Source organism: Polynucleobacter sp. MG-28-Ekke-A2 (assembly GCF_035012985.1).
Classification (GTDB): Bacteria; Pseudomonadota; Gammaproteobacteria; order Burkholderiales; family Burkholderiaceae; genus Polynucleobacter.
In genome coordinates this window covers 112,701-170,371 of the sequence record NZ_JAYGQU010000001.1, presented here as the reverse complement: position 1 = coordinate 170,371, position 57,671 = coordinate 112,701, and the positions used below count along the sequence as shown (strand labels likewise).

The following is a 57,671-nucleotide window of genomic DNA, read 5'->3' as shown; positions in this document are numbered from 1 at the left end:
CTGTCATCAATGATTTTGGGTGTGAGTTGATTTCTCGAGGCGTACCTGTCACAGCCGATGAAATCGAAGCACTCATGAAGAATGCTTAAGACCGCCATAATAAAAATGAATTCATCTCATTGCGATATCTTGATTCAAGGCGGCGGGCCAGTTGGGCTTGCTTGTGCTGCCTGGACCCTGCAGAAATTCCCCGAAGCAAAGATTATTTTGCTTGATCGCAACCCCGTAAATGACAACGATCTTGCAAGTGCCGACAGCCGAGGCATTGCCCTATCGCACGGCAGCAAACTCTTGCTCGATACGATTAATGCATGGCCAAAAGAGTTTGCAGAAATTCATCGAGTGCATGTTTCGCAAGCGGGTCGCTTTGGCCGCGCGCTGATGACGCGTGAAGAGCTCAAGCAAGATGCGCTAGGGCACATTATTCGTTATCGCGACATTCATATGGCTCTGCGTCACTCCTTACGGGCTATTCAAGCAAAGAGCCCTAACTTCGTTTGGAAGCACATCAATCCGGATGTCGAGGAAAAAAGCATCTACGCTCAATGCATCGTGCATGCTGAGGGTGGTTTATTTAAGACGCAAGACTGGGTTGAATCTGGACGCGACTATGGGCAGTCAGCCCTCGTAGGTTTAGTTGAGGTTGAGAATGCGGAACCTCATCAAGCTTGGGAACGTTTTACTGCTGAAGGTCCGTTAGCCGTTTTACCAAGTCACTACGGACATCATATTTTGAATCTGGTTTGGTGCGGCTCGCCAGAATCGTCGCAGCATCGCTTGCAACTGAGTGACACAGATTTCTTAGTTGAACTACAAAAAGAATTTGGTTCACGGATTGGACGTTTTCTGAAAATTCAAGATCGTCGTTTATATGAACTTGGCTTGAACTATCGCAAAGCGATTACTCATGACAATGAGGTTTGGGTTGGCAATGCCGCTCAAACTTTGCACCCAGTAGCGGGTCAAGGCCTGAATTTAGGATTACGAGATGCCTTCTTACTGTCGGAGAAGTTAGTTGAGGTATTTTCTGGGGCTGCCGAGAATCAATCTCCAGCAGACATCCAAAATGCACTCCAGAGTTACGCTCAAAGTCGCAAAGCTGATAGAACAACAACCATCGGACTGACAGACTTTATGGCTAGAGTATTTACATCCAATTTAGCCCCAGTTGTTGTAGCCCGTGGATTGGCTTTAAGCGCCCTGCAGTGGCTTCCGCCGTTCAAGACAGCCTTAGCTCGCCAGATGATGTTTGGTAGGCGCTAAAGCCCTTAAATCACCCTCAAAATATAAGCATTCTCTGTTTGATCTGTAGCAAGCAATCTGCCTAAAAATTAGGCAGATTTGAGCCTGACTGTGCTAAAGTGTCATGCTTTCCGCCCAAGCCCTTTCAGATGAACATTGGTCCTCACCTCCTCGCAAATAGATTATTTGTAGCCCCTATGGCTGGGGTAACGGACCGCCCATTTAGGCAGCTTTGCAAGAAATTGGGCGCCGGATATGCCGTATCCGAAATGGTGGCCTCAAATGCCCTTCTTTGGAAGAGTGAAAAGACTCAACGCCGCGCCAACCATGTTGGTGAATTCAAGCCGATTGCCGTTCAAATTGCCGGGGCTGACCCCGCGATGATGGCGGCAGCTGCAAAAATAAACGTTGATCATGGCGCTCAGATTATTGACATCAACATGGGTTGCCCGGCCAAAAAAGTTTGCAATGTTGCAGCTGGTTCCGCCCTATTGCGAGATGAGCCTCTGGTGCAGCAAATTCTAGAAGCGGTTGTAAATGCCGTTGGTGTCGGTCCAGATGCGGTACCAGTTACTTTGAAAATTCGTACAGGCTGGGATCGTGAACATAAGAATGCCATTGAGATAGCGCGTCTCGCAGAAAAATCTGGCATCTCCATGCTGACGGTCCATGGCCGCACGAGAGCAGACCTGTATCACGGTGAAGCAGAGTATGAAACGATTACGGCAGTCAAAAATAGTGTGAAGATTCCGGTAGTGGCTAATGGTGATATCACCAGCCCAGAAAAGGCAGAGCAGGTTATAAAGCTCACTGGTGCTGATGCCATCATGATTGGTCGAGCTGCTCAAGGTCGCCCTTGGATCTTCCGTGAAATCAACCACTATCTTGAAACCGGTGGCAAGCTGCCAACCCCGGAGATCAATGAGATTCAGGGCATCATGAATGCCCACCTCTTAGACCACTATGAGTTTTATGGTGAGTATATTGGCCTGCGAACTGCACGTAAACATATTGGTTGGTACTGCAAAGGGCTGCGTGACTCCCACGCATTTCGCCAGCGCATGAATACTGCCGACGACTGTAAAACTCAACTGCAAATGGTCAATGATTATTTTGACGAAATGAAATCCCATTCTGACCGCTTGTTATTTTTGGAAGCGGCATAGTTTTAGCTTAAATTAATTTCTTTATTTTTTTGTTTTTGTATTGATAGATTGTTATGACCAATAAGCACCCAATTACCGAATGTATTGAAACCCAATTGCAGGGTTACCTGAATGACCTCAAAGGAACTGCACCAACTGATATCTATGACATGGTATTGGCCGTTGTTGAAAAACCGATGCTGGAATTAGTGATGCAACATGCCAAGCAGAATCAATCACTGGCAGCGCAATATCTAGGCATTAATCGCAACACCCTGCACAAGAAGTTGGTTGAACATCAACTTCTGAAGTAACCGCAAACTTTACTAATAACAAAGCCATTTTTTAAATTAAGCTCCGAAAACCATGATCCGTACAGCCCTACTCTCCGTCTCCGATAAAAATGGCATCGTGCCTTTTGCTAAAGCCCTCCACGAACAAGGCATTAAGCTCATTTCTACTGGCGGCACAGCAAAACTCTTGGCCGAAAACAATCTGCCTGTTGTCGAAGTTTCTTCTTTAACGAAATTTCCGGAGATGCTGGATGGTCGCGTAAAAACCCTTCACCCAATGGTCCATGGTGGCCTATTAGCTCGCAGAGATTTCCCGGAACATATGGCAGCCCTGAAAGAGCATGGCATCGACACCATTGATATGCTCGTCATCAATCTTTACCCCTTCAATGAGACTGTTGCTAAGGAAAGCTGCTCATTCGAAGATGCCGTTAAAAACATTGATATCGGCGGCCCAGCGATGTTACGTGCAGCAGCTAAAAATCACCAGGACGTTACGGTATTGATCTCACCAGAAGATTACGCTCCTGTCTTAGCAGAAATGAAGGCTAACAAGAATGTTGTTTCTTACAAAACCAATTTGGCTTTAGCGAAAAAAGTATTTGCCCATACCGCACAATACGATGGTGCGATTGCTAACTATCTCTCAGCATTAGGTGATGACTTAAATCACAAGGCCCGCTCTGCTTATCCCGAAACTTTGCACCTTGCCTTCGAAAAAGTCCAAGAGATGCGTTACGGCGAGAATCCACACCAATCTGCAGCATTCTATAAAGATATTTACCCCGTCGATGGCGCGCTAGCCAATTACAAGCAGTTGCAAGGGAAAGAACTCTCTTACAACAATATTGCTGATGCAGATTCTGCCTGGGAATGCGTCAAGAGCTTTACTGGCAACGCTGGTGGTGCAGCAGCTTGCGTCATCATCAAGCATGCTAACCCTTGTGGTGTAGCTGTTGGTGCTACCGCGCTTGAAGCCTACCAAAAAGCCTTCAAGACCGATCCTAGCTCCGCCTTTGGCGGCATCATTGCTTTTAACGTGCCCTGCGATGGCGCTGCAGCTGAAGCGATCTCTAAACAATTCGTGGAAGTATTGATTGCGCCTAGCTTTAGTGATGAAGCCAAAGCGATCTTTGCTGCGAAACAAAATGTACGCCTTCTAGAAATTCCATTGGGCACTGCATTTAATACCTTTGATTTCAAGCGCGTTGGTGGTGGTTTGCTTGTGCAGTCTCCTGATGCCAAGAATGTTCTTGAAAGTGAAATGCGCGTTGTCAGTAAGCGCCTGCCAACTCCAAGCGAAATGCACGACATGATGTTTGCATGGCGAGTTGCGAAGTTTGTGAAATCCAATGCCATTGTGTATTGCGCTAATGGGATGACTCTTGGTATCGGCGCCGGTCAAATGAGCCGCGTAGACTCTGCGCGCATGGCTAGCATCAAGGCTGAGAATGCTGGCTTAAGTCTTAAAGGTTCTGCAGTAGCAAGCGATGCCTTCTTCCCATTCCGTGACGGCTTAGATGTGGTTGTTAATGGTGGTGCCAGCTGCGCAATTCAGCCTGGTGGCAGCATGCGTGATGATGAAATCATTGCGGCAGCAAATGAGCATGGCATTGCCATGATCTTTACTGGCACCCGTCACTTCCGTCACTAAGAAAACAAGAAGTTATAAAAAACTCATGCGCTGGATTGGAATCGACCCAGGTTTGCGGACTACCGGCTTTGGAGTCATCGATGTCGATGGCCAAAAGCTGACTTACGTAGCCTCTGGGACGATTGAGAGTGGCGATCCAGCCAAAGGCCTGCCTGAACGCTTAGGCACCCTCTATGCCGGTGTTAAGGAAGTTCTAGAGACCTATAGGCCAGAGTCTGCTGCGATCGAAGAAGTCTTCTTAAACGTTAACCCTCGTTCCACACTCATGTTGGGTCAGGCACGCGGCGCTGTTATTGCCGCTCTCGTTTCAGAAAAACTCCCTGTAGCTGAGTACAGCGCCTTAAGAGTCAAGCAGTCCATTGTTGGCACTGGTAGAGCATCCAAGCCTCAGGTCCAAGAAATGGTGAAGCGCCTCCTGAAACTCAATCGCGCCCCAGGGACTGACGCCTCTGATGCGCTGGGTGTTGCCATCTGCGCCGCCCATCATGCGCAAATACCAAAAGCCATCACTGCAGCCACTGCTGCCTTAGCTCCCAAGAAACGTAGCAAGTAAAAATACACATCACAGGTTAAGATCTCTACATGATTGGTCGCATTCAAGGTACCCTCGTTTCAGTTCACCCTCCTCGTCTCTTGGTCGATTGCCAAGGGATTGGGTATGAGGTAGATGTACCCATGAGCACGTTGTATCAATTGCCTCAGGCTGGTCAAAAGATTACCCTATTGACACATTTTCAAGTTCGCGAAGATGCGCAGCAACTTTTTGGCTTTGCTACTGAAACTGAGCGTGAAGCATTTAGACAGCTGATCAAAATTAGTGGTGTTGGCTCCCGTACGGCACTAGCCGTTCTCTCAGGCATGAGTGTTAATGAACTGGCGCAAGCTATTGCGCTTCAGGAGGCTGGACGTCTCACACAAGTGCCTGGCATCGGCAAGAAAACTGCTGAACGTCTCTGCCTTGAGCTCAAAGGCAAGCTAGCTCCAGACTTAGGCATTACAGGTGACAAACCTCAGGCAATTGAGGCTAGCAGTGAAGTGTTACAAGCTCTCCTTGCTCTGGGTTATTCAGAAAAAGAGGCACTTTTGGCACTCAAGCAAATTCCACCCGATACCAGTATTTCTGATGGCATTCGAATGGGATTGAAGTATCTATCTAAAGCCTAATAGCTAAACAGCACTAAACTCTCAGCATGGCAATACATACAGACGACCTCAGCTCTATTCCTGAAGATTTACCAGAAGGTAATGCCCGCATTGTGAGCGGTGCAGCAGGCAATACTGAAGCCGTCTTTGAAAGAGCGCTGCGTCCCAAACAACTCGATGAGTATGTTGGCCAAACTAAGGCCAGAGCGCAATTAGAGATTTTTATCAGCGCTACGAGAGCGCGCCAAGAAGCTTTAGATCACGTTCTTTTATTTGGGCCTCCTGGACTTGGTAAAACCACTCTTGCTCATATCATTGCAAGAGAACTTGGCGTAAATCTTCGTCAAACTAGCGGCCCAGTGCTTGATAGGCCAGGCGATCTTGCAGCCTTACTCACCAACCTAGAAGAAAACGATGTTCTCTTCATTGATGAGATTCATCGCCTATCTCCAGTAGTAGAAGAAATTCTGTACCCTGCGCTTGAGGACTACAGCCTAGACATCATGATTGGCGAAGGTCCTGCAGCACGCAGCGTAAAGATTGATCTCAAACCATTTACTTTGATTGGCGCGACTACTCGTGCCGGCATGCTCACCAATCCATTGCGCGATCGCTTTGGTATTGTGGCCAGACTCGAGTTCTACACTACTGAAGAGCTCACCAAAATCATTAATCGCTCAGCCAGCTTACTTAAGGCTGATATTGATCCAGAAGGCTCAGTAGAAATCGCCAAACGTGCTCGTGGCACTCCGCGTATTGCTAATCGCCTCCTCAGAAGGGTGCGTGACTACGCAGAAGTCAAAGGCACTGGCACGATTACTAAAGCCATGGCTGATGCAGCACTGAAGATGCTGGACGTGGATCCAAGTGGCTTTGATGTGATGGACAGAAAACTGCTGGAAGCCATCCTGCACAAGTTTGATGGTGGCCCAGTAGGTATCGATAACTTAGCGGCAGCTATTGGCGAAGAGCGTGACACCATTGAAGATGTGCTGGAGCCCTACCTCATTCAGCAAGGCTACCTACAAAGAACTTCAAGAGGCAGGGTAGCAACCCGTCAAGCTTATGAGCACTTTGGCTTAACGCCTCCTAGCAACAACTTAGATATTTAAGCTAGCGTCACTTTCGCAAACTTACGCTTACCTACCTGCACCACATACGTTCCAGCTTCAACCTTTAATTGCTTATCAGCAACGGTTACACCATCAATCTTTACGCCGTTTTGCTCAATATTGCGATTCGCTTCTGATGTTGATGGAGCCAAGCCTGCAGCCTTCAAGAGACTAGCGATTTGCATTGGCGCCCCAGAGAGATTTACCTCTGGAATGTCGTCAGGCACGCCACCTTTAGCACGATGGTTAAAGTCCTCTAATGCTTTCTCTGCTGCAGCTTGTGAATGAAAGCGTGCCACGATTTCTTGTGCGAGAAGTACTTTGCAATCTTTTGGATTTCTGCCAGCAGCAACTTCTTGCTTCATGAGATCAATTTCAGCCATTGGTCGGAATGACAGCAACGTGAAGTAATCCCACATTAAATCATCCGAAATACTTAAGAGTTTGCCAAACATATCGCCAGCAGGCTCGCTGATACCAATGTAATTACCCTTGGACTTACTCATCTTCTCAACGCCGTCCAGACCAACTAGTAATGGCATCGTCAAAATACATTGAGGCTCTTGGCCATATTCACGCTGGAGTTCACGACCAACCAGAAGATTGAACTTCTGATCTGTACCACCCAACTCTAAATCACTCTTGAGCGCAACAGAGTCATAACCCTGCATCAGTGGATATAAGAACTCATGAATCGAAATGGGTATGCCATTGCGATAGCGCTTAGTAAAGTCATCACGCTCCAACATACGCGCAACAGTATGTTTAGCAGCCAACTGAATCATGCCGCGCGCACCCAAAGGGTCGCACCACTCACTGTTGTAACGCACTTCAGTCTTTGAGGGATCGAGCACCATACTCGCTTGACGATAGTAAGTCTCTGCATTGACGGCAATTTCTTCTGCGGTCAATGGAGGACGGGTAGCGTTACGGCCTGATGGATCACCAATCATGCTGGTGAAATCACCAATCAAGAAAATAACGGTATGACCTAAATCTTGTAACTGGCGCAACTTATTCAATACAACGGTATGGCCAAGATGAATATCTGGAGCTGTTGGATCTAAACCCAATTTAATCCGCAATGGCGTCTTGGTAGCTTGGCTACGAGCCAGTTTCTGAACCCAGTCTGCCTCAACCAATAGCTCATCACAGCCACGTTTGGTGACTTCGAGCGCCGCAAAGACTTCGGGGGTCAAAGGATATTTTTGTTCTGGTTTAGCCGTCATGCTGATTCGGATTGCTGATTCAGTTAAATTAGTAGTTAAATTGCTAAAGCATAATTGTCGCATTCCTGAGAGCCCCATGAACAAACCCCATTCCCTCTATATTGGCCTGATGTCCGGCACCAGCCTGGATGGGATAGATGCCGTTCTGGCCAAAATTGGCCCCAATGGGGAAGCTAGCGCTCTAGAGGCAATTAGCACCCCTTTCTCAGCGGAGCTCTGCAAGACCCTGTATGAGCTTCAAAGTCCTGGCCCAAATGAGCTCCATCGCGAAAAACAGGCAGGCAATGCCCTGGCCCTGGCCTATGCAGAAGCAGTTAGCCAGTTGCTCAAAAAAGCAAATCTACAGTCTTCTGATATCGCCGCCATCGGCGCACATGGACAAACAATTCGTCACCAACCTCATCTAGGTGATTGGGCATACACACATCAAACACTCAACCCAGCCCTCTTGGCAGAAAAAATGGGGATTGATGTGATTGCGGATTTTAGAAGTCGGGATTTGGCTGCGGGTGGGCATGGTGCGCCTTTAGTCCCCGCGTTTCATGCACAGCAATTTGTAGAAGATAAAAATTTAGCCATTCTCAATATTGGTGGCATTGCTAATCTCACACTGCTTCCAAAGAATGGTGAAGTCACCGGTTTTGATTGTGGTCCTGGAAATATGTTGATGGATGCTTGGATATACGAGCACCAAGGCAATACCTTTGATGAAAATGGTAATTGGGCATCGCAGGGTAAAGTCAATGAAGCATTACTTGAGAAAATGTTGTCTGATTCTTTCTTTGTAAAAGCTCCACCCAAGAGCACTGGTAGAGACGACTTTCATATTGCTTGGTTGCAAGAAAAAATAGGTGCTGATAATTATCTTTCCGAAGATGTGCAAGCTTCATTGCTGCACCTCACTGCCCACTCAGCCCTCGAAGCTTTAGCACGTCATGCCCCGCAAACCCAAAAGCTGATTATCTGTGGGGGCGGCGCCAGAAATAATGCCTTGATGAATTTATTCAAAGTGAAGTCGCAGCATTTCTTCAAAAAGCCATTAGAAATTACTACAAGTGAGTCGGCAGGAATTGATCCACAGCTAGTAGAGGGCCTTGCCTTTGCATGGCTTGCATGGGCCCACAAAGAAAAACGGCCAGCAAATTTGCCAGCCGTTACGGGAGCGAAGGGGCCTAGAATTCTAGGTGCTTGCTATCCCGCTTAAATCATTAAATTCTTTTATTTAAGCAGAGAAAGAAGATCCGCAACCACAAGTAGTTTGCGCATTTGGATTCTTAATCACAAACTGTGATCCGTTGATGTCTTCTTTGTAGTCAATCTCAGCGCCAACCAAATATTGGAAGCTCATTGAATCTACCAACAAGGTAACGCCATTCTTTTCAAAGAGAGTGTCATCTTCATTCACAGCGTCATCAAATGTGAAACCATACTGAAATCCTGAGCAACCACCGCCTTGTACGAATACGCGCAATTTCAACTCTGGATTGCCTTCTTCAGCAATCAAGTCCGCCACTTTCGCAGCAGCGCTATCCGTGAACACCAATGGGGTTGGCGGCTCGGCTAAATCTTGTGCAGGTTGTGTAGCTAATTCGGTCATGATTTACTCCCAATTCAAAAGGCAATGTCTTATTTTAGGCTTTTAATGCCCAGTTTGCTGAAGGGTCATTATGGGGAAACAGCGATCTGGGTAAGACCCATAGTCTCTGGCAACCCAAACATCAGGTTCATGCACTGAACGCCCTGGCCTGAAGCACCTTTCACCAAATTGTCCTCAACTACCAAAATAACTAAAGTGTCACCACCCCCTGGACGATGGATCGCAATCCGAATGCCATTGCTACCCCGTACAGAACGCGTCTCTGGATGACTGCCTGCCGGCATAACGTCGACAAATGGTTCATCCTTATAGAAGCTCTCATACAGCTTTTGGTAATCAACCTCTTTACCAGCCTCAGTCAAACGGACGTACAAGGTCGAATGAATGCCTCTAATCATCGGGGTTAAATGCGGCACAAAGGTCAAACCGATCTGATCATGGCCAGCAATGGCTTTTAAGCCCTGTTCGATTTCAGGGAGATGGCGATGGCCCTTGACGCTATAAGCCTTGAAGTTATCGCTAGCCTCAGACAATAGGGTGCCGATCTCTGCTTTTCGGCCAGCACCAGAAGTGCCTGACTTTGAGTCAGAAATAATATGCGTACCATCGATGAGGTTTTTACCACCGGTCGATTTTGGTGACAGCAAAGGCGCAAGACCTAGCTGTACAGAAGTTGGATAGCAACCCGCTAAACCAACTACGCGAGCCTTCTTAATGGCCTCACGATTAATTTCCGCCAAACCATAAACTGCTTCAGCCAAAATTTCTGGGCAGGTGTGCTCCATGCCGTACCACTTTGCAAATTCTTTAATATCCTTCAAACGAAAGTCTGCGGCAAGATCCAAAATCTTCACATTGTTAGCGAGCAATTCTTTTGCTTGTGCCATTGCAACGCCATGTGGAGTTGCGAAGAACACCACATCACATTCATTGAGCTTGGCTTCATCAGGCGTCGTAAATTTGAGAGCAACACGGCCACGCAAAGATGGAAACATATCAGCCACTGGCATGCCCGCTTCTGTGCGAGAAGTAATTGCAGTGAGCTCTACTTCGGGATGCTGCGCCAATAAACGCAATAACTCTACTCCGGTATATCCAGTGCCACCTACGATGCCAACTTTAATCATGCCATTCTCCAAAATACCGATCATGAGAAGTTTCTTTTAAAACTTCTGAATACCTCAATTGTAGAAACAAAAAGGGCCGCTTGCGCGACCCTTTCGATAAAACTTGAGCGACTGAAAGAATTAGCGCTTGCTGAACTGCTTACGACGACGCGCGCCGTGCAGACCAACTTTTTTACGCTCAACTTCACGAGCATCGCGAGTTACCAAACCTGCTTTAGACAGGGCTGGCTTCAAGGCGTTGTCGTAGTCGATCAATGCACGAGTAACGCCGTGACGAACTGCACCAGCTTGGCCAGTTTCACCGCCACCAGAAACGTTTACTTTGATATCAAAGGTCGTTAAGTGGGCTGTGAGAGCCAAAGGCTGACGAGCGATCATGCGCGATGTTTCACGAGCAAAATAGGCATCGATAGGCTTACCATTAACAATGATTTCGCCTTTGCCAGATTTAATGAATACACGCGCCACAGAACTCTTGCGACGACCAGTACCGTAATTCCAATTTCCGTAATTAATAGCCATTTGGTTTCCTTAAATCTCTAACGCTTTAGGCTGTTGAGCCGTGTGCGGATGATTAGCGTCGCCATAAACTTTCAATTTCTTGATCATGGCATAGCCTAGTGGGCCTTTTGGCAACATACCCTTCACAGCCTTCTCCAAAGCGCGACCTGGGAAACGGTCTTGCATCTTGTCGAAGTTGGTCGAGCTAATACCACCTGGGTATCCGCTGTGACGGTAATAAATTTTGTTCAAGCCTTTTGTGCCTGTGACACGGAGCTTAGATGAATTGATGACAACGATAAAGTCGCCAGTATCAACGTGTGGGGTGTATTCAGGCTTGTGCTTGCCGCGTAGACGGAGTGCCACTTCACTGGCGACACGACCGAGGACTTTGTCCGTAGCGTCAATCACGAACCATTCATGCACTACCTCATGGGATTTTGCAGAAAAAGTTTTCATGATTTCTCAAATTGTTATAGTCAAAAAAATTACCCCAACCAAATTACATCCACCTTGGCCCTGCTTATGTTTGCAAGCTCGCAGATTCTGCAATTTACTTGGTACAACAAATTACCGCTGACCGGCTCGGTAATTCAGTAAAGCCTTGAATTGTAACCTAAAAAAAACCCAGGAACGAGTCCTGGGTTGGAATCCACCTATGTTTGGGTGGAGGAGACACTGGGAGGTAAGTCGCAGTCTTATACAAGACTGACTACCAATATGGTTATTGTATCCATATGCATGGTGCGATGCAAGAATATTGACCAAAATCAATAATTTTATGTTGCTGTGCAGCAACTTGATTTCCCATAAAATAGGTAAACTATTGATAATATTGATTAATTTAGTAAGTTAGGAATCACTAATAATGGAATGTCGAGTAAGTTGGTTGGGTAATGGCGGCATGGCTTTTTCTGGGGAAACTGGCAGTGGCCACCTCGTAAACATGGATGGTGCCCCTGAAGCTGGTGGCAAAAACCTCGCTCCAAGGCCAATGGAGCTGCTTTTAGTGGGTGCAGGCGGATGCTCTGCATTTGATGTGGTTTTAATCCTACAAAGGGCCCGTCAGGCCATTAGTGGCTGTGAAGTAGTCCTCCAGGCTGAGCGAGCTACAGAAGACCCTAAAGTCTTCACTAAGATCAATTTGCACTTTACGGTCAAAGGAAAAGATTTGGATCAGGCAAAGGTAGATCGCGCAGTAAAGCTCTCACATGAAAAATATTGCTCAGCTACGACTATGTTGGCTAAAACTGCAGAACTGACTTACAGCGTCGAAATCATTGCGGAATAAGTGCAGAGTCAATCGATAAGCCGGATTCTGTCGCCTAGATTTGCATCTAGGGGCAATCATTCCTCTAGGCCGGCAGTTACCTGACGGCTCAAGCTCCCTACCCGCAGACTCAGCGGGACGCCTCATCGCCTGCTTACTTGGGATTGCTCCAGGTGGAGGTTACCGCGTTTCACCGTAACTAAATACGCTCGTCTCTGTGGCCCTATTCCTCACGTCGCCGTGGATGGCCGTTAGCCATCACCCTTCCCTATGGAGTCCGGACTTTCCTCCCCCTCAATAAAGAGGCGGCGATTGCCCAATTGACTCTGCGCCTGCAGTCTAACGCAGTCAGGCCAATTTGGCTAAGAAAGTAATGATTCGTGTTTTTTAAACGAGTGACCAGGCGATGGTTTCGCCAGCACGCAGCGGAACGATAGTGGTATCACCTAATGGCAATTCAGCAGGGATGCTTTGCGCTTGCTTTACCAGAGTAATTTTTTTGCTATTGCGTGGCAGAGAATAAAAATCCGGGCCAAAGAAACTAGCAAAGCCTTCTAACTTATCCAGTTTGCCAACACCCTCAAATGCTTCGGCATATAAACCTAAAGCATTAAAGGCGCTATAGCAACCCGCACAGCCACAAGCCGCCTCTTTGGCACCCTTAGCATGAGGCGCACTATCAGTGCCCAAGAAGAAACGAGCATTTCCACTAGTGGCTGCCTCTAATAGAGCAACGCGATGTTCTTCACGCTTAAGCACTGGCAAACAATAATTGTGCGGACGAATGCCACCAGCAAAGATGGCATTGCGATTCATGAGCAGATGCTGCGGAGTAATCGTGGCTGCAATCGTATTCTTTCCACCCGTCACTGCATCACGCACATAGTGAGCGGCCTGCTTGGTCGTGATGTGTTCAAAGACGATTTTGAGCTCAGGAAATTTTTTGCGTAGAGGCTCTAACACCGCATCAATAAAGACCGCCTCACGATCAAAGATGTCAATTTCAGAGCTGGTTACTTCACCATGCACTAAGAGCGGCATACCTACAGCCTGCATCGCTTCTAATGCCCCATGGCAATGTTTAAGATCACTGACACCAGCATCACTATTCGTCGTTGCACCTGCGGGGTATAGCTTAAATGCTGCGATGCCTGCAGTCTTAGCCTTACGAACTTCATCTGCAGAAGTATTGTCAGTGAGATATAAAGTCATTAAAGGCGTGAAGTCACTAACCCCCAGAGACTTTAAATTCGATTCAATGCGAGATTGATAGGCCTTAGCCAAATCCACAGTAGTTACTGGTGGCTTGAGATTGGGCATGATGATCGCACGCGCAAATTGACGTGCAGTATCTGCCAACACATCTTTCATCACTTCACCATCACGAATGTGCAAATGCCAATCATCCGGCTGAATCAGTTGAATTTGTGTAGGGCTATTAGACATAATATTTATCGAGCAAGATGATGCGGAAATCATTCACATTGGTAAGTGTAGGGCCAGTTTCCACTAAAGCGCCAAATTCTGCAAAGAAGCCATAGCAATCATGCGCTGATAAGAATTTCTCTGGAACCAGGCCTGCAGTCTGGCTAGCTTGGCGCACAGCACTATCAAACCAGGCTCCAGCATTCTTTTCGCTGCCATCAATTCCATCGGTATCAGCAGCCAAAGCAGCCATTCTTGGCAAATCAGAGCTAGCAGCCAAAAGTGAGAGCAGGTATTCACTGCAACGACCGCCACGGCCTTTTACATCCGCTGGAATGGTAACTGTACATTCACCACCTGAAATGAGGGCAAGCGGACTATCAATTCCCTTAGCCATATAGTCACGAGCTAACGCAGCCTGCTCCACACCAACTTCTTGCGCCTCACCAGTAATAGTGTCCCCCAAAACAATGGGCTCATAACCCTGCGTGCGGACATACTCAGCGGCAGCTTCTAAACTTTTATAGGCAGTTGCAATCACATGATTGGCCACTTGAGCGGAGATTAAATCAGAATCTTTCAGAGTCTCTGGCTTTTCACCAGCCAAACCTTGTTTGAGATGATTCAATACTGATGCGGGAATAACCGAATCATCCAAATCATATTTTTGCAAAATATTGAGCGCATCTAAATACGTTGAGTAGTCTGCGGCACATGGACCGCTAGCAATATCGGCTGGTGAGTCGCCTGTGACATCAGAAATTAATAAAGCCTCGACTCGTGCGCCACGGGCGATAGCTACTCTAGCTAAATTGCCACCCAAGATTGCAGATAAATGTTTACGCACCACATTCATCTCTTCGATAGGTGCGCCACTACGCAAAAGTGCTTCCGTGGTCTTACGCATGTCATCAATCGAGATACCCTCTTGCGGCAGGGTAAGAAGGCTTGATCCACCACCAGAGACTAAGGCGATCAATACGTCGTCTTTTTCCAACTGATTGGTTAAGGCAAAAACTTCTTTAGCTCCATCCATTCCAGCCTGATCTGGCACTGGATGGCCAGCTTCTACGATCTTGATGAAGGAAGTTGGTGAGTTGTGACCATAACGCGTCAGTACAACCCCCTCTAATTTCACTTGTGGCCAATGGGATTTTGCATAAGCTTCTAATGCACTAGCCATCGAAGCACTAGCTTTACCTGCGCCTACCACTAAACATCTACCTTTGGGTTCTTGTCCGACTGGAAATATCTTTGCTAAGTACTGGGGAACAATGACCTGTGGATCAGCCACTGCCACTGCAGCAGCAAATGCATTTTTAAGAATTGCTTCTTTACTTGCTGCCATAGAGGGAAAAGAACTGTTTTGAGTCATCCAGCTATTCTAATCAACAGTGGCACGCTCTTGCATCTGCCACATCTCCGCGTATCTTCCTTGAGCTGCAAGCAACGCTTCGTGAGTTCCTCGCTCCACAATCTGACCCCGGTCCATCACTAAAATTTGATCGGCATGAATAATGGTTGAAAGACGATGGGCAATAATGAGGGTCGTCCGGTTCTTGGCCAAACTGAGCAGCTCCTCCTGAAATGCGCGTTCTGTTTTGGAATCTAAAGCTGAAGTCGCTTCATCAAAAATCAACATGGCTGGTTTCTTGAGGAGCGTTCTCGCAATCGCCACGCGCTGTTTCTCACCTCCAGATAGCTTTAAGCCTCTCTCGCCGACCTGAGTGTCATAGCCGTCTGGCAAGCGCTTAATAAAGCCATCAATTTGAGCAGCCCTAGCCGCCTCTTGGACCTCTTCAATCGTCGCCGAAGGATCGCCATAGGCAATGTTGTAACCAATCGTGTCATTAAATAAAACGGTGTCTTGCGGAACGATGCCGATTGCTTTACGCAAGCTAGCCTGCGTCACATCTTGAATATTCTGTCCAGCGATCAGAATTTCTCCTGACTGCACATCATAAAAACGGAATAACAATCTGGCGAGAGTACTTTTACCTGCGCCACTTTGACCTACTACTGCAGTAATGGTTCCAGCAGGAATGTTGAAACTGACATCACGCAGAATTTCACGCTTCGCATCATAGTGAAACGAGACATGCTCAAATCTAACATCTGGGCCATGTCCCTGATCGTGAACTTGCAGTGGCCTTGCATCTGGAGAATCAGCAATCTCTTTATCGGTATTCAGCAAAGAAAACATCCGATCCATATCAGTCAATGACTGCTTAATTTCTCGATATATCACCCCCAAGAAATTGAGTGGGATATAGAGTTGAATCATCAAGGTATTTACCAGCACCAGATCACCCAAAGTCATCGTGCCATTGACAACACCGACAGTAGCACGCCACAGAATTAACATTAAGCCCGTGGCAATGATGATCTGCTGGCCAAGATTTAATACGGCCAAGGTCTTTTGTGACTTCACTGCTGCAGATTGATAGCGCAGCAAGTTTTCATCGTAACGCCTGGCCTCAAAGGCCTCGTTACCAAAATACTTCACTGTTTCAAAATTCAAGAGCGAATCAATGGCCTTTTGATTGGCTTTTGAATCCATATCATTCATGGTGCGGCGGTAATGGGTACGCCACTCAGTAACTACAACCGTAAAGACAATATAGAGAACTAAGGCTATGAATGTAATTGCGGCAAACCAAATATCGTATGAATAGGCAAGGTAGCCCAGCACCAAACAAAACTCAATTACTGTTGGCAGGATGCTGTAGAGCGAGTAAGAAATCAGTGACTGAATACCACGGGTACCACGCTCGATATCTCGACTCACACCACCCGTCTGACGAGCTAGATGAAAGCTCAGCGCTAGTGAGTGCAAATGCTCAAATACCTGAAGAGCCACTTTGCGGACGGCATTCTGGGTAACCTTGGCAAATAAAGCTTCACGCAACTCTGTAAACAAGGATGCGGAAATTCTTAATAAGCCATAAGCCAGAATAATTCCCAAGGGAACAGCCAAAAGGGCTTGGGGAGAGCTTGCTTTGATATCCAAAGAGTCAATTAACTCTTTCATCACAATCGGAATGCCCAGATTAACTACCTTAGCTGCAATCAGGCAGCTCAGGGCAATGATTACCCGAAAGCGGTACTCCAAAAGATAAGGAAGAAGATCACGAATGACGCGCCAATCACCGCGCCCTGGTGTTTTTGAATCTGCGCTACCGTGATGATGTCCTGATGAATGTCTCATCGCTCTATCTTATTCCTAATTCACTATTTGACTTGCCTTAGTTCGCAGCGAACAATTTCAGAATAGCCTCGCCATTGCTGCGAGAAAAACACTTCTTAGCAGCCTCTTCATAAGGTAGCCACTCATATGCAACATGCTCTCTAGGAGCCAGTGTAATTGGGGTGTTATCTGGAACTTCTAACGCAAACCAATGCTCGATATTTCGGGTAACCCCTGGGGCATAACGAAAGAGCCACTCAGGATAGATTTCATACTCGATTTGATGATGCATGTTTTGTAATGCGCCTTTGGGTAGGTAATCTACTGCAATCCCAGTCTCTTCAAAAACTTCTCGGGCGGCCGCAAAAGCCAGGTCTTCATCGAGAGCATCAAGACTACCGGTGACAGACTGCCAAAAGTCAGAGCGATCAGCGCGCTCTATTAATAAAACATCCCTATTCGATTTGTAGATAACGACTAAAACCGAAATAGGGATTTTCAAAGTGGGAACTAATTAAATTACTTTAAGCAGCAGGGGTCGCTTGACGCAAACGAATATGCAACTCACGCAGCTGACGCTCGTCTACTGGGCTTGGAGCTTGAGTTAACAAGCACTGCGCACGTTGTGTTTTAGGGAAAGCAATCACATCACGAATGGATTCTGCACCAGTCATCATGGTTACGATGCGATCCAGACCGAACGCGATACCGCCGTGAGGAGGGGCGCCATACTGAAGTGCATCTAACAAGAAACCAAACTTCGCTTGCGCTTCTTCTGCATCAATTTTCAATGCACGGAATACCTGGCTTTGAACTGCTTCTTGGTGAATACGGACTGAGCCGCCACCAATTTCACTACCGTTCAACACCATGTCATACGCTTTAGCTAAACACTTACCTGGATCAGACTCCAAATACTTCATGTGCTCATCTTTAGGGCTAGTAAACGGATGATGACAAGCAACCCAACGGGCTTCGCCTTCATCGTAGTCAAACATTGGGAAATCTACTACCCACAATGGCTTCCAACCCTCTGAAAAGAGGCCATGGGCTTTACCCCAAGCGGACTGGCCAATACGCAAACGTAAATTACCAATTGCATCGTTTACTACTTTTTCTTTATCGGCACCAAAGAAAATAATGTCGCCATCTTTTGCACCAGTGCGCTTCAAAATGCCTTCAATCGCTGCATCATGCAAATTCTTCACGATTGGTGACTGCAAGCCATTACGGCCCTCAGCAACAGAATTGACCTTGATCCAAGCCAAGCCTTTAGCGCCATAAATACTGACGAACTGAGTGTAGTCATCGATTTCGCTACGGCTAATTTCAGCGCCGCCAGGAACGCACAAGCCCACAACACGGCCACCAACCTGATTCGCTGCACCTGAGAACACCTTGAAATCAACATCTTTCATTAAATCGGTCAATTCGGTGAATTCGAAGTTCACACGCAAATCTGGCTTATCAGAGCCAAAACGCGCCATACCTTCAGAATAAGGCATGGTTGGGAATGGATTAGGAAGCTCCACATTCATGGTCTTCTTGAAAATATGACGAATCATGTTTTCAAACAAATCACGAATTTCCAACTCACTTAAAAAAGCAGTTTCACAGTCGATCTGAGTAAATTCAGGTTGACGATCTGCGCGCAAATCTTCGTCACGGAAACACTTGGTAATTTGATAGTAGCGATCAAAGCCAGCGACCATTAACAACTGCTTGAATAACTGTGGAGACTGTGGCAGCGCAAAGAACTGGCCATCATGCACACGGGAAGGCACCAAGTAATCACGCGCGCCTTCTGGGGTGCTCTTAGTCAACATCGGTGTTTCGATATCGATAAAGCCAGCATCATCTAAATAACGACGACACTCCATCGCCACGTTGTAACGCAAACGTAAATTCTTTTGCATTTGTGGGCGACGCAAATCTAATACGCGATGAGTCAATCGAGTAGTCTCTGACAAATTCTCATCATCAATTTGGAATGGAGGAGTTACAGAAGCATTCAGAATCACCAAGCTATGGCAGAGGATCTCTACTTTTCCGCTAACCAAATCCTTGTTCTCAGTGCCGGCAGGACGTGCACGTACAAGACCTTTAATCTGGATACAGAACTCGCTACGAACTTGCTCAGCAAGAGCAAACATTTCTGGGCGATCAGGATCGCAAACAACCTGTACAAAACCTTCGCGGTCACGTAAGTCAATAAAGATTACGCCTCCGTGGTCACGACGGCGATTAACCCATCCAGCAAGAGTAACTTCTTGACCAATCAGTGAATCGGTTACCTGGCCGCAGGTATGGCTTCGCATTGACATAACAATTTCCTATAAATCAAAAATGGTGTGGCAACTGGGATGCAGTTAAACCACTAGAACTATTGGGGGGAACAGAGCCCATTGAAACAATATGTTTCAGAGCCTCTTCAACACTCATCTCTAATTCAATAGTTTGTGCACGTGGCACGATCATGAAAAAACCAGAGGTTGGATTTGGGGTTGTAGGCAAAAATACGTTGACGTAGTCTTCACCTAATTTGGCAGTCACTTCTTTTGCTGGGATACCAGTTTGAAAAGCAATCACCCAAGAATCAGCATGGGGATAGCGAATCAGCAAGGCTTTGCTAAAGGCTTGTCCACTTCCAGAAAATAAAGTCGATGAGACTTGCTGAACGCTGGAATAAATGGAACGAACAATCGGTATGCGATTAACAAATTTATCCCAGACCTTTAACCACCACTGTCCTGCAAAATTAATCGCAGTCAATCCAGTGAGCAGGATGACCACAATCACAATCAATATGCCAACGCCTGGGAGATCGCGGAAATGCTGTAAATCTCTCGCAGCATCTTCAGGGAGAACCACAATAATGGCGTGCATTACAGAACCAAAAACACCGTCGAGCAGACCCAAGCCCCAAGCAATCACCCAAATGGTGATCGACAATGGTGCCCAAACGAGGATGCCAGCAATAAAGTATTTTTTCATGTGTTCTGCCTAACCCGATATTTTAGCGGGTTAGCAGCCAATCAGCGAGAGACTAATAAATGCCTAGGCTGATGATCAAAATTCCAGCCAAAAACCCACCGGCAAAGAGTAAAGCGCCCGCCAACAGGCGATGTGTACGTCTTTCTTGTAATAAAAGAGCCTTTAAGACCTCTAATTCCCCATTTTGGTCTTTGATGGGGGAACGGACCTGGGCTAGGCTATCGGCAATCAAACGGGGCAATGTCGGCAGAATTTTGGCCCAAGTAGGGGCCTCTTCCTTGATGCCATCAATAAGACCACGCCACCCTAACTGCTTGCTTACCCATTTTTCCAGAATCGGTTTGGCTGTTTTCCAAAGGTCCAGATCAGGATCCAATTGACGGGCCAGCCCCTCGACATTCAAGAGGGTTTTTTGTAGCAAAGTGAGTTGCGGCTGAATTTCCACCTTAAAGCGACGCGATGTTTGAAATAGGCGCATCAGCACGATGCCCAAGGAAATTTCTTTCAGAGGGCGATCGAAATACGGTTCGCAAACAGAACGTACAGCACCTTCCAATTCTTCAACACGGGTGTTGGCGGGGACCCAACCTGATTCAATATGTAACTCAGCAACACGACGGTAATCGCGATTAAAGAACGCCAGAAAATTCAAGGCTAAATAATTTTTATCGGATTCACTTAACGCGCCAACGATTCCAAAATCCAGAGAAATGAAACGGCCAAAAGTTTCTGGCTCTAAGCTAATCATGATGTTTCCGGGATGCATATCCGCATGGAAGAAACCATATTCAAATACTTGGGTAAAGAATATTTCTACACCATCCGAAGCTAATTTCTTAAAATCAACACCCGCCTCTCTGAGCGCTACAGTTTTACCAATCGAGATGCCATACATTCTTTCCATGACAATCACATTGGTATGGCATAAATCCCAATACATCTCCGGAATCATTAACTTATTCGAATCCGCAAATTGCCTACGTAGCTGACTCGCATTAGCGGCTTCGCGCATGAGATCAAGCTCATCATGCAAATAAGTATCGAACTCCGAAACGTTCTCACGCGGCTTTAAACGGCGGCCATCTTCGGAGCTTTTTTCAATCACTTTGGCTAAGTCGTACATCAAGGCCAAATCACCCTCAATCACTGGCAGAATGCCGGGGCGCAAGACCTTAATGGCTACTGAACGACCCTCCCATTCAGGATGCTTATCTGTACCACGCAAGACTCCGAAGTGCACCTGCGCAACTGAAGCACTGGCAACAGGTGTTGCATCAAAGCTAATAAACACTTCCTCAATTGGCTGACCTAGATCGGCTTCAATCAAACGACGCGATTCTTCGTTTGAGAATGGTGGTACTTGATCTTGTAATTTAGCCAATTCATTAGCAATATCTTCTGGCAATAAATCGCGACGCGTAGACAGTACCTGACCGAACTTCACAAAGATAGGGCCTAGTGCCTCGAGCGTTAATCGAATACGCTCGCCTCTAGGCAAATGACTGCCCGGAGAGATCCAGCAAAGCATCGTCAAGAATCCGCGACGAATGCCCGGCTTTAGAAGATCACGCAGAAGTGGCAATAAACCATAACGCCATGCGGTAAAGAAAATGAAAAAGAGACGAGCAATTCGACGCACGATTTATTTAGCCTTTTGCTCTAGAAGTTGAATACGTTTTTCCATACGATCTACAGACTCACGTAAATCACTTAATTCGGATTTACGAACCATAAAGTCTCGTTTATTTAAAAGCACTTTCTTTTCTTCGCTGACATACTCCACTACATTGTCCAGTAAATCACTTACGGCAGAACGGGTAGCAGATACAAACTTCTTACCCTGCCTCACAGCAAAGTTTGCAGGTGCATCTCCCACTAGGCGAGCTAAATCTTCCTCGTATTCCCAGCGCAACTGCCCCGCGAGACGACCCAACAATTGGGCTAAGTCTGCATCACCTGTAATTTTGACTGCTTTAAAAGCTTGCTCTCGCAAAGAGCCAGCGCTGCCAGCCACGTCGCTCAAGGCCTTGGCAGAAACATCCAAGGTGAGTGAAGGCGCCTCAATCTCTTTCAAGCTAGCCAATAAACCATCTGGGTTGATCTCAAAACACAGATTACCAAGAGGTAACTGCAGCAAAATGGTTTTGTTGGCATGACGGGCCAATTCTGTAGACGCCCAAGGCTCGCTACCCAACACGTGATTAATCCCCCGGCAGGCTGCGCCAGAAGCAATCGTATGGGTAGTCGAAAAATGTCTGTTCATGAGTGTAAAAAACCCGCACTAGTGCGGGTTTTCCGACGGAAAGTACCTAAAGCTTAAACCAACTGGGAAATACCCGCCAGTACCCAGCCACCAGGACCTTCCACAGGCTTGCTCAAATTCCAGATTTCGGAGAATTCACTCGCTGGAGCACCCTGCTGCTCACGAATCATGCCACTGAACTGAACGCTACAGAAATAATGGGCATCTGCCGTCTCAACCCCTAATAGCTGAGCATTAATGGTCACGACATCTGTTTGATTACTGCCATCAGTTCTACCAGCTAAATCTTGCTGAATCGTGGCAAACATATCAGGAGTTGTAAATTCACGTAAGGATGCAAGATCACCTTGGTCCCAAGCTTTTTGCAAAGTTACAAAATATTGTTTTGCATTTTCCAAAAATGTTTGCTGATCGAAACCCGGGGGCAAGGTTGACTGAAATACCTCAGGTTCTGCACTCACCCCGCCAAATGCGTTTGCAGCAGGAGTAAATGGAGGCTCTTGTCTTGGCATCTCAACGCTATTGCGCTGCATACCTTGAGATGGAGCATTAGAGTTTTGACCAGCACCAGACATCGCTGGCAATAATCTACGAATCACGAACATAATGACAAAGCCAGCCAACATTGCGATCAGCAATCCAGTAACCAATGAAGAGGCTGCTTCACCTAAACCAAAATGCGATAAGAGGTAACCAATTCCCAGACCCGCAGCTAAGCCACCCAAAATACCACCCATGCCACCAAAACGACTAGGCGCAGGTGCTTGAGGGGCTGGGGTTGGAGCAGTCGGCTGCGCTTGCTGAACTGGCTTTTGCACAGGAGTAGCCTGACGTTGCATTGGTGCACTTGGCGCGCGTCCAAAACTTCTTCCTCCACCTAAGCGAGCAGCATCAACTTGACCAACCATTGCAATGATCAAAGTAAAACTCAAGAGAACTACTTTAAAAAAATGTTTATTCATTTTTATATTTACCCCTTCTTTTAACTACTGAACTTCTCTAGTTTTTAAGAGCTTAAAAACTATATAACCATCAATATTTAATACCAATATGTAAAGCAACGATACCCCCAGTCATCCTATGGGTTTCCACTTCATCAAAACCAACCCCCAACATCATTTCTTTGAGGGCGTCTGCATCGGGATGCATGCGAATCGATTCAGCTAGATAGCGATAGCTTTCTGAATCTTGCGCAATCTTCTCACCCAACCAAGGTAAAACCTTAAATGAATAAGTGTCATAAACGGGCTGCAAAAAGGCATCAGGCTTGGAGAACTCCAATACCAAAACACGGCCACCAGGTTTGATCACACGGCACATTTCACCTAAAGCGATCTCTTTATGTGTCATGTTACGCAAACCAAAAGCAACGGTCACCACGTCAAAATGATTGTTCGGAAAAGGAATTTTTTCGGCATCAAACTGCACGCAAGGCAAAGCCATGCCGCGATCCAATAAGCGGTCACGCCCCACGCCCAGCATAGAAGCGTTGATATCACTTAACCAAACTTGAGCATCTGGGTTGCGCGCCCAATCAGCGGCCTTTGCAAAAGCCGCGGCGAGATCACCAGTACCGCCGGCAATATCCAAAATCTTTTGGCCAGGACGAACATTTGCGCGAGCAATCGTCACTTTTTTCCAAATACGATGCAGCCCGAATGACATCAGGTCATTCATGACGTCGTACTTACTGGCTACCGAATGAAAAACCTCGGCAACCTTGCCGGCTTTTTCAGCTTCATCAACACTTTGATACCCGAAGTGCGTTTTACTCATTAGTGACTTCCACAAGAATGGCCTGATGCACCGCCTGATTGAGTCATCGGTGTATCACGATCTAAGCCGGCAGCGGCCAATTTATCTAAATGCTCTTTCCATAATTGCTCTTGGTTCTCACACAGAAACAATAAGTAATCCCAGGTAAATAAGCCAGAGTCATGCCCATCCGAAAAGCTGGGCTTGAGTGCATAGTGGCCAACAGGTTCAATGTTGGCAATCAAAACATCACGCTTGCCCGTCTGTAATGTTTCCTGCCCTGGCCCATGGCCCTGAACTTCGGCGGAAGGAGATAAAACCCTTAACAATTCAAAAGGCAAACGATAGGTATTGCTGTTCTCATAGGAGAGCTCCAAGACCTTGGATTGCTGATGCACAACGATATTGCTTGGAATCATTAAACAAGGACCCTCTCAATACCACCATGGTTAGCCTTGGCTACATAGTCCTGCATCCAGTCTTTACCAAGTAGCTTTTGAGCCATTTCAACAACAATGTAATCAGCTGTAGTGTCACTATCCGCATCAAAACGCGTCAGGCCCTGTAAACATGATGGGCAGCTGGTTAACACTTTGACCTCGCCAGTGAAATCATCTTTGCGCAATTCAGTCGCAGCTTTTTCCATCTCAATCTGCTTACGGAAACGCACTTGAGTAGAAATATCAGGACGTGTGACGGCTAATGTGCCAGATTCACCGCAGCAACGATCATTCTTCGCAATCGCTTTGCCATCTTCGAGTTGAATTAACTCATTCACCGTCTTCAGAGGGTCTTGTAACTTCATTGGGGAGTGGCAAGGGTCGTGATACATATACTTCACGCCCGTTACGCCAGAGAGCTTAACGCCCTTCTCTGCCAAGAACTCATGAATATCAATAATGCGGCAGCCAGGGAAAATCTGTTCAAACTGGTAACCCGCTAACTGGTCATAGCAAGTGCCACAAGAAACAACTACGGTCTTGATATCTAAGTAATTGAGAGTATTAGCTACGCGATGGAATAACACACGGTTATCTGTGATCATCTTCTCTGCTTTATCAAAGTCGCCATTACCACGCTGCGGGTAGCCACAACAGAGATAGCCCGGTGGCAGAACCGTTTGAACGCCTACATTCCACAACATCGCTTGAGTAGCTAAACCAACTTGCGAGAACAAGCGCTCAGATCCGCAACCCGGGAAGTAGAACACCGCCTCGGTATCTGCAGAAGTTGTCTTAGGATCACGAATGATCGGAACATAGTTCGCATCTTCAATATCCAGCAAAGCACGCGCTGTTTTCTTGGGTAGATTGCCAGGCATCTTCTTATTTACAAAGAAAATCACTTGCTCTTTGACGCTCGGCTTTCCTACTGTTGAAGGCGGATGGGCAGTTTGTTTTTTCGCAAACTTCCGTAAGACATCATTACCCAAGCGTTGCAACTTATAACCCCAGCCAATCATCGTCTTGCGAGCGAGATTAATGGATTCTGGACTAGTGGCATTTAAGAAAAACATGGATGCTGCTGTACCAGGATTAAAGCGCTGCTGACCCATCTTGCGCAAGAGATTGCGCATATTCATGGTCACATCACCAAAGTCAATATTGACCGGGCATGGAGTTAAGCACTTATGGCAAACCGTGCAATGCGCTGCGACATCATCAAACATTTCCCAGTGACGAATCGAAACACCACGTCGAGTTTGCTCTTCATATAGGAAAGCTTCAATCAATAGTGATGTTGCGAGGATTTTGTCGCGCGGGCTGTAAAGCAAGTTTGCACGTGGGACATGGGTTGAGCAAACAGGTTTACATTTGCCGCAACGTAAACAATCTTTTACGCTATCGGCAATCGCACCAATATCGCTTTGCTGCATGATGATTGACTCATGGCCCATCAAACCAAAGCTAGGCGTGTAGGCCATGCTCAGATCAGCATGTGGCATCAACTTGCCTTTATTAAAGCGACCTTCTGGATCAACGCGATTCTTATAGCTGCGGAAATCTTTGAGTTCAGCTTCTGTTAAATACTCTAATTTAGTAATACCAATACCATGCTCACCAGAAATCACACCGTCTAATGAGCGGGCTAATTTCATGATCCGATCTACGGCGCGATGCGCATCTTGCAACATCTCGTAGTCATCCGAGTTCACCGGGATATTGGTATGAACGTTGCCATCGCCAGCATGCATGTGCAACGCGACGAATACGCGCTTACGCAACACGTTTTTGTGAATTGCTTCTAGCTCGGCCAGAATCGGCTCAAATGCCAAACCACCAAAGATGATGCGCAACTCTGAGCGCACTTCCTCTTTCCATGAAGCGCGCAGACTGTAATCCTGCAGTCGCGGAAAATAAGAGTCCATCTCAATGAGCCACTCAGCCCAACGCCCACGGACCTTGGCAATAAGCTCTAGGGCTTGCTGAACACGATCTCCCAAGATTTCTGCTGTAGGGATCTCATACTCAGCATCACTCTTACCTAGCGGTAATGCGCTCTTTTTCAAGAAAGTCTCAAGACCATCAAGTACTTGCAACTTGTTCTTGAGAGAGAGCTCAATATTGATGCGATCGATACCGTCGGTGTACTCACCCATACGCGGCAAAGGAATCACAACGTCTTCATTGATCTTAAAAGCATTGGTATGACGGGCAATCGCCGCTGTGCGGGCACGATCGAGCCAGAATTTCTTACGAGCTTCAGTGCTGACTGCAACAAAGCCTTCGCCAACACGTAAATTTGCCATGCGCACTACTTCACTAGTAGCAGCAGCAACAGCTTCCTCATCATCGCCAGCAATATCGCCAATCAATACCATCTTCGGCAAGCTATTGCGCTTCGATTTAGTTGAATAACCCACCGCTCTTAAATAGCGATCATCCAAGTGCTCCAGACCAGCCAAAATTGGACCACCTTGCTTGCTTAAACCATCTAAGTAAGCTTTGATTTCCACAATACTCGGAATTGCCTCTCGCGCTTGACCAAAAAACTCCAAGCAAACCGTGCGCATGAATTTAGGCATGCGATGCAATACCCAAGTTGCGCTAGTAATCAAACCATCGCAACCTTCTTTTTGCACACCAGGTAAACCTGATAAAAATTTATCAGTAACGTCTTTACCTAAACCTTCTTTGCGGAAACGTCTGCCTTCAACTTCCAATAATTCTGTTTTTAGAATACGCTGACCCGGCTCGCTATTGCCATCAGACCAAGTGAGCTGAAAACGGACCGTTGCCACGTCATGGATCTTGCCCATATTGTGTTCAAGACGCTCGACATCCAACCAATTGCCTTGCGGATCCACCATGCGCCAGCTAGCCAGATTATCTAAAGCTGTTCCCCAAAGAACCGCTTTCTTACCACCCGCATTCATGGCAATATTGCCGCCAATGCAGCTTGCATCGGCAGAAGTAGGATCAACTGCAAACACAAGACCAGCATGCTCTGCAGCATCAGATACGCGACGGGTCACAACGCCTGCGCCAGTGAAGATGGTAGATACTTCGCGATCTAAGCCTGGCAGTTTTTTAGCTTTTACACCACCAATATCTTGCAACTTCTCAGTGTTAATCACTGCCGACATTGCATACAGCGGAATAGCGCCACCGGTATAACCAGTACCGCCTCCACGAGGAATGATCGTGAGACCTAATTCAATACAAGCTTTAACTAGGCCGGGAATTTCAGATTCGTAATCCGGCTTTAGAACAACGAGTGGAAACTCCACGCGCCAGTCTGTTGCATCGGTAACGTGAGCGGCACGAGACACGCCATCAAAGCAAATATTGTCTGCAGCAGTATGACGACCTAACTCCTTACGAGCACGCTTACGAATGACTTCAACTTCTTTAAATCCGTTTTCGAAATTTTCGATTGCGCGATAAGCGGCACTTAATAGAATTTCCACTTGGTCAGCAGAATCACCACTATTACGCTTCTTGACTTCGCCCAAGCGATGCCAGAGCGCATCAATTAATTGTTTGCGGCGATTGGGGCTGTCCAGCAAATCATCTTGTAAGAAAGGGTTGCGCTGAACTACCCAAATATCACCCAGAATTTCAAACAACATGCGAGCGGAACGACCTGTACGGCGAACGCCACGCAAGTTGTTGAGAACACGCCATGACTCCTCGCCCAATAGGCGAATCACAATCTCTCGATCAGAAAAGGAGGTGTAGTTGTAGGGAATTTCGCGAAGACGGGGGGAGCCCGCCTCAGCATCCAACAACTGGTTCAAAGCTAATGGTGCGTTCATAGCGACATATTTGATAAATAAGCATTTTAATTGAGTGAACCTGATAGTGGCAGGATTCCGAGAAAGTTGCTCCCCAAAGGGATAAACCCTTGCAAATCTAAGGGCTTAGGAGCCATCCGTGGTACGCTCATCGGATGGCAACGAACTATTTAAAGAAAATTTTATCGGCTCGCGTCTATGACGTAGCCAGAGAAACCGAACTTCAGCTCGCCCCAGAACTAACTAAGCGTTTGGGCAACCAGGTCTTACTCAAAAGAGAAGATAACCAGCCGGTTTTCTCCTTCAAACTCCGTGGCGCCTACAACAAAATGGCCCATTTACCCCCAGAAGCCTTAAAACGCGGAGTTATTACAGCTTCCGCAGGCAATCATGCTCAGGGTGTAGCCCTATCGGCAGCCAAAATGAAGTGCAAAGCCGTCATCGTGATGCCGGTTACGACCCCTAGCGTCAAAATTGACGCAGTCAAGGCCAGAGGCGGATCCTGGGTGGAAATCATCCTTCATGGTGAATCCTATAGCGATGCCTTTAAACATTCTGAGATTCTCGGCAAAAAACGGGGCTTAACTTTTGTCCACCCTTTTGATGATCCCGATGTCATCGCAGGTCAAGGAACGATTGCCCACGAAATTTTTACCCAATACGAAAAACCCATCGATGCAATATTTGTAGCTATTGGTGGTGGTGGTTTGATTTCCGGCATTGGCGAATACATCAAAGCTGTTAGCCCTAAAACAAAAGTCATCGGCGTTCAAGCTTCTGACTCAGATGCTATGAATCAGTCACTCAAAGCAAATAAACGTATTGAAATGAAAGACGTCGGTTTGTTCTCTGATGGCACTGCTGTGAAATTGGTTGGCAAAGAAACATTCCGTATCTGCAAGAAAGTAGTAGACGAGATTGTCACTGTCGATACAGATGAAATCTGTGCAGCTATTAATGATGTGTTTACTGACACCCGCAGTATTCTTGAGCCCGCTGGCGCACTCGCTATTGCAGGCATGAAGAGGTATGTCGAGAAAAAACGTATCAAGAAGAAAACCCTAGTGGCTGTGGCATGTGGGGCGAACATGAACTTTAGCCGTCTCCGCTTTGTAGCTGAGAGAGCAGATGTTGGTGAGTTCCGCGAAGCCGTGTTTGCAGTCACTATTCCGGAAGAACGTGGCTCCTTTAAACGCTTCTGTGAATTACTCGGCAAACGTAACGTGACTGAATTTAACTATCGCATTGGTGATCAAAGTGAAGCCCATATTTTTGTTGGTATCAGCACACAAAAATCCGGTGATAGCGAGACGATTGCAAAGCATTTCCGAAAAGCCAAGTTTGCAACCATTGATCTCACGCATGATGAGCTAGCAAAATCACATTTACGCCATATGGTTGGAGGGCACTCAGCGCTGGCTAAAGATGAATTGCTCTATCGCTTTGAGTTCCCAGAGCGACCAGGCGCTTTGATGAAGTTTTTAACCAGCATGGCTCCTAACTGGAATATCAGCTTGTTCCACTATCGCAATCATGGAGCTGACTATGGCCGCATTCTGATTGGTATTCAGGTGCCTAAGAATGAGCAGAAGAAATTTCAGAGTTTCTTGGCAACCTTAGGCTATCCACATTGGGATGAAACCAATAACCCTGCCTATCGCCTATTCCTGAAATAAGCCCAATCTCAAATGTCATACACACTCACTGGAAAACTCGTCGTCGCGATCTCTTCGCGCGCCCTGTTTGATTTCGAAGAAGAAAATCGCATCTTCGAATCGACCGATGACAGCGCTTATATGAAGTTGCAGTTAGAGCGCCTCAGTGAGGCCGCTCAAAAAGGGGTGGCATTCCCCTTGGTCAAGAAACTTCTCGCTTTTAATGATGAAGGTGAGCAACGTGTCGAAGTAGTCATTCTTTCTCGCAACGATCCAGTCAGTGGTCTGCGTGTATTCCGCTCTGCCGAACATCATGGCCTGCATCTTGAGCGTGGCGTATTTACCAGAGGTAGACCTCCGTATCATTATTTGCGCTCTCTACATGCCAATCTCTTCTTGTCTGCAAATGAAGATGATGTGCGAGCAACGATTGATGCAGGCTTTCCTGCCGCTCGTGTGTATCCAGAGTCCAGCAAAACCGCTGAGTCTCATCCTAATGAAATCCGCATCGCATTTGACGGAGACGCAGTTCTTTTCTCCGATGAAGCCGAACAAGTCTTCCAGAAAAAAGGTCTTGAAGCCTTTGTGGATCACGAAAGCAAGAAGGTCGATATTCCCTTGCCTCCCGGCCCATTCAAACCTTTGCTAGAAGCCCTACACAGACTGCAACGCTCCACTAGTGAAAACGGTATGCGCATTCGTACCGCATTAGTTACAGCACGCTCTGCACCTGCCCATGAACGAGCTATTCGTACACTGATGGCGTGGGGTATTGATGTGGATGAAGCAATGTTCTTAGGCGGCCTCTCAAAGAGCGAGTTCTTACGAGAATTCGAACCAGACTTTTTCTTTGATGATCAAACTGGTCATTGCCAATCAGCAGCCTCTGTTGCACCTACAGGCCACGTGGTATCTGGCGTATCAAATAAACCTAAGAAGTAAGTGAAATACTGTAATGGCAACCTTACCCCTCGGACAATCAACGCAATACCCAGATCAATATGATCCGAGTGTGCTGTTTCCCATCCCCAGATCTGAGAACAGAAAGAAGTTGGGCCTTAAAGAAGATCAAGCCCTACCCTTTGTTGGTGTTGATCTATGGAACGCCTTTGAGCTGAGCTGGCTTAATCAAAAAGGTAAACCGCAGATTGCTTTGGCGGAGTTTCAGATTCCTGCAGACTCACCGAACATGATTGAGTCTAAATCTTTCAAGCTTTATCTCAACAGCCTTAACAGCGCACGCTTTGAAGATGAGAATGAAGTTAAAGAGCGCCTCATTACAGATTTATCTGCAGTTGCTGGCAGCAAGATCACCACCCGCATTAACCCAACAGAAGTGGTCTCTAAAAAGGGAATGCGAGAAATGGGTGGCATTTTGATGGATCGGCTCGATATTGAGATTGATCCAAACCTACCAGCAGACCCAAGCCTACTGGGTGTTAATGAATCCTTTGGCCCTATTGAACAATGCTTGGTTTCGCATCTATTGAAATCCAACTGTCCCGTTACTGGCCAGCCAGACTGGGCGAGCGTACAGATTCGTTATCAAGGACGTCCAATTTTGGAAGAGGGTTTATTACGCTACCTCATTGGCTTTAGGCAGTTGGGTGAGTTCCACGAGCATTGCGTGGAAACCATCTTTACTGATATCAAGCATCAGTGCAAACCAGAGAAACTTTCTGTCTATGCGCGCTACACAAGACGCGGCGGTTTAGATATCAATCCATTCCGTACTGACTACAACTCCCCTTGGCCAGAAAATATTCGACACGCACGTCAATAAGTCAAAACTTAAGGCGTCGTAGTCTGGATGCTTACTTGTGCGGGCTTGCCATATATCTTTTCCAGATTTGTATGAATACTTGGGGCCTGAGAAAAGCAGCTATTTACTAAAGCTGGGTTCAAGTACCAGCCTACATAGCCTTTTGCCTCATCAATAAATGACTTCATCACAATTGCACTGTCAACGTCATCAAGACCTGCTGACTTCAATTTCGATAAGGCAATGGAGCAGGCGCGAGTGAGATCGGCCCCCTCCACTTTTGTCACTTGCTGCAAAAGACTTGGCGCTGAACTATTTAAGAGTTGCATAAAGTTTTGACTAGAACCAGGCACCTGGAAATTTAAAATATAGTCTGAAGACAGGTTTTCACGGCTAGCCAAATCCTCAATATTTGCCACTGTTGGATAGAAGATACTTCTAAAGTATTGAACTTCTAACTTTACTGTGAACATTAATTGCTTATCTGCTTTAGGATCTTTTTGTAGTTGCTGAATTTGTTTATCCGTCAGACTACTTACGCTTTGATCAACCTTATATACAGGGATTTGCACTGCGCTAATTCCTCGACGCAACTCTGACCAGCTAAATGTCACGGGCACTTTTGCATCAATCATTCCCTGCAAAAGGCTATTGGCTTTCTTCTGGGTATCGCTCATCACTGAATTACCAATGGTTGCTGAAATACCCCCAATCGCCGCTGCTGATCCACCTGTGGCAACCATTGCTGCGGCGCCAAGAAGTAATTTTGCAGAACCTACAAAGTCTTGATTTGAATCATTCGAGCTTCTGACATTCAGGACCAAAGATAGATTTCCTGGATTAAATACTGAGTAAGCACCAAGACTGGTGATTGGCACTATCTGCAATGGTGTAGTGCTCAGAGAAGAGCACTCAGAGCCGCTATCCCTGCCATCAAAAGTCCCAATTGGAATGTCTACTTTATCAAGCTTGCTCTTAAACCCATAGGTAACAACCGATAGAACAAGCTGAGTTTTATCCGATCCCCAGAAACTACGACTAGCCATCTGCGTGCATGTATTAACTGGAATCACTTCAGAAGTAATTGTTAGGTAGCCGTCATTGCCCCGTCCTTCTTGCAACCATTCGGGAGAGTCTCCTTTAACAAAGGAAGGGTTCATATCCGGAAAGAAGAAGGGTGCACCATAAGACAAGCTAGGTATGATGGCCGCAAGCACTACCGCGCATAGTAAAAAGACTAACTGCCTTATTCCTCTGATATTCATATGGGCATTTTAAGGTCAATAGTGAATGTCAGATTTACATACACCCAAGAATCCCGATCACATAAAAGAAAACCCCAATAACTAATTGGGGTTTTCCTGGTTTTTAGTAAAAACTACTTACTAGGCATTCCGAAGTTATTAAAACGGAATATCGTCGTCCATTGCGCCTAATGATGCAGCGTTTGATGCTGCTGGGGCAGACTGCTCAGCCGGCTTTGAGCGGCTATAGCTCTCGCCACCATCACCACTTCCACCTACTGGCTTGCCACCAAGCATTTGCATTGTTTCTGCAACGATCTCTGTGGAATACTTTTCTTGGCCACTAGCGTCAGTCCATTTGCGTGTGCGCAAACGACCTTCAACATAAACCTGCGAACCTTTTTTGAGGTACTGACCAGCGATTTCTGCAAGCTTGCCAAAGAATGCAACACGGTGCCATTCTGTGGTTTCTTTCATTTCGTTAGTTTGTTTGTCTTTGTAGCGATCAGATGTTGCTACTGAGATGTTTGTAACTGCGTCGCCACTTGGCATATAACGCGTCTCTGGATCACGTCCTACGTTACCTACGATGATGACCTTATTTACCGAAGCCATGTTGTCTCCCGAAGAAAAATACTACTGTTATTACTGCTAAAAAATAAACTGCTCGCTTTAATTTAATCAATGAAGCTGCGGTTATGTCGTTGTGCTTACATCCTTGGAACCTGTTGCTCTCGTTGGCATTTCACCCATCGACCAAGCAATTATAAGCCAGCAAACGAGGAGTGCTGCACCCATGGCAAAGACCGATAAATCACCGTGGCTATCCATCAAATAGCCCCCAATGACCGCCCCTGAAAACAAGCCAATGGATTGCGTAGTGTTGTAAACACCTAATGCAGTGCCCTTGGATTCTTTAGCAAAACGAGACACCAAAGAAGGTTGTAAGGCCTCGAGTAGATTGAAGCCTACAAAATACACTAGTAGCGCAATTGCAATCGTCATGACTGAATTGGCTTGCGTAAAAATCAATTCTGCAACCAGCAATAAAACAATCGCAACTAACAAAATGGTTCTTAACTTCTGCTTCTTTTCACCATAGATAATGGCGGGTGCCATGAAGACAAATGACAGTAGTACTACAGGAAGATAAATTTCCCAGTGTGAAGAAAGTGGTAATCCTGCCTGCACCAAGAGTCTAGGAACCACCAAGAACATCGCAACTTGAGTTGCATGTAATACAAATACACCGAGATTCAAGCGCATCAAGTCCGGATGAAAGAAAACTTCTTTCAATGAAGCTTGTTGCACTTTCGCTTCAGGCTTACTCGTTGGCAAAACGTAATAAGTCACAAACATCGCAATCACACCCAACACTGCCAGAACGATAAAAATTCCGCTCAGACTAATCGCTCGATAAATCGGGGCGGCAATCACTAAAGACAAAGCAAACGAGAGGGCAATACTGCCACCTACCAATGCCATAGCTCGAGTGCGAACCTGCTCGCGAGTCAAATCCGCTACCCATGCAGAAATCGCCGCTGAGACGGCCCCAGCCCCCATAATCCCGCGGCCAATCGCAATCCAAAGCAAATCATCTTTGGCGGCACAAATTAAAGCTCCAGCCACAAACAGGGATAGACCCCATAAAACAACGGGTTTACGCCCAATTCGGTCCGATAAACGGCCTAAAGGGATGTAAAAACAGGCCTGAACAATATTAAAGATTCCGAGAGTCAAACCGACCCAAAGTGCGTGCTCACCACCCGGCAAGCCACGCGCATGGAGGCTAAAGATGGGCAGTAGCAAGAATAGGCCCAGCATACGGAGGCCAAATATGCCTGCTAAGGCCAGAGTGGAGCGAAGTTCAGAAGGATTCATGGGAAAGAGCTATATTAACAAGTTACGCTAAAAAATCATGAATAACGAAATCAAGATCCGCGGTGCCCGCACCCACAACCTCAAAAACATCAATCTAGACATCCCTAGAGAGAAACTCGTCGTCCTTACTGGCTTATCTGGCTCAGGCAAAAGCTCATTGGCTTTTGACACGCTGTATGCAGAAGGTCAACGCCGCTACGTGGAATCTCTCTCAGCTTATGCCCGCCAGTTTTTGCAACTCATGGAAAAGCCAGATGTCGATACGATTGAAGGGCTTTCACCAGCGATTTCGATTGAACAAAAAGCCACCAGCCATAACCCTCGCTCCACCGTGGGTACCGTTACTGAAATTCATGATTACTTGCGTTTGTTATTTGCCCGCGCAGGCACGCCCCATTGTCCAGACCACGATCTACCTTTAGAAGCACAAAGCGTTTCTCAAATGGTCGATACCGTACTCTCAATGCCTGAAGATACGAAGTTGATGATTTTGGCTCCAGTAGTGAGCGAACGCAAAGGTGAATTCGTTGACCTCTTTCAAGACCTGCAGGCACAAGGCTTTGTGCGCTTTCGTGTGCGCTCTGGTGGTGGTACAGCAAACGTAGCAAAAGCCGAGATTTTTGAAGTGGATCAATTACCAGCGCTCAAAAAGAATGATAAGCATTCGATTGAAGTAGTGGTTGACCGCATCAAGGTACGTCCCGATATTCAGCAACGTTTGGCAGAATCTTTTGAGACAGCCCTACGTTTGGCGGATGGCAAAGCCATGATCGTCGATATGGATACTGGCAAAGAGATGATTTTCTCCAGCAAGTTTGCTTGCCCAGTTTGCTCATACTCTTTGCAAGAATTAGAGCCGCGTCTCTTTTCTTTTAATAACCCGATGGGCGCCTGCCCTTCCTGTGATGGCCTGGGTCACCAGTCTTTCTTTGACCCTAAGCGTATCGTTGCGCACCCTGATTTATCGCTCGCTTCAGGCGCTATTAAAGGCTGGGATCGCCGCAATCAGTTCTACTTCAAACTCCTTCAGACCCTGGCTAAGCATGGCGGCTTTGATGTGGAGAAGCCATTTGAGACGCTAAACAAAAAGCAGCAAGATCTGATTCTCTTGGGCTCCGGCGATGTCACTATTCCTTTCGAGTACATCAATGAGCGTGGCAAGAACAGCATTCGCGAACATGCTTTCGAAGGCATTGTTGCCAACTTTGAAAGACGCTATCGCGAAACTGATTCCATGACAGTTCGCGAGGAACTATCGCGTTATCAGAATGTACAAACTTGTCCTGAATGTAATGGCAGCCGTTTACGCAAAGAAGCTCGCTTTGTCAAAGTGGGTGAGAAGAAACAATCTCGTGCGATATACGAGATCAGCGCCCTACCACTAAAAGAAGCAAAAGAATATTTCGAGACACTCGAACTCAAAGGCGCTAAACGAGAAATCGCTGACAAGATCGTCAAAGAGATTGGCGCACGTCTACGCTTCTTAAATGATGTAGGCCTAGACTACCTTTCACTCGAGCGTAGTGCCGACACTCTTTCTGGCGGTGAAGCCCAACGTATTCGCCTAGCAAGCCAGATTGGCTCTGGCTTAACGGGGGTGATGTATGTATTGGACGAACCTTCAATTGGCCTGCATCAACGCGATAACGATCGCCTGATTGGCACCCTGAAGCACCTGCGAGATTTAGGTAATAGCGTTTTAGTCGTTGAACATGATGAGGATATGATTCGCGCCTCTGACTGGGTTATTGATATCGGTCCTGGTGCTGGTGTTCATGGTGGTGAGGTGGTAGCTCAAGGCACGCCTGCCGAAGTAGAAGCAAACCCGAATTCCTTAACTGGTGCCTACCTTGCCGGCCGCGAAGCAATTGCGGTTCCAGAAAAACGTATTCCTGTAAATGATCGCTTTTTAGAAATCATTGGTGCGCGCGGCAATAACTTGCAATCTGTTCATGCAAAAATCCCCGTTGGTTTGTTAACTTGCGTTACTGGTGTATCTGGGTCTGGTAAGTCCACCTTAATTAACGACACCTTGCATCATGCCGTTGCTCAACACCTGTATGGCTCCAATGCAGAGCCTGCAGTACACGATGCAATGAAGGGTTTAGAGCACTTCGATAAAGTCATTAGCGTTGACCAATCCCCGATTGGTAGAACGCCGCGCTCCAACCCTGCTACCTACACGGGACTATTTACCCCGATTAGAGAACTCTTTGCAGGCGTTCCTGCATCACGTGAACGGGGCTATGAAGCGGGTCGCTTCTCCTTTAACGTTAAAGGTGGGCGCTGTGATTCTTGTGAAGGCGATGGCGTACTCAAAGTAGAAATGCACTTCTTGCCAGACGTCTACGTACCTTGCGATGTTTGTCACGGCAAGCGCTACAACCGTGAGACTTTAGATATTCGCTACAAGGGTAAGAATATTCATGAAGTACTCTCGATGACAATCGAACAAGCCCATGAGTTCTTTGAAGCGGTGCCCGTTGTTAAGCGCAAACTTAAAACATTACTGGACGTAGGCCTGGGCTACGTGAAGCTTGGACAAAGCGCAACCACCCTATCCGGCGGTGAAGCGCAACGCGTAAAACTCTCTCTTGAACTCTCCAAACGTGACACCGGCAGAACCTTATACATCTTGGACGAGCCAACTACTGGTTTGCATTTCCACGATATTCAGTTGTTGCTAACTGTGATTCAAACACTCAAAAAACAAGGCAATACGATTGTCATCATTGAGCACAACCTTGATGTGATTAAGACTGCGGATTGGATTATTGACTTAGGGCCTAAGGGCGGCGCCGGTGGTGGGCAAATCATTGCTACTGGCACACCAGAAGACGTAGCGAAAAATGAATTGAGTTTTACAGGTCACTACTTAGCGCCTTTGCTAACTCGCAAAACGCCTACTCCTGTAGCCGGTAAAAAGAAAAGTAAGTAAAGCAATAATAGTGCGCAGCGCTATTAGATTGATCTCAGAGTAATTTAGCTTCAGCCAAATCGGTTGCCTCTGAATTGCCTGAGATCACCAAAATGTCATTAGCCTCAAGCTTGAGATCGGGAGTAGGATCCAACTTCACATAATCTGCGTTTCGACCTTTGCGACGCACTGCCTGAATATTGACGCCCTCTTTCTCCAGATCAAGCTCGCCTAAAGTTTTACTAATCGCTTTTGAATTGGGTAACAGGGTAATGGCATGTAAACGCCAAGATTCATTGGAACCAAAGTCATCGTCCGCAGATCCACGGAAGTAGCCCCTCAGCAAGCTATAACGCTCTTCCCTTGCTGTCGTGATGCGTCGCACTACCTTACGCATTGGCACGCCCATGATCAATAAAACATGGGAGGCGATCATTAAGCTACCTTCAATAAGTTCGGGCACGACCTCAGTAGCTCCAGCTGCCTGCAACTTAGCGATATCTGCATCATCTCTAGTCCGCACCAATACCGTCATACCAGGACGTAAGCGCTCTACCTGACGCAACACTCGCATACTTGCTGCGGTATCGGCATAAGTAATGACAACTGCTTTTGCTCTTGCAAGACCTGCGGCTACTAAATAGTTTTCACGACTTGCATCGCCATAAACTACATTGTCGCCAGCAGCCGCAGCTTCTTTAACGCGATCAGGATCTAAATCCAAGGCAATGTATGGAATTTTTTCTTGATCAAGCATGCGCGCCAAACTTTGACCTGAGCGACCAAAACCACAAATGACCACGTGGTTTTCATTACGAACACTTTTAGAGGCGACACGAGTTAATGCAAGCGATTGCAACAACCATTCGTTACTGGAGAAACGCATCGCAATGCGATCGCTATATTCAATGAGGAACGGCGCACAGAACATGGAGATCAGCATCGCTGCCAATACTGCTTGGCTCAAAATGGGATCAATTAAATCTAAGCCATCAATTTGATTCAACAACACAAAGCCGAATTCACCCGCCTGAGCTAAGCACAGTCCGGTTCTAATCGAGATTCCAGGACTGGAGCCAAAGCCCCGTGATAACAAAGCAATAAGAGCAAACTTGAAGATGAGCGGACCAACCAGTAAAACCAAAACCAACAACCACTGCTCACGAATCACGTTGAAATCCAGCAACATGCCAATCGTCACAAAGAAGAGGCCGAGTAAAACATCGCGAAACGGCTTGATATCCTCTTCCACTTGATGGCGATAAGGCGTTTCAGAAATCAACATGCCAGCCAAGAACGCACCAAGCGCCAGCGACAAGCCAAAGTGCTCAGTAAGCGCTGCCATACCCAAAACAATCAACAACAGATTGAGCATGAACAACTCTTGTGAGCGCAACTTAGCAACCAACTTAAACCAATGACTCATCAAGCTTTGGCCAATAAAGAAAATTAACACCAAAGCAACGGTAATTTTGATTGAGGCCGCAGTGAGCGCAACAAATAAATCCGATGGATTTTTTCCAAGTGATGGCAATAAGATCAACAGGAAGACCACGGCCAAATCCTGGAATAACAAAATACCCACGACATTGCGACCATGCTCTGTCTCTAATTCAGCGCGATCAGAAATCAATTTGGTCACAATTGCGGTGGATGACATTGCCAGCGCACCACCCAAAGCGATCGCAGCATGCCATGAGATGGGATAAATCCAATTCATTAGCAAACTGGCGGGGATTGCTAAAAGCATTGTCAAAATGACTTGGCTGCCACCAAGACCAAATACGATCGATCGCATTGCCCTTAATTTATGCAGGTTAAATTCCAAACCAATCGAGAACATCAAGAAAACCACGCCAAATTCAGCCAAATACTTCACTGTGGCTGAATCATTCGCCAAGCCCAAGGCATTGGGCCCAATCAGCACGCCAATGGCCAAATAGCCCAAAATGGGGGGTAAGCCAAAATAGCGGAAAATAACCACTCCGGCCACACCCGAGGCCAGGAGAATGAGGGTTAATTGAAGGACTGACGGCATATACTTACTCGATGATAGCTAAGACTCGTGAACGTACCCTAAAGCTTGCGCGCGACACCCTCACTATTGAGGCTGCTGCACTGCAAACTATGCGTGATCGCCTTGAGGGCGCCAATGCTGATGCCCTCGTCCTGGCGGTTGAACTTTTACATGACTGCAAAGGCAGAATCGTCGTTTCTGGAATCGGCAAATCGGGCCATATTGCTCGCAAAATTGCCGCTACTTTTGCTTCCACAGGCTCCCCTGCATTTTTTGTTCACCCCGCTGAAGCCAGCCATGGTGACTTAGGCATGGTTACTAGAGATGATGTTTTTGTCGCACTTTCTAATTCCGGCGAGACCGATGAGCTTTTGACTATCGTGCCAATCGTGAAACGCACTGGCGCAAAACTCATTGCCCTCACTGGCGCTCCAAATTCCTCCCTTGCCAAATTGGCAGACGCGCATTTAGATACCAGTGTTGAAAAAGAGGCTTGCCCTTTAAATCTAGCGCCCACTACCAGCACTACTGCAGCACTAGCCATGGGCGATGCACTTGCTGTCGCCTTACTAGATGCACGCGGCTTTGAAGCTGAAGACTTTATTCGCTCACATCCCGGCGGCAGACTAGGTCGTAAGCAATTGATGCATGTCAGTGAAGTAATGCGCAGCCTTGCAGACACACCAAAAATCTCCATTGATGCATCACTACAAGATGCCTTGTTAGAGATGACCTCAAAGCGTATGGGTATGGTGGTAATCCTAGATGCCAACAAAAAAGTATTTGGCATATTGACTGATGGCGACTTGCGTCGCCTTCTAGAAAAAACTACTGACCTGAGCGGCATCAAACTCGAGAGTGCAACCACTGCCGATCCTCGCACCATTCCAGCAGAGTTACTTGCTGAAGAAGCGATCGAGATGATGGAGAAACATCGCATCAATCATTTAGTGGTAACAGATAACCAAGGCCATTTATTAGGCGCATTAAATCTACATGATTTATTTGCAGCCAAAGTCATTTAACCTCCATTAGTAATCGAGTTTCCCTTTCATGCCCAGCGCTTTCAATACTCACAAGACCAACCCTCTAACTCAATATCCACAAGCATGGGAGCGTGCAGGCAAAGTGAAGCTTTTGGTATTGGATGTTGATGGTGTATTAACAAATGGGCAAGTATGGATTGGCGCCGATGGAAAAGAATCGTTAAAAGCTTTTGATATTCAAGATGGTTTAGGCATCAAATTATTAGAGCAATGCGGCATTCCGACTGCCATCATTACCGGCAGAAACTCCAAAATGGTTTTGGCGCGCTGCGAAGAGCTTGGCATTAAACATGTTCACATGGGTGTTGAAAACAAAGCTATTGCCCTGAAAGAAGTTCTTCAATCTCTGGGGCTGACTGCGGCTGACTGCGCTGTTATGGGTGACGATTGGCCAGACATGCAAATGATGAAAAATGCAGGCTTTCGTATTTGCCCAGCACAAGGTCACGAAGCTGTTCAAGAATTTTCCCACTTGGTGACGACACGCAATGGCGGTAATAGTGCAGTGCGTGAAGTATGTGACCTGATTCTCAAAGCCCAGAATCGCTACGAAGAATTACTTCTTAAGGCTCGTAGCTAAGCAATGCAGTTAAAGCCTCAGCAAATTAAGGTCGGCATCGGGCGCGCTTTGTTGCGCCTACTACCCTTGATATTAATGGGAGTACTCACGCTGGCAACTTTTTGGCTGGTCCAAAAAAATACTCCACCAGAAAAATCCCCCCTAGAACGCGTGCGTCTGCATGAGCCTGACTACACCATCAAAGATGGTGCACTATCTGCCCTAAATGAATTAGGCAATACCAAATACCGAGTGTTGGGCGTTAAAGTCACTCACTATGATGACGATGCTTCTATCGATATTCTGACGCCGCGCATGCGCCTATTCCAAGCTGAGAAAGCGCCTGTAACTGTAAAGTCGGATACAGGACATCTCGACGGCGACCTCACCATCCTAGATTTATACGATAACGCTAGCATCTTTCGCCCAGCTCAAGAGGCGACTGCATCACAGCCAGCTACCTTAAGAATGTTGGCTAGCTCAAGCTATTTCAAAGTGCTTATTAACGATGACATTATTGAAACCGATCGTCCAATTACCCTTGAGCAAGGAATGTCGATCCTGAACTCCACTGAAGGTGGTGTGTTTAACAACATCGAACAAAGTATGGTGCTCAGCGGCCAAGTTAAAGGACGTATTGAGCGCGCCCCACGGAACCACCAATAAAATGATGTCGATGAAAATATTATTGGTTCGGCTTGTGCTCCTGAGCTTTGGGCTCTCCCTTGCATCTTTGTCGTTCGCAGAAAAAGCAGACCAAGATAAACCCGTCATTCTGGAAGCGGAAAAAGTTTCTGTAAACGACGTTAAGCAAATCTATGACCTCAACGGTCAGGTGCTACTGATCAAAGGCAGCATTATTGTTACTGGTGAGGATGGCCACATTGAAGTCGATCCCCAGGGTTATGAGTTTGTCGATGTCGTGGGTACTCCAGAAGCGGTTGCGAGCTTTAGACAACGTCGCGAAGGCCTTGCAGATGAATTCATGCAAGGACGCGGCGCCCAGGTTACCTATGACGCCAAGACAGAATTTCTGACGTTGACAGGCGATGCCAGCTTGAAGCGCTTGCTCAATATGCAAATGCTCGATCAATTAAAGGGCTGGAAAATTGAGTACGATGATGTAAAGCAGTACTATCATGTCACGCCCCCTAAAGATGCAAAACCGGATGATCTGCCCTTAGCAAGAGCCATCCTTTCACCAAGACGAAAAGCAACCCTAGAGAAATGACAGCGGATTTAGCCCACATCGATAATGCGCCCACACTAAGCGCCCATAAGCTACAAAAACGGTATGGCTCAAGAACCGTGGTTCGTGATATATCCGTACAAGTCAGATGCGGTGAAGTGGTAGGACTACTAGGCCCAAATGGAGCAGGCAAAACAACTTCGTTCTACATGATTGTTGGACTAGTCCCACTCGATGGTGGAAATATCGTTTTAGATGGCGCAGATATTACGCATTTACCGATTCATGAGCGCGCTCGAATGGGTCTCTCCTATTTGCCACAAGAAGCCTCTGTATTTAGAAAGCTCAACGTAGCTGAAAATATTCAGGCAGTCTTAGAGCTTCAAGCTCAAGGCGGCAAACCCCTTACTAAGGCCGAAATTGCTAACCGCCTTGATGAGCTCTTAGGCGAACTCCAAATCAGTCATCTGCGCAATAACCCAGCCCTCTCCCTATCGGGTGGTGAACGTAGGCGGGTAGAAATTGCGAGAGCGCTAGCTTCCCAGCCAAAATTTATCCTGCTAGATGAGCCCTTTGCTGGTGTTGACCCTATTGCTGTTGGGGAAATCCAGCGCATTGTGCGCTTCCTGCGGGACCGCCAAATTGGGGTACTAATTACCGACCACAACGTCCGCGAAACCCTAGGTATCTGTGACCACGCCTACATCATCAGCGAAGGTAGCGTATTGGCAGAAGGCAAGCCTGATCAGATTATTCAGAACGATGCCGTCCGCAGAGTCTATCTGGGCGAAAACTTCCGGATGTAGGCCAGACGAGGCTTCCCGCTTTTAAAGCAATAATAATTTCACTTCCCTCTTGGTTTTCAGCAAATTCGCTGATACGCTGGGGGCTCATGGTTTATCTTCCAAAAAAACAGCACAAAAAATTTCAGGGGCTTGCTGCGCACCCCGGGCATGACTATGCGCACGCATCTATAGCATCTATAAAAGGAGTCGCTAATGAATTTGAAAATTAATAGCCGTCACGTGGAAGTTACCCCTGCCATGCGCTCTCATCTTGAGGCGGGTCTAACCAAAATTCGTAAGCACTTCGATCACGTCATTGATGCGTCTGCCTTCCTGGTAGTAGATAAAGCCAAAGAGAAGGATCTGCGTCAAAGCGCCGAGCTCACCATTCACCTTAAAGGGAAAGATCTGTTCGCTGAAGCACACAATGCTGACCTCTATCACGCTATGGATGCAGTGGTTGATAAGTTAGAGCGTCAAGTTGTCAAACACAAAGAAAAGATTCAAGATCATCACCACGAAAAGCATTTTGAGTGATCTAGTGCGTCAGGACACCTATAATCAATTCACATGAATGCCCTGACCAATCTTTTTACTCCCGACTGCATTGCATTAGATATCCCCGCCACAAGCAGGGCTGATACATTTGCAGCCGCTGGAGAACTGTTTTCTAAACAAACAGGAATAACAGCCAACTCCGTTATAGAGTTCCTCAATGCTCGTGAAGATTTAGGCTCCACCGCCCTCGGTGCTGGTGTGGCCATCCCTCACGGTCGTGTGAAAGGCTTAAAGCAGCCGAGCGCAGCTTTTATGAGACTGCAGAACCCAATTGAGTTTGCAGCTCCGGATGGTGAAGCGGTTTCCATCTTGATTTTCTTATTGGTGCCCGAAAAAGCCACCCAACAACATTTAGAGATTTTGTCTTCGATTGCACAGCTGCTATCGGATGCCGATGCTCGCGAGTCCTTATCGTCTACTGCAGACCCCTTAAAAGTTTGCGAACTCTTACAACACTGGGGTACAGCAAAATGACTCAGCCATTACTCCTAGAAGGAGTAACTGCTCAGCAGATTTTTGATGACAATGTTTCAGAATTAAAGCTGTCTTGGATCGGCGGTCTTGAAGGTGCCGACCGCACGTTCCCGCCAGAAGCTGTAAAAATAGCTGCAGCAAGCTCCGACTTGGTAGGTCACTTAAACCTTATTCACCCAAGCCGTATTCAAATCTTCGGCGAGCAAGAGGTTGAATATCACGCAGCTCTGGAGCCAAAACAAAGGCAAGAGCAAATTGCCAACTTGATCTCCAAGATGCCACCTTGTGTCATTGTGGCTGATGGTAAGAGTGCGGATCCAGACTTGCAACTATTCTGCCAGCGCTCCTCAACGCCACTATTTACCACCGCTATTTCTGCTGCGGAAGTGATTGATCATTTACGCACTTACTTAACCAAAATTGGTGCCCCTCAAATCACAATGCATGGTGTCTTCATGGACATTCTGGGCTTGGGTGTACTTCTTACTGGCGAATCCGGCCTAGGTAAAAGTGAATTAGGCCTCGAACTCATTTCTCGTGGACATGGATTGGTAGCCGATGATGCGGTTGACTTTGCACGTCTTGGACCTGATTACATTGAGGGTCGCTGCCCCGTCATCTTGCGCAACCTACTTGAGGTACGTGGACTAGGATTGCTCGACATTCGGACGATCTTTGGTGAAACCGCAGTACGTCGTAAATTAAAACTACGCCTTATTGTTCAGCTCGTTCGTAGAACCGATGGCGAATTTGAGCGTCTACCCCTTGAGGCCCAGCATATCGACGTCCTAGGCATCCCCATTCGTACGGTCAAAATTCAGGTGGCTGCAGGTCGCAACTTAGCCGTACTAGTTGAAGCTGCTGTACGCAATACCATTTTGCAATTGCGCGGTATCGATACCTTAAAAGAATTTATCGAGCGTCAACGTATTCAGATGAATGCGGAATCAGAATCCTCAAAGTCCCAAGGACGCCTACTCTAAGCCATGCAGATCAATCTGATTACCGGAATCTCAGGCTCAGGTAAATCAGTAGCCCTGAGAGCTTTTGAAGATGCAGGCTATGACTGCGTTGACAATCTTCCTGTCTCACTTCTCGAAAACCTGATCTCCACTCTTGAAAAAGAAAAATGCGAACAAGTTGCAGTTGCTATAGATGCTCGTCGCGGCCAATCTATTGCAAACTTGCCATCCATTCTTGAGAACCTACGCAAAAATCATCAGGTCAGAGTGGTATTCCTAAATGCCGATACCAATACTTTGGTGCAACGCTTCTCAGAAACCCGTCGTCGCCACCCCTTATCTACCAATGGCAAACAATCTCAATCGGCAACTCTGATTGAGGCAATTGATAAAGAGCGTAATTTGCTCGAGCCCCTACGTGCCCAAGCGCACAGCATCGATACCAGTAACCTACCTGCTCATGCACTGCGTTCTTGGATTCAAGATCTCCTCAAAGACAAACCGGTAGGTCTCACAGTAGTTTTTGAGTCATTTGGCTTTAAAAAGGGTGTGCCCAGCGAAGCGGACTTAGTTTTTGATGTGCGTTGTCTACCAAACCCACACTATGACAAAGCGCTCAGACCACTGACCGGCAATGACAAGCCCGTTAAGGAATTTCTAGAAAAAATTCCAGAGGTGATGAGCATGGAATCTGACATCACCCAATTCATTAACAAATGGTTACCCCATTACATTGCTGATGGTCGCAGTTATTTAACGGTTGCCATTGGTTGTACTGGCGGCCAACATCGCTCTGTCTATCTCGTAGGCCGCTTGAGCGAACACTTCCGCGCCCAAAAGGACCTCATGGACTTGCAACTTAATTTTTTAGATCGTCACCGCGAACTAGATTCAATCCCTGCAGCAAAAGCTTAATCGGCTGCGGCAGGCCATGGCGCCCTAGCTGAGCCAACGGCACCCACTTCAGATCTGGATTTAAGAAGGCCAACTCTTTTGGAGCGCTTACCTGCCATATCTGCATCCACAATTTGCGGTGCGTAAAGACATGCTTAATTTCTTCGGCTCGCTTTAATGATTTAAAAGCTTTTGTAAGTGCTGCTAATTTTTCTTCGGGCAATGTAGCTGCAAATAATTCCTGCGGGCTTATTTCAATAACTTTTTCACGAGCTATCCTAGGGGTCCACGGCCCTTCAGGCAAAGACCACAGACCACCCCAAATGGCTTTACTTGGGCGCTTTTGCAAGAGGATGGAATTACCCGAACGCATCAACAACATATTGCAATCAAATTCTGGAGATTTCGTCTTCTTGGTTTTTTGTGGAAGCAAAAGGACCTGATTGCTTAAATTAGCTTGGCAGTCTTTTGTGAATGGGCATTTTTTTTCAGACCCTAAGCATACTGGTTTGCGTGACATACACCAAGTAGCGCCAAAGTCCATCAGCGCCTGGGTATAGACTGGCATATCTGTAGGCTTAGTTGGTAGTAAATCAATTGCTAAATCCCATAGTCGATCATTGATTTTCTTATCCTGCATCGCACCTTCAATCGCAAATAAACGCGCCAGAATGCGCTTCACATTCGCATCCAAAATAGGTGCTCGTTCATGAAAAGCAAATGCAGCGATTGCGCCAGCTGTAGATCGCCCAATCCCTTTTAATTGCTCAAGCAAAATGGGGTCACTTGGAAACTGGCCGCCGAACTCTGTCATGACTTGCTTTGCGCAAGCGTGTAGATTTCTAGCGCGCGAGTAATAACCTAATCCCGCCCACTCAGCCAATACTTCATCGATATCAGCGCAAGCTAATTTTTTAACTGTAGGAAAGCGCTCCATAAAACGTGGGTAGCGCTCAAGGACAGTAGCCACTTGAGTTTGTTGCAACATGATTTCTGAGACCCACACCGCATAAGGGTCTCGATTACCTTGCCAAGGCAAGCCTGAGCGCCCACTGATCGCATGCCAAGCAACTAGCTTTGATGCAAATGTGTTGATCAGCGTTTTTGACATTGAGTACAAAAATAAGTGGAACGTTGGCCCTGCACTATTTGACTAATAGGCGTCCCACATACCTTACACGGAAGTCCTTTGCGGTCATAGGCCTTGGTTTGGACCATAAAGTGTCCAGGATCACCATCGCTATTTACAAAATCTTTCAAACTACTGCCGCCAGCTGCAATCGCTTTTTTCAAAATCAATCTCACCGCTTCAGCCAAACGAGAACATTGCGGACGTGTGAGCTTTCCTGCAGCTTTAGCTGGATGAATACCTGCCTCAAATAAACTTTCAGAACAATAAATATTGCCGACCCCGACAACCGCTTGCCCCGTCAAAAGAAACTGCTTCACAGCAACACTACGTTTGCGGGATTTTTGATACAAAATATCTGCGCCCAGCTCACCCGCAAACTCTGGAGAAAACGGCTCCACTCCTAGCTTTTGCAAAAGCGCAAATGTTTCAATGGGACCTTTTGATTTAGGATGCCATAAGACGGCGCCGAATTTTCGTGGATCATGTAAACGCAAACTGAACTTACCGAACTCTAGCGTCACGCGATCATGAATCTTAAGGGGGTCCGAGCTTGGGAGTACACGCAAAGTTCCCGTCATCCCCAAATGAATCAGTAAGTAGCCCGTATCCATTTCTAATAAAAGATACTTCCCACGCCTTTCAATAGCATGCACTTTTTGCCCAGGCAAGCTTTTAGAGAGGTTGGCGGGCACTGGCCAACGCAAGCGTCCATCAATAATATTGACGGCGCTGACCTTGCGCCCCTCAAGATGGGGGGCGATTCCTAATCGGGTGACTTCTACTTCTGGAAGTTCTGGCATAAATGGATTGTAGATTCGCGGATTAGAATGTGCTTATGAGTAAATTCACACTGAAACCTCTTTTAAAGGGTTTATTCCTGGCAGCCCTCACTGGTGGAGTCATTTCATCAGCTCATGCCCAAACCCAGGCAAATGGATTACAAACTGGCGAAGCGGTCTTTGAGGTGCTCGCCTCTGAAATCGCCCTTCAGCGGGGTGAGGCTGGCTTGGCTTACAACACCTACCTGGAGATGGCGCGTCAATACCAGGACCCCAGGCTTGCTCAAAGAGCTATGGAAATTGCGATTGCTGGAGGTTCCCCAGATTTAGCCATGCAAGCAGCGAAAGCTTGGGATGAACTCTCTCCAGCTTCGGATACCAAACCTAAAGAAGTCCTGGTAACGCTATTGATCTTAAGTAATCGCTGGTCTGATGCTGTCAAGCCAGCAATTACTCTATTGCGCCAACAAACTCCCGCCGAACAGGAGAATACTCTTTTGCAATTACAAGCATTGCTTGCTAAAGCGAAAGATGAGTCGGATGCTTTACGCGCTTTTTATGAAATCGCATCTACTGTCAAGATTCCACCCAAAGATCCGGGCCTGCTTTATACCTATGCCATGTCTGCTGAAAAAGTAGGTCACATGGATGTAATGGAAAAAACACTGCGTGACATTTTGCGCAAGAACCCAAACGATGTAAATTCTCTTAATGCCCTTGGCTATTCTCTAGCTGACCGTAATTTGAAGTTACCTGAGGCATATGCGCTCATCAGTAAAGCACATCAACTGTCTCCAAAAGATAGTTTTATTTTGGACAGCTTGGGTTGGGTCAATTTTCGTCTAGGTAAAAATACCCTCGCATTAGAACAATTACAACAAGCATTTGCTATGAAACCAGAAGCTGATATTGCGGCTCATACTGGTGAAGTGTTGTGGGCCATGAATCGCCGTGCGGAAGCTGAAGAGATGTGGCGCCAGGGACAAAAAATAGACGCCAATAATCCAACCCTGAAAGAAACCCTACAACGTCTAAAGCCAGACTGGGCAAGGGATGACCAAGCATCTAAGGGCTCATGGGATGGGCGCTTTGCCGTCAAAGTCATTGGCTTAACTGAGTCACAAAACCAAGGTGGCTCTGGTGGCTTTACCTTGACCCAAGAAGCATTAAAGGATGTTTTAGAAATACGCAATCCCATGGGTGGCTCGATTGCAAAAATTACTATTACGCCAGGTGAAGCCACACTCGAAAGTGATGGCAAAGTAGTTACTGCAGTTGATGCAGATACCTTATTGCAAAACACATTAGGCCTACCACTACCAGCTCGCGGATTATCAAACTGGTTAAGAGGCGAAGTGCGTCCTGGAAGCGAGGCAAGTGTTGATAGAAATGCAAATGGTCAAGTAAGTAAAATTAGTCAGGATGGCTGGGACTTGGTATACACCTGGAGCAATACCAATCGCCTCGAAAAACTCACCATGACGCGTAGCTCGAATATCGGATCGATTGATATACGCCTCGTGTTTGACCGCCCGAATGACTAAGCAAAAGAACAATGGCGAAACCCGATTCTTTATCTCTTCGTTCGCCGGCTAAGCTCAATCTTTTTTTACACATCGTCGGACGTAGAGCAGATGGTTATCACCTACTTCAGTCTGTTTTTCAACTAATTGACTGGTGTGACACCATCCACCTAAAAAGCATTTCTGAAAATGAAGTGCGCCGCATCAATCCCATTCCCGGAGTTCCGCCAGAACAAGATTTGGTGGTTCGCGCAGCTAAGCTACTAAAAGATTTTTGCAATATTGAGGCTGGCGTTGAAATCCATCTTCATAAAGAAATTCCAATGGGTGCGGGCATGGGGGGCGGGTCCTCTGACGCAGCAACTACATTGATTGGTCTTAACGCCCTTTGGAATCTCAATCTCTCCAAAGAAACGCTTTGCACCCTAGGGCTTCAGCTCGGTGCCGATGTCCCCTTCTTCATTTTTGGTCAAAATGCATTTGTTGAAGGCATTGGGGAGAAAATTCAAGCAATTTCCCTCCAAACCCCTGATTTTTTGGTGATATTTCCTAATCAAGGCATCTCAACAGCAAGCATTTTTCAAGACCCGGAATTGACCCGAGATCACGCTCAGATTACAATTGATGGCTTTCTTGCATCGCCATTGTTATATCAATCGAATGATTGTCAGGCTGTAGCGATGCGGATTTGCCCAGAAGTGAAGCAAACTTTGGATTGGATTACCCAGGCAGTACCGGGCTCACAGCCCCGAATGTCTGGTTCTGGTAGTAGCGTTTTCGCAGTCTTAGACCCTAAGACCGACACCGCAAAACTAGAAAATCTTCTGCAAAATCTTCCTGAAGGGTGGGTAGGTCGGGTTGTTCGGGGGCTAAATAAAAATCCCGCTTACAATTTGATTTCTTCAGATTGACCTGTAGGGGAATCGCCAAGCTGGTTAAGGCACTGGATTTTGATTCCAGCATGCGAAGGTTCGAATCCTTCTTCCCCTGCCAAGTACTGTAGAAACGATAAAGATAACCTTTTGACCTCACAAAACCCATAAGACTATGTCCTCCACAAACGCAGATTTATTGACTCTTTTCACAGGCAACGCAAATCCCGTTTTGGCTGAGGCTGTAGCCAAAGAACTCAAACTCCCAATGGGAAAAGCCTTTGTTGGCCGATTCTCTGATGGCGAGATTCAAGTAGAAATTCAAGAGAACGTCCGCGGCAAGAATGTCGTGGTGATCCAATCAACCTGCGCACCTACAAATGACAGCTTGATGGAACTCATGATCATGATTGATGCTCTGAAACGAGCATCTGCAAGCCGCATAACCGCAGTGATTCCTTACTTCGGTTATGCCCGTCAAGACCGCCGCCCTCGTTCTGCCCGCGTAGCTATTTCCGCTCGGATTGTGGCTAACATGCTTCAGTCAGTAGCTGGCATTGAGCGTGTTTTGACTATGGATCTGCATGCTGACCAAATTCAGGGCTTCTTTGATATTCCGGTAGACAACATCTATGCTTCCCCAGTCCTTTTGGCTGACTTGGAGGCACAGAAAACTAAAAAAGACTTGATCATTGTGTCTCCAGACATTGGCGGCGTGGTTCGAGCCCGTGCAATGGCTAAGCAATTAGGCACTGATTTGGCGATTATTGATAAACGCCGTCCTAAAGCAAACGTATCCGAAGTGATGCACCTCATTGGCGAAGTAGAAGGCCGCCATTGCGTCATCATGGATGACATCATCGATACCGGTGGAACCCTCTGTAAAGCAGCTGAAGCGCTTAAAGAGCGCGGTGCTAAGGGCGTTACCGCCTACTGTACTCACGCCGTGCTCTCAGGCGGTGCTGTAGCCCGTATTGCAGCCTCTGAATTGGATGAGTTGGTTGTTACCGACACCATTCCCCTGACTGCAGAGGCCATGAAAGTATCCAAAATTCGCCAATTGAGCGTTGCTCCGATCCTCGCTGAAACCCTTTCCCGCATCAGCAAAGGTGATTCAGTGATGTCGATGTTTGCTGAATAAGTCAAAAATCACCGTTTTACCCTGGTTTTTGGCAGTTTTAAGCCTTTTGCAGGCAAAAACACCCTTTCCCACGATATAATCGAAGGCTTTTCTGTTTGGTCGCGAACGGAAATTAACCTTAACTAGGAAAATCATCATGAAAGTAGTTGCCTTTGAAAGAAGCGTACAGGGAACGGGTGCGAGCCGCCGTCTGCGCAATTCCGGAAAAACTCCGGGAATCGTTTACGGTAGTAAAGATCCAGCCTTGGTCATCGAGTTAGACCACAACGCGTTGTTCCATGCTCTCCGCAAGGAAGCATTCCACTCATCCATTTTGGATTTGGAAATTAGCGGTAAGACACAAAAAGTGTTGTTGCGCGATTACCAAATGCATCCATTCAAGCCATTGGTATTGCATATTGACTTCCAGCGCGTATCTGCGACTGAGAAAGTTCATATGCGCGTTCCATTGCACTTCGCTAATGCTGACACTTCAGCTGCTGTGAAATTGCAAGGTGCCGTTATTAGCCACATCCTTACTGAACTCGAAGTTTCTTGCTTACCAGCAGACTTGCCAGAGTTCATTGAAGTGGACTTGGCGAAGATTGAAGTTGGTCACGGTATTCACGCTAAAGACATCGCATTGCCAAAAGGCGTTACCTTGGTATTGCATGTTGAGCAAGAGAATCCAGTACTTGCTAACGCACGTATCCCAGCAGTTAAAGGTGCTGAGCCTACAGACGCGCCTGCTGCACCAGCAGCCGCAGCCTCTGCAGCTGAGGCGCCAAAAGATAAAGCTTAATTTTTAGCTCAATCGCTTGTACAAGAAGGCCTGCGCAAGCGGGCCTTTTTTATTGCCCTAAGTTTTCACTCTTTTTTGGCGAAATACTTTTATATCTTTAAACTCTCAACATGACTAAATTAATTGTTGGCCTAGGCAATCCTGGAGATGAGCATAAAGAAGATCGGCACAATGCTGGCTTCTGGTTTGTTGACGTCTTGGCAAAACAACTAAGCACTCGTTTTGAATCTGAAAAACGCTTTCATGGCAAAGTAGCTAAAGCTAAATGGGAAGGCGAAGATCTTTACTTACTCAAGCCAAGCACTTACATGAACCTGAGTGGGCAATCGGTTGGCGCGCTATGCCGCTTTCACAAAATCACTCCTGCGGATATTTTGATAGTCCAAGATGAACTGGATTTGAAGCCTGGTACTGCACGACTGAAGTTAGGTGGCGGCACTGGCGGTCACAATGGCTTGAAAGATATCCAAGCGCATTTAAGTACCCCAGATTATTGGCGCTTACGCTTAGGCATTGGCCACCCCAGAGATTTAGCTGGTGATGGACGCCCGATGGATGTTGCAGATTATGTATTGCGTAGACCTCAATTGGACGAGCAAAAACTTATTGATATCAGCATTGAAAATAGCCTGCAAATTTTGCCGCTCTTTTTAAAAGGCGACACTCAAAACGCTATGATGGAGTTGCACTCCAAGGGCTAATTACTGAACTAAGCTGCTCAGTTAAGCTGTATTGGCTTTTTTGGCAGCAGTTAAACGCGTGAACTTCACCATTAACTGCTCTTGAGTTTCTGTGTGCTCAGGATTAAATGGGATGCAGTCGACTGGACAGACCTGGCGACATTGGGGGGCATCATAGTGACCTATGCATTCGGTACATTTATCGGGATTGATTTCATAAATCTCCAGACCCATGTAAATAGCATCATTTGGACACTCCGGCTCGCAGACATCGCAGTTAATGCATTCGTCCGTGATCATTAATGCCATGATTTACTCGCCAAATTTCATTTGGTCACTCTTTATTCTGAGTGCCTGAAGCAATTTTTCTGACGAGCCATTTTTCCACTGATGGAAAAACAAACTTACTCACATCACCACCCATTGAAGCTATCTCACGCACGAAAGTGCCTGAGATAAATTGATACTGATCGGATGGGGTTAAGAATAAAGTTTCAACGTCAGGAAGCAGGTAACGATTCATGCCTGCCATTTGGAACTCATACTCAAAATCAGATACAGCACGTAACCCCCGCACGATCACGCGCGCTTGATGCTCGCGTGCAAAATCTTTTAATAAGCCAGTAAAGCCAACGACTTTTACATTCGGATAGTGGCCAAGTACTTCCTTGGCGATAGCAATGCGCTCTTCTAAATTGAAGAATGGACGTTTGCTGCGACTGTCGGCAACACCCACAATCAACTCCGTAAAAATGCTCGATGCGCGGCGGACCAAGTCCTCGTGACCACGAGTAAATGGATCAAATGTTCCAGGGTAAACGGCAACTGTCATAACGTTCCTAAGGCTTTATCGGCTACAGGCAAGAGTTTAGCCTCTTCCACCCCGAAATAGACAGGCTTTTACCTGTCCAGCCTCTAAGTATTTTCCACAATGCCAGTCCGGTAGTAAGGCCTCCACCTCCTCGCGTGGTCGACTAGAGGGAAATTCCACATAAATACCACCGCCTGCCGAGTCATCACAAACCCTAGCTGCCTGGATAACGGCGCGATCTAATAAACCCGAATCCTGGAATGGTGGATCAATAAAAATTAAATTGCTAGAACGATCTGCCTGCTGCTTCAGAAACTCAAGGCTATCTCGCTGCAAAATTTCTACAAGGCCAGCAGCTGGTGAAGACTGCAATAAAGCAAAATTGGCTGTTAAATTTATGTAAGCCTTTTTTTCTTTCTCCAGCAACACAACCAATGCAGCGCCTCTTGATGCGGCCTCAAAACCCAAAGCACCGGTACCCGCAAAAAGATCTAGGCATCGTAAACCTGTTAAATCTTGTCCCAACCAATTAAAGAGCGTTTCCCGAATGCGATCAGTTGTAGGGCGTAGGCCAGGCAGGTCCAAAACCGTTAGCAAACGACTTCTCCAATTACCACCAATAATCCGCACCTTCTTCGGCGGCTCAGTCTTTAAAGGCTTGCTTACTTTATTGGGCTTATTTATTTTTTGCTCCCAATACAATAATCTTCATACGATCCATTGCAAGGTATTTTTGGAATGCAGTCTTGACCTGCTCCAAAGTTACCGCCTCAACTTGCTTTGTCCATACATCCATCGTATCGAGCGGCAAGCCATTCCATGCAATTGAAGAGAGGTTGTCCAACAACTTGCGATTGTTATCAATCCGCAATGGGTAACCATTCACTAGGTTTGCTTTAGCAGCCATAAGCTCAGATGGAGTGGGTCCATCGGCGATAAATTGAGCAGTGGTAGAACTCATCACCTCTAAAGCCAGCGCAGCCTGATCACTCTTGGTTTGTAGGCCCGCTTGAAAAATGCCATTCTCTTTTCCAGGAATAAAGTAACTAAACACGCTGTATGCCAGACCGCGCTTCTCACGCACCTCAGCCATCAAGCGAGAGACAAAACCGCCGCCGCCTAAAACATAGTTACCAACCAGTAATGGGAAGTAATCAGGGTTGTTACGAGCAACCGCCGTCATCCCCATAGCAATGTGGGCCTGCTGAGAATCAAAAGGAATTTGAATTTCTCTTTGCGCCAGAGGCTCCACAGGAGAGCGCTCGAGTTCAGGCAACTTTGCGATCGGCTGTCCTGAAGCAGGAATCTGCTTTAACAAAGCTTTGACGATTTCTTCTGCTTGAGCGCGATCAATATCGCCAACAATACTCACAATCATGCGGTCACTGCGATAAAACTGCTTATGAAATTGCACTAAGTCATTCACACTTACAGCAGCAACTGATTTCACTGTTGGCGAATCAGCTAGGGGATAGTTTCCATACACTGATTTTTTAAAACGACGTTCGAGAACAAACTCGGGCTTAGTTTCCGCCTCAAGCAAACTTGTTATCGTTCTTTGTTTCTCACGCTCAACAATTTTTGAATCGTAAGTCGGCTCGCTCAACATAGCAGAGGCTAGTTGTACCGCTCTATCGCGCAAGTCTTTTCGACTCAAACTGCGAATGCGCAAGATTGCTCGCTCACCGCTCACCGATAGGCCAATATTGGCTCCAAGATCAGCGATTTCATCAGCTATTTGAGCTTCAGTGAGAGCCCCTTTTTTACCCCTAACCCCATAATTCATGAGGCCTGCAACCATATCGGCTAGGCCACTTTTGCCAGCAGGGTCATAGCGATCGCCTGCATCAATGCTCACTTCAATGTCTACCATCGGCAGCGCTTTGGTTTGCACTAAATATGCCTTGGCACCCTTATAAGAATCTAACTTCTCGATCGGTAAGATGGCGTGCGCGTTACTAAGCAAGCCAAAAGCAAAGAGGCAAACTGAAATACCTTTAACGAAGAGATTCATCACTTGCTCTCCTTACCTGCAGCTTGACGCGCCTGAGGATCCAATACCGCAATCGTCAAACCCTCATCAACCAGATATTTTTTTGCAACTGCTTGCACTTGCTCAGGTGTAATGGTTTGCATTTTCTCCAGCATGTAATCAATGTCCTTCCAAGAAAATCCTGCCATCTCTGTACTGCCAATTTCCATTGCTTGACCAAAGATAGAGTCGCGCTTATAGATTTGCTCCGACAGGATGCGAACCTTAATTCTTTTGAGCTCAGATTCAAGAATTCCTTTCTGCTTTATTTCGTCAAGCGCCTTCCGGATGCTTACCTGAGCCTGATCGACTGTTTTTCCTTTAGCCATCGTGGCGCTAATTAAAAATAGTTCTGGCCCCCGGGAGATCATGTCGTACCCCACGCCTACATCATTGACTACTTTTTCCTGCTTAACGAGCGTGCGATTTAAGCGGGCATTGTCATAGCCATCCAGCACTGCTGTCAAAAGCTCTAAAGCATACGGCTCGGGGTCATCCGGCTTACCGGGATCGAGGCGCGGCACCTTCCAAGCCATAGTCAGTTGAGCACTATCAGCTGGCGCCTTTACCTGGACCCGCTTAATCCCTTTTTGAGGCGACTCAATTTGCGGCTTACGCACTGGCAACTCATGAGCAGCGGCAACGCCGTAATACTTCTCCGCCATATTCAAAACCTTTTTAGCATCCACATCACCGCTGATGACTACGGTTGCATTGTTTGGCTTATACCAACTACGATACCAATCTCGCGCATCGGACGCTTTCATATTCTCTAAGTCATTCATCCAACCAATCACCGGATGGCGATATGGAGAACTCATATAAGCGGTTGCCATTAATGATTCGTTGAGCAAACTACTAGGATTGTCTTCTGTTCGTAAGCGACGCTCCTCCATGATGACCTGAATTTCTTTTAAGAATTCTGCATCATCAAAATTGAGGTTAGACATACGATCTGCTTCAAGCTTGATCACGTCTTCTAATTTTGATTTTTCAACTTGCTGAAAATAAGCGGTGTAATCGTGCGAGGTAAATGCATTTTCGCGCCCACCGACCGCGGCTACCAAGCGAGAAAATTCACCCGCCTTCACTTTATCGGTACCCTTAAACATCATGTGTTCAAGCACGTGGGCAACGCCCGTCTTCCCATTGACCTCATCAATGGATCCGGCGCGATACCAAGCCATATGAGCTACTGTTGGCGCACGATGGTCTTCCCTGATGATCAATTTGAGGCCATTGCTCAACCGATACTCATGCGTATCCCCTGAATCAGGACCAGCAGCCCAAGTATGCTGGCTAATGACAAAGAATAAAAAGGAAATTCGGAGTAAATTGGAAAGCATCTGCTAAATCACCATATCCCTAGAATTAAATTGATAAGATGCAAGTTTTAAATTGTATCGATTATGTTCGGCTTACGTAAAACCCTCGGATCCCTTTTCAAATCAAACAAGGTTGATGAATCTTGGTTTGAAACCTTAGAAGAATCACTCATTCAAAGTGATGTGGGTCTACCTACGACTGAACAACTCATCACCAAACTACGAAAAGCAGCAAAGTCTGAAAAGGCCTCTAGTCCAGAGGAGTTGCAAACTCTTCTCATTCAAGAAGTCAGCGCACTATTGACTGCTATTGAACCTTCACCAAACCCACTATTTACAAGTGATAAGCCTAACACTCCAGAGGTGTGGTTGGTTGTAGGGGTAAATGGAGCCGGCAAGACTACGACCATTGGCAAACTTTGCCGACTCTTTCAGTCTCAGGGAAAATCAGTTCTCTTGGCTGCCGGCGATACTTTTA

The 57,671-nt window shown here is 46.7% G+C and carries 57 protein-coding genes, 1 tRNA gene and 1 other RNA gene (2 of these 59 cut by a window edge); 30 read left to right on the top strand and 29 right to left on the bottom strand.

All coding sequences use genetic code 11. The features are described from left to right. From VC188_RS00925 to ruvB, 8 genes are all read left to right on the top strand, one after another. Positions 1–89 carry the 3' end of an aminopeptidase P N-terminal domain-containing protein gene (locus tag VC188_RS00925; protein WP_251368466.1) on the top strand. It extends 1,279 nt beyond the left edge of the window, so the window shows 89 of its 1,368 coding nt (coding positions 1,280–1,368); its start codon lies beyond the left edge, outside the window; it ends in the stop codon at positions 87–89. A 16-nt stretch (positions 90–105) separates the two neighbouring features. Then, positions 106–1,263 (top strand): FAD-dependent monooxygenase, encoded by a 1,158-nt coding sequence (locus VC188_RS00920; RefSeq protein WP_215321037.1) that lies wholly within the window; start codon positions 106–108, stop codon positions 1,261–1,263. 128 nt (positions 1,264–1,391) lie between these two features. Then, positions 1,392–2,408: a tRNA dihydrouridine synthase DusB gene (gene dusB / locus VC188_RS00915; protein WP_323482735.1), complete on the top strand. Its 1,017-nt coding sequence runs from the start codon at positions 1,392–1,394 to the stop codon at positions 2,406–2,408. A 53-nt stretch (positions 2,409–2,461) separates the two neighbouring features. Beyond that, complete coding sequence (locus VC188_RS00910) at positions 2,462–2,701, top strand: helix-turn-helix domain-containing protein (RefSeq protein WP_072582732.1); 240 nt, start codon at positions 2,462–2,464, stop codon at positions 2,699–2,701. Between the two features lie 52 nt (positions 2,702–2,753). After that, positions 2,754–4,334, top strand: a complete 1,581-nt coding sequence (gene purH, locus VC188_RS00905; protein ID WP_323482734.1) for a bifunctional phosphoribosylaminoimidazolecarboxamide formyltransferase/IMP cyclohydrolase — start codon at positions 2,754–2,756, stop codon at positions 4,332–4,334. Between the two features lie 25 nt (positions 4,335–4,359). After that, positions 4,360–4,887, top strand: a complete 528-nt coding sequence (gene ruvC, locus VC188_RS00900; RefSeq protein WP_323482733.1) for a crossover junction endodeoxyribonuclease RuvC — start codon at positions 4,360–4,362, stop codon at positions 4,885–4,887. Between the two features lie 29 nt (positions 4,888–4,916). After that, positions 4,917–5,498 (top strand): Holliday junction branch migration protein RuvA, encoded by a 582-nt coding sequence (ruvA, locus tag VC188_RS00895; protein WP_323482732.1) that lies wholly within the window; start codon positions 4,917–4,919, stop codon positions 5,496–5,498. A gap of 26 nt (positions 5,499–5,524) precedes the next feature. Beyond that, positions 5,525–6,589, top strand: coding sequence for a Holliday junction branch migration DNA helicase RuvB (ruvB, locus tag VC188_RS00890; protein WP_323482731.1), 1,065 nt, complete (start codon positions 5,525–5,527; stop codon positions 6,587–6,589). Here the strand turns inward: ruvB and tyrS are convergent. Next, positions 6,586–7,818, bottom strand: a complete 1,233-nt coding sequence (gene tyrS / locus VC188_RS00885; protein WP_323482829.1) for a tyrosine--tRNA ligase — start codon at positions 7,816–7,818, stop codon at positions 6,586–6,588. The genes ruvB and tyrS overlap by 4 nt on opposite strands. A 76-nt stretch (positions 7,819–7,894) precedes the next feature. Here tyrS and VC188_RS00880 point away from each other — a divergent pair, with 76 nt between their 5' ends. Continuing rightward, positions 7,895–9,022, top strand: coding sequence for an anhydro-N-acetylmuramic acid kinase (locus VC188_RS00880; RefSeq protein WP_323482730.1), 1,128 nt, complete (start codon positions 7,895–7,897; stop codon positions 9,020–9,022). Positions 9,023–9,040: 18 nt separating this feature from the next. Here VC188_RS00880 and erpA read toward each other — a convergent pair whose 3' ends face one another. The 4 genes from erpA to rplM all read right to left on the bottom strand — a co-directional run bounded on the left by erpA (position 9,041) and on the right by rplM (position 11,502). After that, complete coding sequence (gene erpA, locus VC188_RS00875; RefSeq protein WP_068319574.1) at positions 9,041–9,415, bottom strand: iron-sulfur cluster insertion protein ErpA; 375 nt, start codon at positions 9,413–9,415, stop codon at positions 9,041–9,043. A 68-nt stretch (positions 9,416–9,483) separates the two neighbouring features. After that, the gene (gene argC, locus VC188_RS00870) at positions 9,484–10,542 is read right to left on the bottom strand and encodes an N-acetyl-gamma-glutamyl-phosphate reductase (protein WP_323482828.1); all 1,059 of its coding nucleotides are present in this window, start codon (positions 10,540–10,542) and stop codon (positions 9,484–9,486) included. 120 nt (positions 10,543–10,662) lie between these two features. Next, positions 10,663–11,064, bottom strand: a complete 402-nt coding sequence (gene rpsI / locus VC188_RS00865; protein ID WP_072582726.1) for a 30S ribosomal protein S9 — start codon at positions 11,062–11,064, stop codon at positions 10,663–10,665. Between the two features lie 9 nt (positions 11,065–11,073). Next, positions 11,074–11,502, bottom strand: coding sequence for a 50S ribosomal protein L13 (gene rplM / locus VC188_RS00860; RefSeq protein ID WP_072582725.1), 429 nt, complete (start codon positions 11,500–11,502; stop codon positions 11,074–11,076). Positions 11,503–11,911: 409 nt separating this feature from the next. On the opposite strand from rplM, the gene VC188_RS00855 reads away from it, so the two are divergent. Further along, a complete protein-coding gene (locus VC188_RS00855; RefSeq protein ID WP_323482729.1) occupies positions 11,912–12,334 on the top strand; it encodes an OsmC family protein in 423 nt (140 codons plus the stop codon). On the opposite strand, the gene rnpB is transcribed toward VC188_RS00855, so the two are convergent. The 13 genes from rnpB to VC188_RS00790 all read right to left on the bottom strand — a co-directional run bounded on the left by rnpB (position 12,335) and on the right by VC188_RS00790 (position 28,195). Next, positions 12,335–12,641: RNase P RNA component class A (gene rnpB, locus VC188_RS00850), an RNA gene on the bottom strand. 59 nt (positions 12,642–12,700) lie between these two features. After that, a complete protein-coding gene (gene pyrC / locus VC188_RS00845; protein ID WP_416350477.1) occupies positions 12,701–13,768 on the bottom strand; it encodes a dihydroorotase in 1,068 nt (355 codons plus the stop codon). Continuing rightward, positions 13,752–15,113: a glycerate kinase gene (locus VC188_RS00840; RefSeq protein WP_323482727.1), complete on the bottom strand. Its 1,362-nt coding sequence runs from the start codon at positions 15,111–15,113 to the stop codon at positions 13,752–13,754. The genes pyrC and VC188_RS00840 overlap by 17 nt, the downstream gene beginning before the upstream one ends. Positions 15,114–15,122: 9 nt before the next feature. Then, complete coding sequence (locus tag VC188_RS00835; protein WP_323482726.1) at positions 15,123–16,946, bottom strand: ABC transporter ATP-binding protein/permease; 1,824 nt, start codon at positions 16,944–16,946, stop codon at positions 15,123–15,125. A gap of 37 nt (positions 16,947–16,983) precedes the next feature. Next, complete coding sequence (nudB, locus tag VC188_RS00830) at positions 16,984–17,427, bottom strand: dihydroneopterin triphosphate diphosphatase (RefSeq protein ID WP_323482725.1); 444 nt, start codon at positions 17,425–17,427, stop codon at positions 16,984–16,986. A 22-nt stretch (positions 17,428–17,449) separates the two neighbouring features. Then, positions 17,450–19,249, bottom strand: a complete 1,800-nt coding sequence (gene aspS / locus VC188_RS00825; protein WP_323482724.1) for an aspartate--tRNA ligase — start codon at positions 19,247–19,249, stop codon at positions 17,450–17,452. A gap of 16 nt (positions 19,250–19,265) precedes the next feature. After that, positions 19,266–19,919, bottom strand: coding sequence for a DUF502 domain-containing protein (locus VC188_RS00820; protein WP_216190583.1), 654 nt, complete (start codon positions 19,917–19,919; stop codon positions 19,266–19,268). Positions 19,920–19,971: 52 nt separating this feature from the next. Further along, positions 19,972–21,558: a ubiquinone biosynthesis regulatory protein kinase UbiB gene (ubiB, locus tag VC188_RS00815; RefSeq protein ID WP_215321054.1), complete on the bottom strand. Its 1,587-nt coding sequence runs from the start codon at positions 21,556–21,558 to the stop codon at positions 19,972–19,974. A gap of 3 nt (positions 21,559–21,561) precedes the next feature. Then, entirely contained in the window at positions 21,562–22,182 is a 621-nt protein-coding gene (locus VC188_RS00810) for a ubiquinone biosynthesis accessory factor UbiJ (protein WP_323482723.1), read from the bottom strand. 53 nt (positions 22,183–22,235) lie between these two features. Then, positions 22,236–23,144, bottom strand: a complete 909-nt coding sequence (locus VC188_RS00805) for a Tim44 domain-containing protein (protein ID WP_216190586.1) — start codon at positions 23,142–23,144, stop codon at positions 22,236–22,238. A gap of 70 nt (positions 23,145–23,214) precedes the next feature. Next, complete coding sequence (gene ubiE, locus VC188_RS00800; protein ID WP_216190587.1) at positions 23,215–23,958, bottom strand: bifunctional demethylmenaquinone methyltransferase/2-methoxy-6-polyprenyl-1,4-benzoquinol methylase UbiE; 744 nt, start codon at positions 23,956–23,958, stop codon at positions 23,215–23,217. Next, a complete protein-coding gene (locus tag VC188_RS00795) occupies positions 23,958–24,356 on the bottom strand; it encodes a gamma-butyrobetaine hydroxylase-like domain-containing protein (RefSeq protein ID WP_215362211.1) in 399 nt (132 codons plus the stop codon). Before VC188_RS00795 ends, ubiE begins: the two co-directional genes overlap by 1 nt. Continuing rightward, the gene (locus VC188_RS00790) at positions 24,356–28,195 is read right to left on the bottom strand and encodes an FAD/FMN-binding oxidoreductase (RefSeq protein WP_323482722.1); all 3,840 of its coding nucleotides are present in this window, start codon (positions 28,193–28,195) and stop codon (positions 24,356–24,358) included. Before VC188_RS00790 ends, VC188_RS00795 begins: the two co-directional genes overlap by 1 nt. A gap of 134 nt (positions 28,196–28,329) precedes the next feature. Here VC188_RS00790 and ilvA point away from each other — a divergent pair, with 134 nt between their 5' ends. Genes ilvA through queF form a run of 3 tightly spaced genes read left to right on the top strand, consistent with a single transcriptional unit; the run spans position 28,330 to position 31,612 of the window. Then, on the top strand, positions 28,330–29,850 hold the full coding sequence (gene ilvA / locus VC188_RS00785; RefSeq protein WP_216190589.1) for a threonine ammonia-lyase, biosynthetic: 1,521 nt from the start codon (positions 28,330–28,332) through the stop codon (positions 29,848–29,850). A gap of 12 nt (positions 29,851–29,862) precedes the next feature. Beyond that, positions 29,863–30,771: a 5'-nucleotidase gene (locus VC188_RS00780; protein WP_072582710.1), complete on the top strand. Its 909-nt coding sequence runs from the start codon at positions 29,863–29,865 to the stop codon at positions 30,769–30,771. 13 nt (positions 30,772–30,784) lie between these two features. Continuing rightward, positions 30,785–31,612, top strand: a complete 828-nt coding sequence (gene queF / locus VC188_RS00775; RefSeq protein WP_215321060.1) for an NADPH-dependent 7-cyano-7-deazaguanine reductase QueF — start codon at positions 30,785–30,787, stop codon at positions 31,610–31,612. Between the two features lie 8 nt (positions 31,613–31,620). Here the strand turns inward: queF and VC188_RS00770 are convergent, their stop codons facing one another. From VC188_RS00770 to VC188_RS00760, 3 genes are all read right to left on the bottom strand, one after another. Further along, positions 31,621–32,856 (bottom strand): hypothetical protein, encoded by a 1,236-nt coding sequence (locus tag VC188_RS00770; RefSeq protein WP_215321061.1) that lies wholly within the window; start codon positions 32,854–32,856, stop codon positions 31,621–31,623. A gap of 138 nt (positions 32,857–32,994) precedes the next feature. After that, on the bottom strand, positions 32,995–33,450 hold the full coding sequence (gene ssb / locus VC188_RS00765) for a single-stranded DNA-binding protein (protein ID WP_215321062.1): 456 nt from the start codon (positions 33,448–33,450) through the stop codon (positions 32,995–32,997). Positions 33,451–33,531: 81 nt separating this feature from the next. Further along, the gene (locus tag VC188_RS00760) at positions 33,532–34,716 is read right to left on the bottom strand and encodes an MFS transporter (RefSeq protein ID WP_323482721.1); all 1,185 of its coding nucleotides are present in this window, start codon (positions 34,714–34,716) and stop codon (positions 33,532–33,534) included. A gap of 37 nt (positions 34,717–34,753) precedes the next feature. Between VC188_RS00760 and uvrA the strand changes: the two genes are divergently transcribed. Further along, positions 34,754–37,654 (top strand): excinuclease ABC subunit UvrA, encoded by a 2,901-nt coding sequence (uvrA, locus tag VC188_RS00755; RefSeq protein WP_323482720.1) that lies wholly within the window; start codon positions 34,754–34,756, stop codon positions 37,652–37,654. 34 nt (positions 37,655–37,688) lie between these two features. Here uvrA and VC188_RS00750 read toward each other — a convergent pair whose 3' ends face one another. Continuing rightward, positions 37,689–39,671, bottom strand: a complete 1,983-nt coding sequence (locus VC188_RS00750) for a monovalent cation:proton antiporter family protein (protein ID WP_215321065.1) — start codon at positions 39,669–39,671, stop codon at positions 37,689–37,691. 11 nt (positions 39,672–39,682) lie between these two features. Between VC188_RS00750 and VC188_RS00745 the strand changes: the two genes are divergently transcribed. The 9 genes from VC188_RS00745 to rapZ all read left to right on the top strand — a co-directional run bounded on the left by VC188_RS00745 (position 39,683) and on the right by rapZ (position 46,138). Continuing rightward, entirely contained in the window at positions 39,683–40,675 is a 993-nt protein-coding gene (locus VC188_RS00745; RefSeq protein WP_215321066.1) for a KpsF/GutQ family sugar-phosphate isomerase, read from the top strand. A gap of 28 nt (positions 40,676–40,703) precedes the next feature. Next, positions 40,704–41,276 (top strand): KdsC family phosphatase, encoded by a 573-nt coding sequence (locus VC188_RS00740; RefSeq protein ID WP_215321067.1) that lies wholly within the window; start codon positions 40,704–40,706, stop codon positions 41,274–41,276. 3 nt (positions 41,277–41,279) lie between these two features. Further along, positions 41,280–41,921 (top strand): LPS export ABC transporter periplasmic protein LptC, encoded by a 642-nt coding sequence (lptC, locus tag VC188_RS00735; RefSeq protein ID WP_216190593.1) that lies wholly within the window; start codon positions 41,280–41,282, stop codon positions 41,919–41,921. 10 nt (positions 41,922–41,931) lie between these two features. Continuing rightward, positions 41,932–42,486 carry a lipopolysaccharide transport periplasmic protein LptA gene (gene lptA, locus VC188_RS00730; protein ID WP_251368468.1) on the top strand — a complete coding sequence of 185 codons (555 nt, stop codon included), beginning with the start codon at positions 41,932–41,934 and terminating at the stop codon, positions 42,484–42,486. Then, positions 42,483–43,250: an LPS export ABC transporter ATP-binding protein gene (gene lptB / locus VC188_RS00725; protein WP_323482719.1), complete on the top strand. Its 768-nt coding sequence runs from the start codon at positions 42,483–42,485 to the stop codon at positions 43,248–43,250. The genes lptA and lptB overlap by 4 nt, the downstream gene beginning before the upstream one ends. A gap of 192 nt (positions 43,251–43,442) precedes the next feature. Next, positions 43,443–43,766, top strand: coding sequence for a ribosome hibernation-promoting factor, HPF/YfiA family (gene hpf / locus VC188_RS00720; protein ID WP_323482718.1), 324 nt, complete (start codon positions 43,443–43,445; stop codon positions 43,764–43,766). 33 nt (positions 43,767–43,799) lie between these two features. Then, a complete protein-coding gene (locus VC188_RS00715) occupies positions 43,800–44,261 on the top strand; it encodes a PTS sugar transporter subunit IIA (protein WP_323482717.1) in 462 nt (153 codons plus the stop codon). Next, positions 44,258–45,244: an HPr(Ser) kinase/phosphatase gene (gene hprK / locus VC188_RS00710; RefSeq protein WP_323482716.1), complete on the top strand. Its 987-nt coding sequence runs from the start codon at positions 44,258–44,260 to the stop codon at positions 45,242–45,244. Before VC188_RS00715 ends, hprK begins: the two co-directional genes overlap by 4 nt. A gap of 3 nt (positions 45,245–45,247) precedes the next feature. Next, positions 45,248–46,138, top strand: a complete 891-nt coding sequence (rapZ, locus tag VC188_RS00705) for an RNase adapter RapZ (RefSeq protein WP_215358674.1) — start codon at positions 45,248–45,250, stop codon at positions 46,136–46,138. Here rapZ and mutY read toward each other — a convergent pair. Next, positions 46,083–47,228 (bottom strand): A/G-specific adenine glycosylase, encoded by a 1,146-nt coding sequence (gene mutY, locus VC188_RS00700; protein ID WP_323482715.1) that lies wholly within the window; start codon positions 47,226–47,228, stop codon positions 46,083–46,085. The genes rapZ and mutY overlap by 56 nt on opposite strands. Next, positions 47,213–48,049 (bottom strand): bifunctional DNA-formamidopyrimidine glycosylase/DNA-(apurinic or apyrimidinic site) lyase, encoded by an 837-nt coding sequence (gene mutM / locus VC188_RS00695; protein WP_323482714.1) that lies wholly within the window; start codon positions 48,047–48,049, stop codon positions 47,213–47,215. The genes mutY and mutM overlap by 16 nt, the downstream gene beginning before the upstream one ends. A gap of 35 nt (positions 48,050–48,084) precedes the next feature. On the opposite strand from mutM, the gene VC188_RS00690 reads away from it, so the two are divergent. The 6 genes from VC188_RS00690 to pth all read left to right on the top strand — a co-directional run bounded on the left by VC188_RS00690 (position 48,085) and on the right by pth (position 53,046). Continuing rightward, positions 48,085–49,572: an outer membrane lipoprotein LolB gene (locus VC188_RS00690; RefSeq protein WP_216190596.1), complete on the top strand. Its 1,488-nt coding sequence runs from the start codon at positions 48,085–48,087 to the stop codon at positions 49,570–49,572. A gap of 11 nt (positions 49,573–49,583) precedes the next feature. Continuing rightward, positions 49,584–50,462 (top strand): 4-(cytidine 5'-diphospho)-2-C-methyl-D-erythritol kinase, encoded by an 879-nt coding sequence (gene ispE, locus VC188_RS00685; protein ID WP_323482712.1) that lies wholly within the window; start codon positions 49,584–49,586, stop codon positions 50,460–50,462. 5 nt (positions 50,463–50,467) lie between these two features. Continuing rightward, positions 50,468–50,544 (top strand) — tRNA-Gln (locus VC188_RS00680). Between the two features lie 54 nt (positions 50,545–50,598). Beyond that, the gene (locus tag VC188_RS00675; protein ID WP_215321077.1) at positions 50,599–51,564 is read left to right on the top strand and encodes a ribose-phosphate pyrophosphokinase; all 966 of its coding nucleotides are present in this window, start codon (positions 50,599–50,601) and stop codon (positions 51,562–51,564) included. 136 nt (positions 51,565–51,700) lie between these two features. After that, positions 51,701–52,345: a 50S ribosomal protein L25/general stress protein Ctc gene (locus tag VC188_RS00670; protein WP_215321078.1), complete on the top strand. Its 645-nt coding sequence runs from the start codon at positions 51,701–51,703 to the stop codon at positions 52,343–52,345. 110 nt (positions 52,346–52,455) lie between these two features. Continuing rightward, positions 52,456–53,046: an aminoacyl-tRNA hydrolase gene (gene pth / locus VC188_RS00665; RefSeq protein WP_215321079.1), complete on the top strand. Its 591-nt coding sequence runs from the start codon at positions 52,456–52,458 to the stop codon at positions 53,044–53,046. 21 nt (positions 53,047–53,067) lie between these two features. On the opposite strand, the gene VC188_RS00660 is transcribed toward pth, so the two are convergent. From VC188_RS00660 to VC188_RS00640, 5 genes are read right to left on the bottom strand one after another with little or no spacing between them, the layout of a single operon-like run. Then, positions 53,068–53,334, bottom strand: coding sequence for a YfhL family 4Fe-4S dicluster ferredoxin (locus VC188_RS00660; RefSeq protein WP_215321080.1), 267 nt, complete (start codon positions 53,332–53,334; stop codon positions 53,068–53,070). Positions 53,335–53,359: 25 nt separating this feature from the next. Continuing rightward, positions 53,360–53,857: a pantetheine-phosphate adenylyltransferase gene (gene coaD, locus VC188_RS00655; RefSeq protein WP_072582688.1), complete on the bottom strand. Its 498-nt coding sequence runs from the start codon at positions 53,855–53,857 to the stop codon at positions 53,360–53,362. A gap of 36 nt (positions 53,858–53,893) precedes the next feature. Beyond that, a complete protein-coding gene (rsmD, locus tag VC188_RS00650; protein ID WP_323482711.1) occupies positions 53,894–54,466 on the bottom strand; it encodes a 16S rRNA (guanine(966)-N(2))-methyltransferase RsmD in 573 nt (190 codons plus the stop codon). A gap of 46 nt (positions 54,467–54,512) precedes the next feature. Further along, positions 54,513–55,850, bottom strand: a complete 1,338-nt coding sequence (locus VC188_RS00645; protein WP_323482710.1) for a pitrilysin family protein — start codon at positions 55,848–55,850, stop codon at positions 54,513–54,515. Beyond that, on the bottom strand, positions 55,850–57,214 hold the full coding sequence (locus tag VC188_RS00640) for a pitrilysin family protein (protein ID WP_323482709.1): 1,365 nt from the start codon (positions 57,212–57,214) through the stop codon (positions 55,850–55,852). Before VC188_RS00640 ends, VC188_RS00645 begins: the two co-directional genes overlap by 1 nt. 63 nt (positions 57,215–57,277) lie before the next feature. Between VC188_RS00640 and ftsY the strand changes: the two genes are divergently transcribed. Beyond that, positions 57,278–57,671 carry the 5' portion of a signal recognition particle-docking protein FtsY gene (gene ftsY / locus VC188_RS00635; RefSeq protein WP_323482708.1) on the top strand. It continues 497 nt past the right edge of the window, so 394 of the gene's 891 nt are visible here — the first part of the coding sequence; it begins with the start codon at positions 57,278–57,280; the stop codon falls past the right edge of the window.

Coding starts and splice junctions, on each gene's coding strand:
- VC188_RS00920 (WP_215321037.1), top strand. CDS start 106: ATGAATTCATCTCATTGCGATATCTTGATTCAAGGCGGCGGGCCAGTT.
- dusB (WP_323482735.1), top strand. CDS start 1,392: ATGAACATTGGTCCTCACCTCCTCGCAAATAGATTATTTGTAGCCCCT.
- VC188_RS00910 (WP_072582732.1), top strand. CDS start 2,462: ATGACCAATAAGCACCCAATTACCGAATGTATTGAAACCCAATTGCAG.
- purH (WP_323482734.1), top strand. CDS start 2,754: ATGATCCGTACAGCCCTACTCTCCGTCTCCGATAAAAATGGCATCGTG.
- ruvC (WP_323482733.1), top strand. CDS start 4,360: ATGCGCTGGATTGGAATCGACCCAGGTTTGCGGACTACCGGCTTTGGA.
- ruvA (WP_323482732.1), top strand. CDS start 4,917: ATGATTGGTCGCATTCAAGGTACCCTCGTTTCAGTTCACCCTCCTCGT.
- ruvB (WP_323482731.1), top strand. CDS start 5,525: ATGGCAATACATACAGACGACCTCAGCTCTATTCCTGAAGATTTACCA.
- tyrS (WP_323482829.1), bottom strand. CDS start 7,818: ATGACGGCTAAACCAGAACAAAAATATCCTTTGACCCCCGAAGTCTTT.
- VC188_RS00880 (WP_323482730.1), top strand. CDS start 7,895: ATGAACAAACCCCATTCCCTCTATATTGGCCTGATGTCCGGCACCAGC.
- erpA (WP_068319574.1), bottom strand. CDS start 9,415: ATGACCGAATTAGCTACACAACCTGCACAAGATTTAGCCGAGCCGCCA.
- argC (WP_323482828.1), bottom strand. CDS start 10,542: ATGATTAAAGTTGGCATCGTAGGTGGCACTGGATATACCGGAGTAGAG.
- rpsI (WP_072582726.1), bottom strand. CDS start 11,064: ATGGCTATTAATTACGGAAATTGGAATTACGGTACTGGTCGTCGCAAG.
- rplM (WP_072582725.1), bottom strand. CDS start 11,502: ATGAAAACTTTTTCTGCAAAATCCCATGAGGTAGTGCATGAATGGTTC.
- VC188_RS00855 (WP_323482729.1), top strand. CDS start 11,912: ATGGAATGTCGAGTAAGTTGGTTGGGTAATGGCGGCATGGCTTTTTCT.
- VC188_RS00840 (WP_323482727.1), bottom strand. CDS start 15,113: ATGACTCAAAACAGTTCTTTTCCCTCTATGGCAGCAAGTAAAGAAGCA.
- VC188_RS00835 (WP_323482726.1), bottom strand. CDS start 16,946: ATGAGACATTCATCAGGACATCATCACGGTAGCGCAGATTCAAAAACA.
- aspS (WP_323482724.1), bottom strand. CDS start 19,249: ATGTCAATGCGAAGCCATACCTGCGGCCAGGTAACCGATTCACTGATT.
- VC188_RS00820 (WP_216190583.1), bottom strand. CDS start 19,919: ATGAAAAAATACTTTATTGCTGGCATCCTCGTTTGGGCACCATTGTCG.
- VC188_RS00810 (WP_323482723.1), bottom strand. CDS start 22,182: ATGAACAGACATTTTTCGACTACCCATACGATTGCTTCTGGCGCAGCC.
- VC188_RS00805 (WP_216190586.1), bottom strand. CDS start 23,144: ATGAATAAACATTTTTTTAAAGTAGTTCTCTTGAGTTTTACTTTGATC.
- ubiE (WP_216190587.1), bottom strand. CDS start 23,958: ATGAGTAAAACGCACTTCGGGTATCAAAGTGTTGATGAAGCTGAAAAA.
- VC188_RS00795 (WP_215362211.1), bottom strand. CDS start 24,356: ATGATTCCAAGCAATATCGTTGTGCATCAGCAATCCAAGGTCTTGGAG.
- VC188_RS00790 (WP_323482722.1), bottom strand. CDS start 28,195: ATGAACGCACCATTAGCTTTGAACCAGTTGTTGGATGCTGAGGCGGGC.
- ilvA (WP_216190589.1), top strand. CDS start 28,330: ATGGCAACGAACTATTTAAAGAAAATTTTATCGGCTCGCGTCTATGAC.
- VC188_RS00780 (WP_072582710.1), top strand. CDS start 29,863: ATGTCATACACACTCACTGGAAAACTCGTCGTCGCGATCTCTTCGCGC.
- queF (WP_215321060.1), top strand. CDS start 30,785: ATGGCAACCTTACCCCTCGGACAATCAACGCAATACCCAGATCAATAT.
- VC188_RS00770 (WP_215321061.1), bottom strand. CDS start 32,856: ATGAATATCAGAGGAATAAGGCAGTTAGTCTTTTTACTATGCGCGGTA.
- ssb (WP_215321062.1), bottom strand. CDS start 33,450: ATGGCTTCGGTAAATAAGGTCATCATCGTAGGTAACGTAGGACGTGAT.
- VC188_RS00760 (WP_323482721.1), bottom strand. CDS start 34,716: ATGAATCCTTCTGAACTTCGCTCCACTCTGGCCTTAGCAGGCATATTT.
- uvrA (WP_323482720.1), top strand. CDS start 34,754: ATGAATAACGAAATCAAGATCCGCGGTGCCCGCACCCACAACCTCAAA.
- VC188_RS00750 (WP_215321065.1), bottom strand. CDS start 39,671: ATGCCGTCAGTCCTTCAATTAACCCTCATTCTCCTGGCCTCGGGTGTG.
- VC188_RS00745 (WP_215321066.1), top strand. CDS start 39,683: ATGATAGCTAAGACTCGTGAACGTACCCTAAAGCTTGCGCGCGACACC.
- VC188_RS00740 (WP_215321067.1), top strand. CDS start 40,704: ATGCCCAGCGCTTTCAATACTCACAAGACCAACCCTCTAACTCAATAT.
- lptC (WP_216190593.1), top strand. CDS start 41,280: ATGCAGTTAAAGCCTCAGCAAATTAAGGTCGGCATCGGGCGCGCTTTG.
- lptA (WP_251368468.1), top strand. CDS start 41,932: ATGAAAATATTATTGGTTCGGCTTGTGCTCCTGAGCTTTGGGCTCTCC.
- lptB (WP_323482719.1), top strand. CDS start 42,483: ATGACAGCGGATTTAGCCCACATCGATAATGCGCCCACACTAAGCGCC.
- hpf (WP_323482718.1), top strand. CDS start 43,443: ATGAATTTGAAAATTAATAGCCGTCACGTGGAAGTTACCCCTGCCATG.
- VC188_RS00715 (WP_323482717.1), top strand. CDS start 43,800: ATGAATGCCCTGACCAATCTTTTTACTCCCGACTGCATTGCATTAGAT.
- hprK (WP_323482716.1), top strand. CDS start 44,258: ATGACTCAGCCATTACTCCTAGAAGGAGTAACTGCTCAGCAGATTTTT.
- rapZ (WP_215358674.1), top strand. CDS start 45,248: ATGCAGATCAATCTGATTACCGGAATCTCAGGCTCAGGTAAATCAGTA.
- mutY (WP_323482715.1), bottom strand. CDS start 47,228: ATGTCAAAAACGCTGATCAACACATTTGCATCAAAGCTAGTTGCTTGG.
- mutM (WP_323482714.1), bottom strand. CDS start 48,049: ATGCCAGAACTTCCAGAAGTAGAAGTCACCCGATTAGGAATCGCCCCC.
- VC188_RS00690 (WP_216190596.1), top strand. CDS start 48,085: ATGAGTAAATTCACACTGAAACCTCTTTTAAAGGGTTTATTCCTGGCA.
- ispE (WP_323482712.1), top strand. CDS start 49,584: ATGGCGAAACCCGATTCTTTATCTCTTCGTTCGCCGGCTAAGCTCAAT.
- VC188_RS00675 (WP_215321077.1), top strand. CDS start 50,599: ATGTCCTCCACAAACGCAGATTTATTGACTCTTTTCACAGGCAACGCA.
- VC188_RS00670 (WP_215321078.1), top strand. CDS start 51,701: ATGAAAGTAGTTGCCTTTGAAAGAAGCGTACAGGGAACGGGTGCGAGC.
- pth (WP_215321079.1), top strand. CDS start 52,456: ATGACTAAATTAATTGTTGGCCTAGGCAATCCTGGAGATGAGCATAAA.
- VC188_RS00660 (WP_215321080.1), bottom strand. CDS start 53,334: ATGGCATTAATGATCACGGACGAATGCATTAACTGCGATGTCTGCGAG.
- coaD (WP_072582688.1), bottom strand. CDS start 53,857: ATGACAGTTGCCGTTTACCCTGGAACATTTGATCCATTTACTCGTGGT.
- VC188_RS00645 (WP_323482710.1), bottom strand. CDS start 55,850: ATGAATCTCTTCGTTAAAGGTATTTCAGTTTGCCTCTTTGCTTTTGGC.
- VC188_RS00640 (WP_323482709.1), bottom strand. CDS start 57,214: ATGCTTTCCAATTTACTCCGAATTTCCTTTTTATTCTTTGTCATTAGC.